This is a genomic window from Streptomyces sp. NPDC079020 (assembly GCF_044542225.1).
In the GTDB taxonomy this organism is placed as follows: Bacteria; Actinomycetota; Actinomycetes; order Streptomycetales; family Streptomycetaceae; genus Streptomyces.
In genome coordinates this window covers 164953-218246 of record NZ_JBITUB010000014.1, presented here as the reverse complement: position 1 = coordinate 218246, position 53294 = coordinate 164953, and the positions used below count along the sequence as shown (strand labels likewise).

Annotated in this window: 42 protein-coding genes and 4 pseudogenes (1 of these 46 running past the window's edge); 20 read left to right on the top strand and 26 right to left on the bottom strand. The window is 69.2% G+C overall.

The window, feature by feature from the left end:
- Positions 1–9 precede the first annotated feature (9 nt).
- Positions 10–153, top strand: a complete 144-nt coding sequence (locus ACIGJO_RS27370; RefSeq protein WP_399962474.1) for a hypothetical protein — start codon at positions 10–12, stop codon at positions 151–153.
- On the opposite strand, the gene ACIGJO_RS27365 is transcribed toward ACIGJO_RS27370, so the two are convergent.
- The 4 genes from ACIGJO_RS27365 to ACIGJO_RS27350 form a co-directional block, all read right to left on the bottom strand.
- Positions 154–789, bottom strand: a complete 636-nt coding sequence (locus ACIGJO_RS27365) for a phosphatidylinositol-specific phospholipase C domain-containing protein (RefSeq protein ID WP_399962458.1) — start codon at positions 787–789, stop codon at positions 154–156.
- Between the two features lie 1229 nt (positions 790–2018).
- Entirely contained in the window at positions 2019–3038 is a 1020-nt protein-coding gene (locus ACIGJO_RS27360) for a carbon-nitrogen hydrolase family protein (RefSeq protein ID WP_399962456.1), read from the bottom strand.
- A gap of 655 nt (positions 3039–3693) precedes the next feature.
- Positions 3694–4323, bottom strand: coding sequence for a hypothetical protein (locus ACIGJO_RS27355; protein WP_399962454.1), 630 nt, complete (start codon positions 4321–4323; stop codon positions 3694–3696).
- A gap of 456 nt (positions 4324–4779) precedes the next feature.
- Positions 4780–6588, bottom strand: a complete 1809-nt coding sequence (locus tag ACIGJO_RS27350; protein ID WP_399962452.1) for a CocE/NonD family hydrolase C-terminal non-catalytic domain-containing protein — start codon at positions 6586–6588, stop codon at positions 4780–4782.
- A gap of 857 nt (positions 6589–7445) precedes the next feature.
- On the opposite strand from ACIGJO_RS27350, the gene ACIGJO_RS27345 reads away from it, so the two are divergent.
- A complete protein-coding gene (locus ACIGJO_RS27345) occupies positions 7446–8534 on the top strand; it encodes a HEAT repeat domain-containing protein (protein ID WP_399962450.1) in 1089 nt (362 codons plus the stop codon).
- A gap of 1068 nt (positions 8535–9602) precedes the next feature.
- Here ACIGJO_RS27345 and ACIGJO_RS27340 read toward each other — a convergent pair.
- Positions 9603–9962, bottom strand: coding sequence for a hypothetical protein (locus ACIGJO_RS27340; protein ID WP_399962448.1), 360 nt, complete (start codon positions 9960–9962; stop codon positions 9603–9605).
- Positions 9963–10976: 1014 nt separating this feature from the next.
- On the opposite strand from ACIGJO_RS27340, the gene ACIGJO_RS27335 reads away from it, so the two are divergent.
- Positions 10977–11480, top strand: a complete 504-nt coding sequence (locus tag ACIGJO_RS27335; RefSeq protein WP_399962446.1) for a hypothetical protein — start codon at positions 10977–10979, stop codon at positions 11478–11480.
- Positions 11481–11818: 338 nt separating this feature from the next.
- Here ACIGJO_RS27335 and ACIGJO_RS27330 read toward each other — a convergent pair whose 3' ends face one another.
- On the bottom strand, positions 11819–11977 hold the full coding sequence (locus tag ACIGJO_RS27330; RefSeq protein WP_399962444.1) for a hypothetical protein: 159 nt from the start codon (positions 11975–11977) through the stop codon (positions 11819–11821).
- Between ACIGJO_RS27330 and ACIGJO_RS27325 the strand changes: the two genes are divergently transcribed.
- From ACIGJO_RS27325 to ACIGJO_RS27305, 5 genes are all read left to right on the top strand, one after another.
- Positions 11976–12290, top strand: coding sequence for a hypothetical protein (locus ACIGJO_RS27325; RefSeq protein WP_399962442.1), 315 nt, complete (start codon positions 11976–11978; stop codon positions 12288–12290). The genes ACIGJO_RS27330 and ACIGJO_RS27325 overlap by 2 nt on opposite strands.
- Positions 12291–12381: 91 nt before the next feature.
- A complete protein-coding gene (locus ACIGJO_RS27320) occupies positions 12382–13212 on the top strand; it encodes a DUF2785 domain-containing protein (protein WP_399962440.1) in 831 nt (276 codons plus the stop codon).
- A gap of 468 nt (positions 13213–13680) precedes the next feature.
- Positions 13681–13971, top strand: a complete 291-nt coding sequence (locus ACIGJO_RS27315; protein WP_399962438.1) for a hypothetical protein — start codon at positions 13681–13683, stop codon at positions 13969–13971.
- A 17-nt stretch (positions 13972–13988) separates the two neighbouring features.
- Positions 13989–14528, top strand: a complete 540-nt coding sequence (locus ACIGJO_RS27310; protein ID WP_399962436.1) for a phosphotransferase family protein — start codon at positions 13989–13991, stop codon at positions 14526–14528.
- 152 nt (positions 14529–14680) lie between these two features.
- Positions 14681–15445 (top strand): GNAT family N-acetyltransferase, encoded by a 765-nt coding sequence (locus ACIGJO_RS27305; protein ID WP_399962472.1) that lies wholly within the window; start codon positions 14681–14683, stop codon positions 15443–15445.
- 694 nt (positions 15446–16139) lie between these two features.
- Here the strand turns inward: ACIGJO_RS27305 and ACIGJO_RS27300 are convergent.
- The 3 genes from ACIGJO_RS27300 to ACIGJO_RS27290 form a co-directional block, all read right to left on the bottom strand.
- Positions 16140–16916: a class I SAM-dependent methyltransferase gene (locus ACIGJO_RS27300; protein WP_399962433.1), complete on the bottom strand. Its 777-nt coding sequence runs from the start codon at positions 16914–16916 to the stop codon at positions 16140–16142.
- A gap of 509 nt (positions 16917–17425) precedes the next feature.
- Positions 17426–18505 (bottom strand): aminotransferase class I/II-fold pyridoxal phosphate-dependent enzyme, encoded by a 1080-nt coding sequence (locus ACIGJO_RS27295; RefSeq protein ID WP_399962470.1) that lies wholly within the window; start codon positions 18503–18505, stop codon positions 17426–17428.
- Positions 18430–18969 (bottom strand): hypothetical protein, encoded by a 540-nt coding sequence (locus ACIGJO_RS27290; protein ID WP_399962431.1) that lies wholly within the window; start codon positions 18967–18969, stop codon positions 18430–18432. The genes ACIGJO_RS27295 and ACIGJO_RS27290 overlap by 76 nt, the downstream gene beginning before the upstream one ends.
- 591 nt (positions 18970–19560) lie before the next feature.
- Here ACIGJO_RS27290 and ACIGJO_RS27285 point away from each other — a divergent pair.
- The 3 genes and pseudogenes from ACIGJO_RS27285 to ACIGJO_RS27275 form a co-directional block, all read left to right on the top strand.
- A pseudogene (locus tag ACIGJO_RS27285) lies at positions 19561–20239 on the top strand (LodA/GoxA family CTQ-dependent oxidase); the annotation flags it as partial.
- Between the two features lie 348 nt (positions 20240–20587).
- Positions 20588–21586: a LodA/GoxA family CTQ-dependent oxidase gene (locus tag ACIGJO_RS27280; protein ID WP_399962468.1), complete on the top strand. Its 999-nt coding sequence runs from the start codon at positions 20588–20590 to the stop codon at positions 21584–21586.
- Complete coding sequence (locus ACIGJO_RS27275; protein ID WP_399962429.1) at positions 21583–22743, top strand: FAD-dependent monooxygenase; 1161 nt, start codon at positions 21583–21585, stop codon at positions 22741–22743. The genes ACIGJO_RS27280 and ACIGJO_RS27275 overlap by 4 nt, the downstream gene beginning before the upstream one ends.
- A gap of 109 nt (positions 22744–22852) precedes the next feature.
- On the opposite strand, the gene ACIGJO_RS27270 is transcribed toward ACIGJO_RS27275, so the two are convergent.
- The gene (locus ACIGJO_RS27270) at positions 22853–23320 is read right to left on the bottom strand and encodes a GNAT family N-acetyltransferase (RefSeq protein WP_399962427.1); all 468 of its coding nucleotides are present in this window, start codon (positions 23318–23320) and stop codon (positions 22853–22855) included.
- 118 nt (positions 23321–23438) lie between these two features.
- Positions 23439–24617, bottom strand: coding sequence for a methyltransferase (locus ACIGJO_RS27265; protein ID WP_399962425.1), 1179 nt, complete (start codon positions 24615–24617; stop codon positions 23439–23441).
- 425 nt (positions 24618–25042) lie between these two features.
- Between ACIGJO_RS27265 and ACIGJO_RS27260 the strand changes: the two genes are divergently transcribed.
- Positions 25043–25678 carry a hypothetical protein gene (locus ACIGJO_RS27260; RefSeq protein ID WP_399962423.1) on the top strand — a complete coding sequence of 212 codons (636 nt, stop codon included), beginning with the start codon at positions 25043–25045 and terminating at the stop codon, positions 25676–25678.
- Between the two features lie 254 nt (positions 25679–25932).
- Here ACIGJO_RS27260 and ACIGJO_RS27255 read toward each other — a convergent pair whose 3' ends face one another.
- Complete coding sequence (locus ACIGJO_RS27255) at positions 25933–26847, bottom strand: MBL fold metallo-hydrolase (RefSeq protein ID WP_399962420.1); 915 nt, start codon at positions 26845–26847, stop codon at positions 25933–25935.
- A gap of 277 nt (positions 26848–27124) precedes the next feature.
- Positions 27125–28027, bottom strand: a complete 903-nt coding sequence (locus tag ACIGJO_RS27250; RefSeq protein WP_399962418.1) for a helix-turn-helix domain-containing protein — start codon at positions 28025–28027, stop codon at positions 27125–27127.
- Between the two features lie 487 nt (positions 28028–28514).
- On the opposite strand from ACIGJO_RS27250, the gene ACIGJO_RS27245 reads away from it, so the two are divergent.
- Together ACIGJO_RS27245 and ACIGJO_RS27240 are read left to right on the top strand one after the other, a co-directional pair.
- A complete protein-coding gene (locus ACIGJO_RS27245) occupies positions 28515–29294 on the top strand; it encodes a DUF6801 domain-containing protein (RefSeq protein WP_399962416.1) in 780 nt (259 codons plus the stop codon).
- A gap of 312 nt (positions 29295–29606) precedes the next feature.
- A complete protein-coding gene (locus ACIGJO_RS27240; protein ID WP_399962414.1) occupies positions 29607–31802 on the top strand; it encodes an NACHT domain-containing protein in 2196 nt (731 codons plus the stop codon).
- Positions 31803–31996: 194 nt separating this feature from the next.
- On the opposite strand, the gene ACIGJO_RS27235 is transcribed toward ACIGJO_RS27240, so the two are convergent.
- From ACIGJO_RS27235 to ACIGJO_RS27210, 6 genes are all read right to left on the bottom strand, one after another.
- Positions 31997–32569: a L,D-transpeptidase family protein gene (locus ACIGJO_RS27235; protein WP_399962412.1), complete on the bottom strand. Its 573-nt coding sequence runs from the start codon at positions 32567–32569 to the stop codon at positions 31997–31999.
- A 90-nt stretch (positions 32570–32659) separates the two neighbouring features.
- On the bottom strand, positions 32660–33010 hold the full coding sequence (locus ACIGJO_RS27230; RefSeq protein ID WP_399962409.1) for a hypothetical protein: 351 nt from the start codon (positions 33008–33010) through the stop codon (positions 32660–32662).
- Between the two features lie 292 nt (positions 33011–33302).
- Positions 33303–34349: a peptidoglycan-binding protein gene (locus ACIGJO_RS27225; protein ID WP_399962407.1), complete on the bottom strand. Its 1047-nt coding sequence runs from the start codon at positions 34347–34349 to the stop codon at positions 33303–33305.
- Between the two features lie 605 nt (positions 34350–34954).
- Entirely contained in the window at positions 34955–37021 is a 2067-nt protein-coding gene (locus tag ACIGJO_RS27220) for a discoidin domain-containing protein (protein WP_399962405.1), read from the bottom strand.
- Positions 37022–37312: 291 nt separating this feature from the next.
- Positions 37313–38935, bottom strand: coding sequence for an FAD-dependent oxidoreductase (locus ACIGJO_RS27215; protein WP_399962403.1), 1623 nt, complete (start codon positions 38933–38935; stop codon positions 37313–37315).
- Between the two features lie 636 nt (positions 38936–39571).
- A complete protein-coding gene (locus ACIGJO_RS27210; RefSeq protein WP_399962401.1) occupies positions 39572–39922 on the bottom strand; it encodes a hypothetical protein in 351 nt (116 codons plus the stop codon).
- A 1840-nt stretch (positions 39923–41762) separates the two neighbouring features.
- On the opposite strand from ACIGJO_RS27210, the gene ACIGJO_RS27205 reads away from it, so the two are divergent.
- Together ACIGJO_RS27205 and ACIGJO_RS27200 are read left to right on the top strand one after the other, a co-directional pair.
- Positions 41763–43016 (top strand): cytochrome P450, encoded by a 1254-nt coding sequence (locus ACIGJO_RS27205; RefSeq protein WP_399962399.1) that lies wholly within the window; start codon positions 41763–41765, stop codon positions 43014–43016.
- 4 nt (positions 43017–43020) lie between these two features.
- A complete protein-coding gene (locus ACIGJO_RS27200; protein WP_399962397.1) occupies positions 43021–43245 on the top strand; it encodes a ferredoxin in 225 nt (74 codons plus the stop codon).
- A gap of 436 nt (positions 43246–43681) precedes the next feature.
- On the opposite strand, the gene ACIGJO_RS27195 is transcribed toward ACIGJO_RS27200, so the two are convergent.
- On the bottom strand, positions 43682–44188 hold the full coding sequence (locus ACIGJO_RS27195) for a DUF4232 domain-containing protein (protein ID WP_399962395.1): 507 nt from the start codon (positions 44186–44188) through the stop codon (positions 43682–43684).
- A 561-nt stretch (positions 44189–44749) separates the two neighbouring features.
- Here ACIGJO_RS27195 and ACIGJO_RS27190 point away from each other — a divergent pair.
- Positions 44750–45550, top strand: coding sequence for an SAM-dependent methyltransferase (locus ACIGJO_RS27190; RefSeq protein ID WP_399962393.1), 801 nt, complete (start codon positions 44750–44752; stop codon positions 45548–45550).
- 161 nt (positions 45551–45711) lie between these two features.
- On the opposite strand, the pseudogene ACIGJO_RS27185 reads toward ACIGJO_RS27190, so the two are convergent.
- The 6 genes and pseudogenes from ACIGJO_RS27185 to ACIGJO_RS27160 form a co-directional block, all read right to left on the bottom strand.
- Positions 45712–45942: pseudogene (locus tag ACIGJO_RS27185) on the bottom strand (flavin reductase family protein); the annotation flags it as partial.
- A gap of 257 nt (positions 45943–46199) precedes the next feature.
- Positions 46200–46736, bottom strand: a complete 537-nt coding sequence (locus ACIGJO_RS27180; RefSeq protein WP_399962391.1) for a hypothetical protein — start codon at positions 46734–46736, stop codon at positions 46200–46202.
- A gap of 3 nt (positions 46737–46739) precedes the next feature.
- Positions 46740–47336, bottom strand: coding sequence for a matrixin family metalloprotease (locus tag ACIGJO_RS27175; protein ID WP_399962389.1), 597 nt, complete (start codon positions 47334–47336; stop codon positions 46740–46742).
- A gap of 137 nt (positions 47337–47473) precedes the next feature.
- Positions 47474–48031, bottom strand: a pseudogene (locus ACIGJO_RS27170) (B3/4 domain-containing protein); the annotation flags it as partial.
- Between the two features lie 138 nt (positions 48032–48169).
- A pseudogene (locus ACIGJO_RS27165) lies at positions 48170–48601 on the bottom strand (FMN-binding negative transcriptional regulator); the annotation flags it as partial.
- Positions 48602–48642: 41 nt separating this feature from the next.
- The gene (locus tag ACIGJO_RS27160) at positions 48643–49479 is read right to left on the bottom strand and encodes an EamA family transporter (RefSeq protein WP_399962387.1); all 837 of its coding nucleotides are present in this window, start codon (positions 49477–49479) and stop codon (positions 48643–48645) included.
- A gap of 118 nt (positions 49480–49597) precedes the next feature.
- Between ACIGJO_RS27160 and ACIGJO_RS27155 the strand changes: the two genes are divergently transcribed.
- The 3 genes from ACIGJO_RS27155 to ACIGJO_RS27145 form a co-directional block, all read left to right on the top strand.
- Complete coding sequence (locus tag ACIGJO_RS27155; protein ID WP_399962385.1) at positions 49598–50182, top strand: helix-turn-helix domain-containing protein; 585 nt, start codon at positions 49598–49600, stop codon at positions 50180–50182.
- Positions 50183–50537: 355 nt separating this feature from the next.
- Positions 50538–50729 carry a hypothetical protein gene (locus tag ACIGJO_RS27150; RefSeq protein WP_399962383.1) on the top strand — a complete coding sequence of 64 codons (192 nt, stop codon included), beginning with the start codon at positions 50538–50540 and terminating at the stop codon, positions 50727–50729.
- Between the two features lie 2277 nt (positions 50730–53006).
- Positions 53007–53294, top strand: the 5' portion of a protein-coding gene (locus tag ACIGJO_RS27145; RefSeq protein ID WP_399962381.1) for an MSMEG_1061 family FMN-dependent PPOX-type flavoprotein. Its footprint extends 372 nt past the window's final position; only the first 288 of its 660 coding nucleotides appear in the window; the start codon lies at positions 53007–53009; the stop codon falls past the right edge of the window.

Sequence of the window (53294 nt, the reverse complement as noted above, 5' to 3'; positions counted from 1 at the left end):
TTCGAGTACATCGACGGCTTCTACAACTCCCGCCGCATCCAGGAACGGCTCGGCTTCCTCAGCCCGATCGAGTTCGAGGAAAGGCACTACGCCGAACAGGCGACAGCCAAACAAGCGAACCTGAACGCCCGCCAACCCGTCCTGATCAGCTGATCAGCGACTCCCGAGTGACGGGGGAACCTCATACTGGGCGTTCGGGTCATCGGTGAGGTACTTGCGGAAGGTGTCGACGCGGCCCTGGTCGGTTGTACTGTCCGGTTCGTCATTGCAGTCCGTGATGGCGTTGCTGCTGTTGTCGCATTCGGCCCGCAGATGCATCATGACCGTCTCGCTGGGATGCGCTGACAGGAAGTCACCCAGCACCCTGAGGACATCGGCGAAGTTCGCGTCCTGGTACACAACACCGTGGTGGATCGTGAAACTGCCACCGATGACCCGAACACGGATGTCGATGGACCTGATACCTGCCTGGAGTTGAGCAGCAAGGGTCCCGCCGCTCGCGCCGCCGTTCTGTTGCGTATACGTGCTGTCGCCGCCGCGGATCGACAGCGACTCGTGAGTTCCGGGCACGGACATCCAGCCGAGCGGGGTGTTGTCACCGACGCCCCGCATCCAGTCAGGATTGTTCGCCCTGCCCAGCGACCGATATGCCGGGTTGTCCGTGTCGTCCTCCAGCGCCCACGCCGTTCCGGGACTCAGGGCGGCGAGGATTCCGACCATGACTATGAACGTGGCAAACAGGGCGGCAATCCTGCGCCACCCGGCTCTCGCCACAGAATGATGTCTCACTCGGGATCTCCTAAAGGGTATTCGCGCATTTCGAGCCTTTCGCTACGACAGTGAGGCGAAGGGGCACAGAATTGCGCCAAGAATGTTCCGCGCGGGATCTACGAATTCGGAGGAGATGAACCGGACTGCTGCTGATTCAGTGAAATCCCTCAGCGAGGAGATACGCATCCGCGGACCGCCACCGGCCGGAATTTCACGGCTCCATCACTGGGCCATGACGGGCCGGGCCAGGGCATGGAGTGGCATCCGCCCCTCGGACGGAGGGCACTGTGCGACGCTCCGCGACAGCCTCCACCAGCAGTCGTTCACCCACCCCCTGGATGAAAGCCGACGAGACGTCACGCTCTTCTGTGCCCCGGTAACAGAATGACCCTGTTGCATCATCCGCAATGAGGGTTGCGATGATCACTCGTCAGCGAGGCCCGTTGTATCGCATCCACACCACGGAGCCAAGCGCGGCAGGACGCGGTCTCGGATCATGAGACCTTCGGCGTGGCAGCACGGCGGGGCGGGGGCCCGTACAACGTTCGGTGTGACTCCCGATCACGGAAGATGCGCCGACGACCAGTGACAACGTGACCGGGACCGGGACCGTGGAGCTGTTCGAGACGGGCGCCGACGAACTCTGCGGACGAACGACTGATCGACGGGTTCACGAACGCCTTCGTACGGATGGCCTTCATCGCTTCGGCCGGCGTCGGAGGGAGCTTCGTCGCTTCGGCCAGGGTCGGAGTGAGAGATGCGGGGACATCGATGGCCTCGCGCGTGCAGCGGTAGGCGGCCGTAAGTACGGCCGAAGTACCGTACTGCGGCTGACGGGATGCCGAAGACGTCCGCAGGACGGGCTCCCAGGCGCGGCCGGCCAAAGCGAGCCCCACCTCGGCCAAGGCCGCACGCGGCCGCTCGTCCGTCATGCATGACGGCGATTCGCTCGACGTACCTGTTCGGACGACGTACCTGTTCGGACGACGTACCTGTTCGGACGACGTACCTGTTCGGACAACGTGCCTGTTCGGACGAAGCCCTTCCGCCCCGAATGAGGTGTCCGCGCAAAGGGCAACCGGCGGACCCGCAGGCACGGCACCGCACACGCCGTCCAGCGCTGGGCAGGACGGCGGGGAAACGCGGGGTGGGGACCTGGGGCGCTCAACTTCCCCTGCGGACACGGACCCAACGCTACGAGCGGAACTGATCCGGTGTCCGACGCAACGGGAACCGAAGCCGTCCGCTCAGCCCGTTTCGGCCGCCGGGACAGCGGTGCCGTCGCTCGGAGGGGCAGGCCATTCGCGGTGTCCTTCGTCATGCCAGAGCGGGCGTCGGTCGACCCGCAGGCCGAGGATCTCCGGTCGCGCGTAGTGGCCGCGGGAGTCGACCCAGACCTTGACGGCGTTGATGTCCGCGAGGTCGATGACAGCGGTGACGAGCTTCTCCTCAAGGCCGGTGTGCGGTCCGGCGAGGTACTGGTTGAAGGGGTGAATCACAGCCGACCAGCCGCCGCCCGCAGTGATGTGCTCCTGTGGTCCGACAGTGGACTCCATCCACTGCAGGCACGTCTCGTCCACCGGGTTGCCGGCGGAGATGACGAACACCTGTGCCGTGAGTGCGTGAGTCTTCATCATGGCGTCGATCTGGATGTCGGCGACGTTCTCGAAGCCGGTCATGGTGGACAGACCGGGCCACGCTGCTGCGTGGATCTGCTCGCCCTGGGTGATCAGGGACTGGCGGGCCAGGTTCATGGTGTGTTCCCAGCAGGCCAGACCACCGATCCGGCCCAGAGCGCTGTCGAAGACGCTGAGGGTGGCGCCGCCGCCCTGAGCCCACACGATCCGTTCGGCGTAGGTGGGCTGGAGCTTGCGGTGAACCCCGAGAAGGGTGCCGTCGGGTTCGATGAAGACCTGGCTGTTGAAACACGTACGGGTCCCCGCGAGCCGTTCGCTGACGCCGAGAACGGCGCCGACCCCGGCACGGTGACAAGCGGCCTGAACCCGGACGATCTGCGGACCGGGCACCTCGATGGACGCCTCGGCGTAGGCGGCGTTGGCGCCCTGCTGGTCCAGCGGGGCGTAGGCCTCGATCCAGTACGGGTATCCGGGCACGAAGGTCTCGGGAAACACCAGCAGGTCGATGCCTTCCCGGCCGGCCTGTTCGATGAAGCGGATGACCTTGCCGACGGTTGCCTCGGTGTCCATGAACACCGGAGCGGCGTGCACCGCAGCGACAGTTCGTTGCGTGGAAGCGGAAGATGGCATGTCGGAGTCCTCCTCAGAAAATGGAGCGCACCGGCAGGCACAGGCAGTCGAGCGGTGTCCGGGGCGCACGGTCCGGATGCGGATGAATGAATGAGCCGGCCACGAAGGAGCCTGCCATCGTTCAGAGCAACACGTGCCTATGCTGACCAGTTCGGACAGGAGATGCCAACATTCGCCACTTCCTGGCATGAGAGCCGGCGGCTGAGACCGGCGTGACGCACGCCCTACCGCTGTGACCGCGTTCCGCCGGGCCTGAACGTCTCACCCTTCACGGGGCGAGTGATCCCCTATGTGGACCCCGCTGGGTGCACTGACGCTGCCTGCCGCACGAGGATAGTGGGCCGCAAGCGGAACAGCATGCACCGGCATCCTCGGCCTGCTACTCACGTTCCTGGGCACCGCGGCCGGGCGCTGAGGACGCCGCCGCAGGCCACCCCTCCTCGACCAGGTAGTCCCGCCCACTCCATCATCCGCGAGGTCCAGGTGGACGCCCGCCACCGCACACACTTCGTCGAGCACACCGCCACCCCTGCATCGGCCTCAGCGTCGTCCGGGGCACCCTCCCGGCACGCTCCGCACCTCACTGGACTCAATACGCGCGCCAGGATGAACCAATGGGAGGACGCGACCGCTCAACGCTTCACGGACTCACCCGTCAGACGATGACGGGGATGGTCTCGGAGGGGTTGGTGGACCAGTTGGTGACGATGGGCTTGTCCACGGTGGCCATGTCGGGGAGTTCGAGCTCGGCGGGGTTGGGGTCGTCCTCGGTGGTGGCGATGATGACGTTCCCGAACTGTGTGCCGCCGTCGCCCTCCGTGGTCTTGGGGTTGATGCCGACGTACGCGACGGCGGAGCCGGTGAGCTTGATGGGGTCCTCGCCGCCCTGTCCGACGGGGGAGGCGACGCCGTCCGCGTTGGAGCCGAAGGAGACACTGGGGGTGTTGACGTCCAGGTAACAGGTGATGCCGGACTTGGCCTTGGCGGTGACGAGGTAGTAGCTGACGGGCTGGGCCTCCCAGGTGACCGTGAAGTCCAGGTCGTTGGTGCCGCAGGACTGCCCGTAGCCGCTCTTCCCGCCGTCGTCGGAGGCGGTCTTGACCGAGGAGTCGCCGGCGTCGGAGTCGGAGCCGCCGGAAGCGGAACCGCCGGCGGAGGTGAGGGCCGCAGAGCCTGCGGCGCCATCGCTTTCGGTGCCACAGGCAGTGGCGGTGGCGGCGAGGGCCGTCACGGCGGTGGCGGCCAGGACGAGACGGGCGGAACGGGCGGCGAGACGCGAACGCATGATGATCTCCAACGGCTGTCGGTCGCGGTGTTTCCTGCTGACGCCGATGACTCTAGGGCCGAGTCGATCCTCAAATGATCTCGTGAATGTCCGGGTTCCGTCTCAGCAACTTCGGTTCCATGAAATGGCGTTGGAGTGCACCAACCCCAGCGCAGCGGCATGTCCGGGCCCCGGTTCCACGGTTGTCGGTGGTGGCCGGTCAGCCGGCGGGAGGGGCTGCGGCGCGGGGCTGTGGTGCAGTGTGCGGGGGGGGTGTGGTGAGCAGTGCGGGGGGCTGTGGTGCAGCGCCACCGGTGCCCCCAGCACCGCCGCCCGTGGCATTGCTGCCGCCCACCAGGGGGACCACGGACGGGGTGCGGGTGGGACGGGCTCTCCCGCTCCTCCCCCTCAACGCCAACGGCCCACCGCAGCACCTCGGCGGGCCGTCCGATCCTGAGGGCTGTCCAAGCCCGTCGCTCAGCCGAGCGGCAGGTACAGGCGGGCTTCGCCGTCGCTCGGCGAGGAGATGGTGGTGGTGCTGCCATCCGTACCGGTGAACCCGTACAGCTGATCACGGCTGTTCACGACCAGCGCGAGGCGGTGGTCGGCCAGTAGGTCGTAGGCGGCGGGCTGCAGCTGCCATTCGACGGCGCGTTCCACATCCGGAGTCAGGTCCGACGCGGTGAACGGCTCATGCGTGATGATCTGCGCGGTACCGTCCGGGGCGATGTCGAACAGGTAGGCCACCAGGGTGGCCGCCTCGGCCGTGCTGCGGACGGCCAACCGCACCGTCGTGGTACCGCGGATGCGCCGGGCCACACCGTCCTGCCCGTTCAGCGGCTCCGTTGACCAGACCAGCAGCTGCGACCGCTCGAACTTGGCCGGCTCGTAGCCCTTGGGGTTGCCGAACCACTCCTTCTGCCCGGTCTTCATGATGTCGTCCATCGCGGTGGCGGTGGTCAGGCCACCGGCGGTGAAGTCCCGCGTCCAGCCGGGCGTCGGCTTCTCGGTGAGGGCGCCGTCGCCGGTGCCGCCGGTGCCGGTGAGGTACCAGGCCTCGCTGTGGCTGGTGACTTCGCCCCACGACAGGCACGGTTCACGCCGTGCCGGGACGGTGATCCGGTTGCTGCCGCCGAGGACCGGTGCCGTCCCATAGGTGAACATGACCTGGTTGTTCACCTCCGGCGCTGTCTCAACGCCGTTCGCGACGCCGAGCAGGTGGTGGTCCAGCCAGGCGTACGCCTCCTGCATCGGCGTCCGCAGCCCGGGGAAAGGCACACCGACCGGCAGCCCGACCAGGCCCGCGCCCTCGGGCGCGCCGTGGTCACCGATCCACATGTTCAGCCGCTTCGGCACCGTGAGACGGGCGAACGTCTCGACCATCGAGCGGGCCGGGAACAGGCTCTCGTGCCAGGTGTTGGAGATGAAGGTGGGGATGCCATGCTCGTTGGTGAGGTCCACGTACGTCTCCGGGGACCGCTCGGTACCCCAGGCCACCACGTCCTCGGGGTCCGCACCGTTCAGGAAGCCGTCGAAGAGCTGATAGGTCTCCGGGTCGAACTTCTCCTGCGGCTCACCGCCGGTGTACTCCATCAGCAGCCTGGCCGCCTTGAGGTGCCGGGTGCCGTTGTCGTACAGGCTGGTGGCCAGGTTCCCCCAGGTGCTCAGTGCGACCACGGCGTCCACGCGGTGCTCCGGGTCGTGCGCGGCGACCAGCTGACTGATCCCGGAGCCGTAGGACTCCCCGAGGAAGCCCACCCGGGTGGGGGCGAACAGATCCTGCGCGTAGTCGATCACCTTCGACCCGTCGGCCCAGTCGTTGGGCCCGGCGACGTCGACGAAGCCGTCGGACGTGGACAGCCACCCCGGGGTGCCGAGGCCCCGGGGTGTGTAGGCCAGCACGTGGTAGCCGCGCAGCGCCAGCGAGATGTAGGAGTACATGAACGGCAGCCAGCCGTACGGACTCCAGCCCGCCGGCACGATCACGACCGGGTGCGGCGCCCCGTCGTTCAGCTTGATCGATAAGGCCGACAGGCTGATCTCACCCGACTGGATACGGGGAAGGCCGACGGTGGCCCGTCGTCGGACGTCGGCCATCTCCCCGGCCAGCTCCTCCGGGAGCTCGCCGACCGTCTCGCCCTGGAGCGCCGCGAGCAGGGTCCGCGCGACGGCGAGGACCGCCGGGCTGGGGTTGAGGCCCGCACCGTCCCAGATGCCATTGGTCACGACATCGGCGAGTGTCGCGTCGGTGATCGACGGGATCGCCTCTCCACCACCAGTAGTCATAAGAACCACCCTCTCCATACGGCCGACGGCGCCGCCCAGGCGCATCATGTTCCGAGGAGGCGGACTTAGATGACACGGCATCAGCTGTCACTCGATCGAGTGAATACATATCAAAATCGCCTTCTTCCCGGCGATTTCTCTGCCCGACTCCGGATCTGCGGCGAGGCACCGAGGGGCTGGGTCTCCGCTGAATGGGTTTCGCAGTCCGCGCTGGGGCGACCTGGGGCCGTGCGGTGGGGACAACGCCACGTTATCGACGCGACGTTCTCCTCCGCCCCAGTTCCCGGTCGCCTCGGTTTCCGCAGCAAATCTCGCACGCTCGATGTCCGGCTCCGACAGGTTCATGCCAACGGGCATCCGGACCACGACGGGGTCACCGCCGCTGTCCCCGTGAAGGTGGAGGCGTCGGCCGAGCCCTTCGGCATGGACGCGAGCACCACAGTGGAAGCCCTGTGAGCGCTTCCCCCGAACCGGGGGACGACCGCCGCTACGGTGTGACCACTTTCGTGCGGAAGCGGCTGGACGTGACGTACGAGCTGCCCGCCGACCACGCCCGACGCACTGTGCTCCGACATCGGCGAACTGTCCCCACCTGACGTCTCTCGGACCGCCTGTACACGTCGCCCACCACGACAGTCTTCACTCACCGCAGCACGTGGCAATGCAGAGCCTCCCCCGCAGTGCGGCGCCCAAGCGTCGGCATAAACGCACCGTGCACGCGAAGCGCGACGAGAGGTCTTCCCGTCGCCCCTGGTGGTCGGGGACGTCCGGCGTTGCCGACGGCGCAGGTGGACCGGAAGCTCGGGCCGGCCGACAATTCCCGCGCGCACTCGCGGTTCGCACACCAGAATGCCCGCATGGAAACGGACACCGTGGCGGAACTGGTCACGCAGGCACTGGCGGCATTGCGCGCCGCCACCGACCCGGACGACTCGGAGGACCCGGACGACCGGGACGCCTGGCACGAGTACGCACCGCTGTTGTGGCGGGCGGGCGCCGACGGGACGGCGGCGCTGCCATTCGGCCTGGAGCTGATCGGTTCGGCCGATCCGATCGAGCGAGAGGCGGGCTGCGACCTGCTGCGCGACACCAGCAGTCAGCACGAGGCAGTCCGCGCCGGGGCGGCCTCCGCGCTGGTCGCCCTCGCACAGCGGGAGACGCAGGACCGCGTGCTGCAGTCGCTGGCGCGCGCGATCGGAATGACGTACGACCCACGCGCCGTCCCCGTCCTCGTCACCCTCGCCGGGCATTCCGGCGCCGAGGTCCGCGAGGAAGTGGCCCGCTCGTTCGCGCAGGTCCTCACCGGCCTGCCGGACGGACCGGACATCCACACCCTCATCAGGCTGACCCAGGACCCGCATCCGCGCGTCCGCGACTGGGCGACGTTCACCCTCGGCGTCCAGGCCGAGGTGGACAGCCACGCGATCCGGGCCGCGCTCTGGGAGCGGACGACCGACGAGCACGCCGAGACCCGTACGGAAGCAATCCGCGCACTGGCCTGTCGGCACGACCCGCGCGCCGTCCCTCTCCTGGCCGAACTGCTCGGCAACCCCGAGGGCTCACACGTCCTCACGTTCAGCGCGGCACAGAACACAGGCGTCCCCGAGCCACTGCCGGCACTCCTGGAGTACGAGCCCGGCGGCGACTGGGTCACCGACGCCGTGAACGCCTGCAACCCGGCGCGGCGGGCCCGCCTGGACGCCTGGGCCTGGGAGCTGGTCTCCACACTCCACCGGCTCCGCCCCGACCTGAACGCCGCCGTCTCGATGGAACGGTTCGGCTGGGGCCGCTCCCTCGGCGTCGACGTCGCCTTCGGGCCATCGGGTTACGACATAGAAGCACTGCTCAAACGCGCGGACGGCAGCCCCACTCGCGCTGCCGAACTGGTCGCGACCGACCTGCCGAGAACCCTGCCCGACTCCCCTCCCGGCCCTCGGCCTCAGTGATCAAACGCGATCGTGACGGGGGCCGGTGCGCCGGTTCCGTTGTTGTGCCGGATCCCGGCGGCCAACGCAAGGACGCGTTGGGTAACGAGATCGGTCGTCACCCAGCATCGCGGCGAGAACTTTGGCCTCGCCGATCCTCTGCTTGGCCGGTGCCCACAGGATCGGCAATCAGGTCGGGGCACGCTGGGTACAGACGCAGGCTCCAGAAGAACCGGGAATGCGAGGCGCCGTAGCTGTAGCCAGCCCAGCCCTGCTCTGCCCAGCCCAGCCCAGCCCAGCCCAGCCAGGTTGGCCTCCTGGACGGTTGGGCGTGACATGCCGCACGGTACCGGTGTGGAGTCGGTGATCCACCGGTTGCAGAACCAGAAGTCGCTGTCCGTCGCCGGCTCCCGGAACATGTGCTTCACCAGGGACAATGCCGCCCGCAGACACTCGCTGCAGCCCCGTGCCCTGCGGCACGTAGGGAGACGGCTCTGACAGGTGTTTGTTCGCGTGGGGCAGCCGCCGGGGCTCAGTGTGCTGGCCCGCAGGCCTGGGCAACGGCCGGACGGACAAGCGCGGAGGCCCTGAGCAGCGGCGGTCTGGCCATCCTCGCACGACCGAGGCCGGCGGTTCGGCGGTGCAGTTTCGGAGGTTGATCCACGACCACGGGGTCGCGCCCGCCGGGACCGGCACGGTGACGGCCCGGCCGGGGCGCTCGGTGCAGCCGTGGGCGGTGTTCGGCCCGGGGCGATGTCGGTGAAGTGGGTCAGGTCGTGCGGGGAGTTGTACGGGATACGTGACCCGTTCGGGGAACGGTCACTGTGACCGTTCCCCGAACGGAACCGCTGAGCCGGCGCGGCTTGAGCGAGAGAGGCAGTCGACGTCGTGACGGCGGTCACCGCTACGACGTCGCCCAGAGCCACCTATGAGCCCGGCCCCGCCGGGAGGTTGAGAACCTCCGTGTCACGGTCGCCAGTGCCCGCCTCAAATGGCGCACCAGCATGACCTGACATGTGCTTCTGCAGCGGACGTCACCAGAGTCGGCCGGGACTCCTCTCCTGCCGGCCGACCGCAAGCGTGTCCGGCTTAGAGGTAGCCGCTGTAGATGAACCTGCCGTTGGTGGGACCTTCGTCGAGCTTGCCGGTGATTTCGTACCAGATGTTCCCTGCGGCGCTGATGCACTCAAGGTACTTGTGGACCGTCCGCCCAGCAGGGAGGTACTGGGTGACGGGAGCATTGCCGGAGGGGCCTGTGTGGACCGGGGTACGGGCATTCGTCACCCCGGCCCTCCCGTCCGGTTTGCAGCTGTAAGCCTGCGTGGTCACCTCACCGAACGGGGTGAGGGTGTGGGCGGGTGCTGCGGTGGCAGACGGGGCAGCGGTGAGGGCGGCCGAGGCGACCAGGACAGGAAGTGCGATCGCTGTCCACGACTTGATTCTCTTCACGAGGGTTTCCTTACAGTCTGCGGGTCCGCTTTCTCCTGGACGCGGCACTGAGAGCCAACGACACAGTGCGATGATCATATGAGTGTGTACTGACGAGTAGACGGCGCATTACAGATCCTTTAACTTCCCATCTCCACACCGATGGGGGCCGGTTGGCGCGCGAGCGGACGCACCTGCCGGCCCGCCAAACACGTGGCCCCGTAGGGGCAAACTGTCCAACTGACCTGCAACCAGGCCGAGATGAAGACACTTGCCTCCCCCGCAGCTCGGCCGCTTCGTACGCACCCGGCTTCAGGATCGCGCTCAGGTCCTGGCAGTTGGGCCTGGTTGGACAGTGGCGTGCTCGTCAAACCACAGGGATCCCCACACTGAGCGCTCCGGACCGGTTCAACGGCCCTGAGCCCCTAAGGCCGTCCCGCCCCAAACGGCTGGGCCGTGGGACGAACTCGTATCCTCGCCGAGGAGTCGAAGGCGAGCTCCGATCCGGACGAATCACACGGCTGGCCGAACGCAGACACGGGGTCAGCCTGCAGCCGCCCATGCGTTGTCCCGTACTTCAAACCCCTCGTGTCACCAGTGCAAACACGCACACGCACCCTCCGCCGGCAGAATCCAGGTGGCCAGGGCGGCGAGATCGCGACATGGAAGCGGGGCTCCCCGCGGGCGCGGACTCGCGCTCTTGGCTGATCTCCTCTCATGTCAGTGCCGGCCCGCATGGCGCATGACTTCGTTGGTGATGGTCGGTCAGAAGTGTCCAAAGGCGCCGTGGCCTCGGCGGAGTTCATCCACGTCATGGTCTGAGGGCCGGTCTCCGAGACTCTCGTGCCGCCCTCATTCGAAACCCGACGCGGGTAATCGGCGAGTGCCGTCATGGCCCCGCATCTCCACCCTGACCGAACGGCCCCGAGTAACAACTTCGCGCCGCTGCTCTCCCGCTCGCGTCGCGGCCTTGTCCTCCCTGCCGGCAGTCCCACAGACTGACGGCACTGTGGCTGAGACTCTGGTGGGGGACCGATGGTAGGGGAAGCTGAGCGCGCTCTGGGCGCTTTCATCAGTAGCCATCCGACGGACAACGCGCGTCGCGGGCGCGTCGCGATCAGCGTGCTGTTGGTCGGCCTGGTGTTCGTGGCCATCGCGGTCCCGGTGACCTTCGCTGTCTTCTCCGAGAACGGTGATGGCACGCAATTCGCCGGGGTGCTGTGGGGCGGCGCAGTCATCGGGGTCTACGGCGGAGTCTCCAATGGTCTACGGACCTTGCGGCGGCACGGCGAGGTCTTCGTGCTGTGCGAGGACGGACTGGTCTACCGGCGGACCGGGGAAACCCGGGTGCTGCCCTGGACAGCGATCGGCAGTGTGGTCGAGCGTGGGCAGGGCCATGCCCTGGGCCGGCTCATGGGCTGGGACGTCCACTCGGTGATCCGGATCCAGGGCGGCGGACGACTGCTGCTGACCGGATACACCCAAGACGCGGCCCGGCTCGCCGGAGTGATCCGGACCTCGGTGGTCAATGCCCCGTAGGGCGGTGTTCAGCCTCCCGCGAGAATGCCGAGCCTTGGGTGTGACAGATCCGCACGCGGTGGTACGTGGACCGCCTCACAGGTCGAGCACCTGAGCTGCTGAGTGATAGATACCTTCCCCTTCCCTGGGCTCGTTCTTCAAGGTGCCTATCGCTCGAAGCGATCGGGGGTGGCGGTGTCTGCGGCGAACGCGGTGAGCCGAAGTCCGTCTCCTCGGCGAACCGTAACTGCCGTCCGGGGCCCGGGCGTTCCCACCGGTGGTCCGCTGCATTCCCCTCAGTCCGCCCTTGAGGCAGGCGTAATCATCCCGCTCTGCCACCCGAGTGCCGGAGCCGGGTCTCACCCGCCCGGTTCGACGGCGGGCGTCCAGCCGGAGGCGGGAACCTTCAGGAAAGCCTGATGGGTGCCGTCGATGATGGTCATGCCGGCTGGGGACGCGATACCGCCCAGCAGCGGTGACCAGTGGATGGGGTTGCGCGAGGAGAGCCAGGCATCCATGAGGATGCTGCGCCGCGCCATCTGGAACGTGCGAGTGGCCGGGCCGGAGGACATGGCCGATCTCGGGAAGAAGCTCTACGACATCAACATGAAGCGCTTCAGAATCGCCTGCGACACCACTGTTTCCTTCGATGAGAGGGACGGGCGGATGAACGCCGAGAACGTGGACTTCCGGCGGACACGCGCGGCATTCGTGTCAGGTGCGCAGCAGATCCTCGGCAACGACGCAGGGCGCCAACTCCCGCAGCCGACGGCCAGATGCGGTCAACGTGGTTACATGCGTCGTCATGGGCGAGGTGGCGAGGCGTACTGACAAGCGGTGCCCACTGGGCCCGGGCCGCCTCCTCACCCCGCACGTCCGATAATCGGTTGCCTTGTCGGGGACCCTCCCCGAAGGTGAGGCAGTGACCAAGACCGACGACAGGCCGCCGATCGACGCGGCCCGCTGGCTGTACCTCTACGAGAACGACTGCCCCGCCCCAGCAGCGGCCGAGCTGCCGGCCCTCGCCGCCGAACTGGCAGAGGCCCTCCGCCACTCCGACCCGGACATCCGCGACGGCGCTCCCTACGTGGTGATGCGGACGTGGATCCAGCGGGACGTCATCGACAGGCCGCTGCGCGCCCAGCTGGGCACCCTGATGGCCGACCGGTTCGACGACCCCGAGATCCAGGCACGCACCTTCGCCCCGCTCGTGCTCGACATGATCGTCGGTCGCGGCGACTTCGACCCGGCATGGCTCGCTGCCTTCCGACGCTGGTTCCCTGCCGAGACGGACCTGCGCGGGTACGACCCGAGGCTCGGCTGGCTCCACGCCGTCGCGCACGGCGCTGACCTGCTGGGCGCCTTCGGGCTCCATCCGGAGGTCGACCCGAAGGAGATGCTCGCGTTGGCGGCGGAGCGGCTCGTGGTTCCGACCGACGAGCTCTTCGCCCAGCAGGAGGACGATCGGCTCGCCCAGGGCGTCGCCCGCACGCTCACCCGGCCGGAACTCTCCGAGGCCGAGGCCGTCGGCTGGCTGGACGCGATCGAGACGGACTTCGCCGCCGGCCGGCGCGGCGCCCCCACCGTGGCCGCGCACACCTCCAACGCCATGCGAACGCTGCGGATGCTGTACCTCCTCGCCGACACCGGGGTCCGGGTCGACGGTGTCCACGCCCCCGGGCGCCCGCCGCACGCGGAGGCGCTGAAGCGGCGTCTGACGGAGGTGCTGGCCCTGACCTTCCAGGGGGCGTGACGGGCGGGTGCCACCGCGTGTGACGGCACGTCTCCCCAGAGGGGGCGCGTTTCATCGGTCGGCGCCCGACGGCCGATCTCTGCCCAGTACGACACGATCACGCACCTGCGCGACCAGCGGCCGTCCCCGAGCCGTCATAGTCCCCCGAGCCGCCGCCGCCCGCCGAAGCGGCCGCCGTCCCCCGATCCAGGACCATCGTCATCGGCACCTGCAGCTGACGGCCGAGGAGCGTCCTCTGGCTGTCCGCCCGACCGGCGGGTCGGAAATGGCGTTGCGACTCACGATTCGGGCGCAATATCGTGCCGCACGTGGCTTGATCTCCCATCCCGTCGGCTTGACCGGCGGTCGAAGGTGCACCCCGCCGCCGTCGGCATCCGCCCGCGGCTCATGGACATGCCCAGGAGATCTCCCACTGTGCCCCCGAGCCACATGCCTGGCCGAGCCGACACGGACACCGCTTTCACTGTCGTGAACGAGGCCAACCGAGCCCATGCCACCGACTTCCAGCTGGATCACCGATTCGCTGACGGATTCCCGTCGGGAGCCTGGCTCCTGACCGACGGATCCGGACAGCAGGCGGTACTGAAATGGAGCCCTGACCGTGGCTGGGCCTCACAGATCGAGCGCGCTGCCAGAAGCGTCGCGAAGGTCCACTCGGCCGGATACCCAACCCCGGCATGGCTCGCCGCCGGTATGACATCCAACGGTTTCGGCTACCAGATTCAGGAGCTCGCGCCGGGGCGCAGCGGAACCGAGTAACCGCGTGCGAGGCCCAGTTGCTGATCGGCGTCCTGGAGACGCATGCGGGCCTCGACCCCGACCCGCAGCGATGCTGGTCCCAGTTCGTGACGGGGCAGATGACCGATCATCGTGACGAACTGTTTCAAGGCGCAGCCGAGACCGGCCCAATGGGGCGGAAGCTGGTCACCGCCTGCGAGCGGCTACTCGCTGCCCACGGGCCCGTCGCTCTGCCCACGGGTGGCCTGGTCCACGGAGACTTCCGCCCCGGCAACATCCTCTTCCACGGAAACCACGTCAGCGGCGTCATCGACATCGAAGCACTGGGCAGCGGCACCCGAGCCTTCGACTACGCAACGCTGCTGAACGCCCACGACATCACGCCCGATGCGCTGGAAATGCTGTGCAGCGCCGGCGAGCAGGTCGCCGGCCCCGGCGCCCTTGCCTACTGCTTCGCCCAGGTTGTACTCGACCTCACTGTCTTCGTCCACCGACAAGAGCTACAGCCGGGCATCCACAACGTGACCAAGCTTCTCGATCGCGTGGTGATCCTTTTGAACCGCGCCAATGGGACCTGAGGGCTGCCCCGAGGGCGTGTATCGGATGTGCTGGTCGCCGGCGTGACACCGTCGGCGGACGACCCGAAATCGCATGCGATCTTCACCCAGTCATGCTGGAATCAATCGCCATGAACGATCATTTCCTCAACGCAGCCGACTTGATGGACAGGATGGAACGGAACCTGGCGGAACATGCCTGTCACCTGCACCGGAGCATGCCCGGTGCGGCCGTCACCGAGGCCGATGACCTCCTGGTCGCCGACAGCGGCCTGGACGACGACACCTTCAACATCGTTGCCGCAGCCCGCTTCACCGCTGCCACCGCCCCGGCACGGATCACCGGGACCGCTCGGACGCTGGCCCGCACCGGCCACCGTTTCTCCTGGTGGGTGGGGCCTGCCTCGACACCGCCGGACCTCACCGCCCGCCTGGCTGCGGCCGGTCTGTCGGCGTCGGAACGCGAAACCGCCATGTGGGCCGAGCTGGATGACACCCTGCCGCTGCCCGCCGTGCGAGGACTGGACATCCAGCAGGTGGCCACGCCCGAACAGCTGGCCGACTACGCCACGGTTCTCGCAGCGAACTGGGACCCGCCTGCTGACACCGTCCGCCGCTTCTTCGCCCAGGCCGCCCCGCAGGCGCTGGCCGCGCACTGCCCGGCGCGGTACCTGGTCGGCTACATGGAGCGCCGTCCGGTCTGCTCCGCCGAAGTGTTTCATCACGCGGGGGTCGCCGGTATCTACAACATCTCCACCCTGGCCGCCCACCGCCGACGTGGCTACGGCGGTGCCATCACGCTCGCGGCACTCCGCACCGCCCGCGACCGGGATCACCGCATCGCGGTCCTGCAGGCGTCGGCCGACGGCGAGCCCGTCTACCGCCGCCTGGGGTTCCGCTCCTGCGGCCAGTTCACCGAACACACCATCAACCCCTGAGCCACCCGAACTCCCCTGGCCCTCCGCCTGTTCCCCGCCCCTGCGGCGTGCTGGTGGGCCCGGCACACGATGGATTCGATGTCGAGGTCCCAGGTGATGAGCTTGTTGGCGTCGGCCCGGGCCCGCAACTCGGCGAAGAGTCGCTGCCAGGTGCCATCCCGCTGCCCGCGGCGGAACAGGCCGTACACCCGGGCCCAAGGCCCGTACCGCTCCGGCACATCGTGCCCGGGACGCCGGTGCGGGTACGAAGCCGTATGCCGTCGATCAGCCGTCGCCCGGTCCGCATCCACGGACGACCCGGCTCCGGTCCCTGGCAACAACGGCTACAGGCAGGCCCACTGCGTATCCGTCGTATCTCCACGCGCCACAGAACCAGATCATCTCGCCTCAAGATCGACTTCCGCTACACGACCCAAGGGTCCCGGAATGCCTGGTGGATCAGCGCGTGGCGTCGGATGCGGTGCGTCGCGAGGCGGAGGGACGTCCGCATAGTCGATGTACGCGGACGCCCCGACAACGCCACGAGGTGCCGGAGCTGTCGTCGCGCGCCCGCCAAGGAATACGGGACAGCCTCTGGGCCCAAAAAGGTGCTCGCGACGCTGAGACACAGTGCGGTTCCGACAGCTCATCGGCGCGTGGGGTGCCGCCGCGTCAGTGGCGCTCCCCCGGCGGCTTGTCGGTGAGGGAAGGCACGCTACGCACGAGTGGCCTCGAAGGTCCACACGTCATCCGCGGCTGTTGGTGCGCTACCCGCTCGGTAGCCGCCGTGGACGCTGACATGCGCGAAGCCCGCCTGGCGCAGCATGGCTGTGAACTCGGCCAGCCCGAACCACAGCAGGGAGAACATCTGGAGCTCGGTACGTGTCAGGGCGCCGTCCTTCCAGGCTTCGTAGCGAAGCCAGCGGGTGGTGCGCTGGGCCACCGCATCCACGTGCGTGCGCCAGGTGGTGAGGGTAACGAGATCGCTGCCGCTCCACTGATGGGGTACCGGCCCGCTGTCGGGAGCTGTGCCTGCGGACGGCGGTTCGATGTCGACGATCAGCCGTCCCGCCGGAGCCAGGTTCTCGTGCATCGAGGAGAGTGCGGTCTGCGCGCTTTCACGGTCGGGAAGCAGGGCGAACGACCCGGTGGGAACCACGATCGCTTCGAAGGCACCGGGGTCGTGGTGCGTGGTCATGTCACCCTCGAAGACGTCGGCCTCCACACCTCGCTGGGCACAGTTGACGCGGCACTGTTCCAGCATGGAGACCGAGGTGTCGTAGCCGCGTACGGTCAGTCCCCGTTCGAGCAGGGGGATCAGCATGCGGCCGGTACCCACGGCGGGTTCCAGGACGGGGCCGGACACGTTCCGCAGGCGGTCGAGGTAGAACTCGACGTCTCCGAACGACGTGCCAACGGGCTTGTCGAGTTCGTAGAACAGGGTTGCCAGCGGTCCGTAGTGCCAGGCGGTGTTGTCGAAGCCGGTGTGCATGCGTTCCTTCGGTGCCGCTTCAGGCGGACAAGAGTGCTCTGTTCGGTATGTTGTGGGCATACTGCTACAACGCCGTCCGGGAGGCCACCGAGTATGCGGCCAGTGCCGTACCGGTGCGCTTGCGCGAGCTGATGACGCTGAGGGAGAGCAGCTGCTGCGGACCATCCGCAGGGGCACCGCGTCGGTGGTGATCTCGCGCCGGGCCCGGATGGTGCCGCAGGCCGCTCGGGCATGCCGGCGGCGCGGATCGCCGAGGTCTCGTTCACCGGCGGCGACCGGTCCGGGACGTGATCCACAACTTCACCCTCGACGGCACCGGCCACACCGACCACACGAACAAGCAGCATGATCCGGCGCTCCATCATCCGGCGAAACCCCCACACCGATGACCGACACCTACGCGCCGTCATCAACCGGGCAACCGTTGCTTGATGCGGCGCCGGCCTGGGGCGATGGCCCCGGTACGTACGTGGTACGGCGCTGGCCGGACCGCCGAGTCCTGGTCGTCATCACCGAAGCCCTGTCCACGTCGTACAACCATGCAGACACACCGACTCCGTCCGGCCGGTGTTCAGGCTCGCAGGCTTCCTGAGAGTCTGCGGTGGCGGTGGTGCCGCCCGCGGTGGTGGTGGGGACCACCACCACCACCACCGCGTCCGTCGCCTCGCGAGCGGCTCAGAGCTTCGCGAGTGATGTCGCGATGTCGGTGATCGCCGTGTTGACGTTGTCGGGTGTGTCGGCGGTGTAGCACAGCCGGAAGAATCCCGGCGCGGGCAGTGCATCTCCCCGCCTGGCAGGAGCAGGACCTTGGCGTCGGTGCGCAGATACGCCTCCAGGCGGGCCTCGCGCGGGTCGATCTCGTGGTGGAGCGGTTCCAGGCCCTCGGGGAACTTCTTGCTGTCCAGGTACGCGCTCAGGTCGAGGAGGAAGAACTGGGCGGCGTTGCGGGACTGCTCGTCCTGGCCGACGTACTTGATCTTGTTGCTCCTGAACGTGGCCGCTGCCCGGTCGAACGCGTCCTTGAGGCTCTTGCGGTAGTCCTCCATCAGCGTGGCAGGAAAGTCGCTCGGTTGTGCTGTGGTGCCGAAGAGCCGGCGTACATAGGCACTCTTGAGGGAGTCGAGCGGTCCGAACCACGCCAACGACTTCCATGTCTCGTCGCCCTGCATGACCTTGCGGACAGCATTCGACTTGGAGACGAGGAAGCCGATGCGGAACCCGGACAGCCCGAAGTCCTTGGTCAGCCCGTACACCAGGTGGAAACGCGCGGGATCGGTGGCGTAGGCGTCCAGGGACAGCACACTCCTGAAGCCGTCCGTTCCGGTGCTCTGGGAGTGGGCGTAGATCTCGTCGGAGACGATGTGCATCTGCTTGTCGAGCGCCCAGCGGCAGACGTCCTCCAGCAGCTTCTTGTCGTAGTTGACGCCGAGTGGGTTGTGGGGGTTGGTCAGCACGAGCAGTTTGGGCTTGGGGTCGGGTGAGTTGTCGTAAGCGCGCTTGAGCGCGTCCACGGTCAGGGTGAGCTGATCCGCCCCGTCCAGGCGCGCGGGCACGCATCGCAGGCCGGGGCGCTGCTCGAAGCACCACAGGAATCCGGGCCAGAACGGTGCCGGCAGCAGTACCGGTCCCCCGGTGCCAGTGCGCCACTGTGGATCAGGGCGAATGCCAGTGACTCAAGTGCCCCCGACCCGCCGGCGGTCGCATAGACATCGCAGCTGGGGTCGATGCCGTCCGAGAACGTTTGCCGCAGGAAGGCGGTGATCGGGTCGAGCAGTTCCTGTGCGCCGTAGGGCGGCGAGACGTACTTGGCGTCCTCCTCCGTCAGTGACACCTTCGAGAAGACGTTGTCGTGCAGCAGCTGGAACAGCAGTACGTTGTTCGCGATGCCGAGGTTGATCACCTTCTCCTTGAGGGCGGCAGCGTAGGCGACCACGCGCTCCTCGGGATCGGCGATCCGCCGCAACCGCTCCATGACCACCGCACGTCCGGCGATCGAGCCAATGGTGTCGTCCGTGTCCTGCTGTTCGCCGGTTCCCGTGATCGTCTGCGTCATCTTCCCGCCTCGCGTGCTGCCGGACGGACTCTCCGTCCCCTTGCCTTCCTTCGGCACGCGAGGTCCCCGGACCTGATACCCCGTACAAGTGACGAACGGCAGTGCACGAGGGCACGGGCAAGAGGATTCCCGGGCCCCGGACGGCCGCCTGCCGCGTCGAGATGCCGGCCGCCTCCTCGCGGCAGGTGGAGAAGGACGGGCAGTCGGTTGCGTGCGAGCACTGCCAGGGGCGGCGCCGGGTCCTGCGGCGTCGCCGCCGGGCAGGAGTGGGCTCCCAACGGGACACGTCGGGTGATGGGCGTGCACGCTCAGTAAGGCGCCTCGGTGCGTCCCCGCCATCGACCGGTCCTCCATGTGCGGTCGGAGCGGAACATGCCTATCGTGATGAGGGGTTGTGCGTATCACTTCGGCGTGTTCGGGGACCGCCCGAGGGTGCTTGCGCCCCTTCTCGCAGCCCGTTGGCACACGAGCAGCCCGTTGGCACACGAGGCTTCACACGCTGTGCTCGGGATGAGCCCTGAGTTGTCAGCCGCCGGAGAAAGCAGCGCGGCCTCCTCGTGCCGCACACCATGACGCGGCCCTCGTGGTGGCATGCGGGCCGGGACCTCGTGCCGACGCTCTTCGGCGGTCTCCGTGAGCACTCTGGAGAACGCCATGACGGACATCGCGTACGTGAAGATTCACCCCGCGATCGGGATCGCGCGGGTCGGGAACAGCGGCAAGTTCTTCTACGGGCCCGAGAGCCCGGACGAACCGCCCACCCAAGGCACCGGGCTTCTCGAAGGACGGTTCCGCCGCGGTCAAGAGGCAGGCGGCGCGGTTCCGCGTCTACAGCTACGACGAGAACGGCAACGTTCTCGGAGAGGTCAAACACGGACAGGACGGTGCCACGGTCACCTGGACCGCCCGCCTGGCGAACACGAAGGCAGCCTGGTACAAGTTCTCCCTCGCGCTGGACATCCCGGATGTCAAGGACTTCTCCGACGAACAGTTCGCGCGGCGCAATGCGGATGTCGCGGACAGGAGCAGACTCAAGAACATCCCGTCCGCGCAGTCGGTCTCCGGAGAGAGCCGGAGCGGCAAGGTCTTCGACAACGGGAAGATCAACGGAATCGCGGTGTACCTGGGCGAACTGCGGACCGACGAGGCCGGCCGGCTCGTGGTTCTGGGAGGCAAGGGGCACTCCGACTCCTTCACCGATCCCAAGACGGCGCTCACGACGTTCGGCAACAACGAGGGGTGGTACGACGACATCTCCGACGGCCCGGTGACCGCCGAAGTAAGGATCGGCGACAGGTCCTTCGAGGCGAAGCCGGCCTGGGTGGTGGTCGGGCCGCCGAACTACGCACCGGACGTCAAGGGCATCGTGACGCTCCACGACCTCCTGTACGACCTCTTCGTACAGAAGGGTGACCTGTCCTTCCCCGCCGAAGTGACGTTCGACAAACACATCAAGCCGCTGCTGCTGCGGTTCACCGGACACCAGTGGGTCAACGAGGGCTTCGCGTCCGAGTTCGGATGGCGTGCCCCGAACGACTTCTCCTCACCGCACGTCCTCGACACGCTCGGCAGCAGCAAATCCCAGTACCGGGACCTGCGGCAGCGTGTCTATTACTCCATGCGCAACTACAAGCGCGACGGCATCTCGCCGATTCCCTGGCCCTGGCTCTACGGGGATGCCATGTCCAGTCACCCGAAGTCCCCCTTGCAGCACGGCGTACTCACACAGACGCAGGAGAAACTGCTCGAACTGTGGGTGGAGGGAAAGTTCGACGACACCACGCTCTACACACCCCGGCCGGAACTCGATCTGGCACCCCTGGCCCTGCAACCCGGACTGCTCGACCGGGCGGCGCTGGACTACTGCCTCGCCGACGCCTTCCATCCGGGCTGCGAGGTCACCTGGCCCATCCGCCACCTCACCCTCTACCAGGAGCCCTTCCGCATCCTGCACCGTACCGACGGCCAGGACCCGGACTACGGGCCCTACCTCACGCCCGACAAGGCGCTGGCCGACAACGGTCCGCTGCACGCCCAGGGTCCGGGCGACCTCACCCGCTGGATGGGACTCCCCTGGCAGACCGACACCGCGAGCTGCCGTTCCGGCTACGAACTCGCGGCCAACATCGGCCCCCGCTACAGCCCCTACCTCCCGTCCTTCTGGCCCGCCCGGGTACCCAACCAGGTACTGAAGGAAGAGGACTTCAACGTCGTCAACGACAAGAACGGCAACGACGACCAGCGCGAGCAGGCATTCGCCCGGCGCGCGGTCTGGCACCGTTTCCTGGACCGGGACAAACTGAAGGGCCTGCAGAACATGGTCGACTGGTGGGTCAAGTTCGGCATCGTCGAGACCCACCCGTACACGGCCGGGGACAAGAAGTTCCCCGAACACATCCTGGCTGAGTCCACACCCGGCCTCCCCAAGGTCAACGACCGCCGGAACCTGGTCAACGTCCACGTCCCCGAAGCCGGCCCCGCCGCGCTCGACGCGGCAGTGCGCACCGACGTGAACCAGCAGGCTGTCGACGAGGTCACCCGGAACACGGCATTCGATCCCGAGGAGATCTCGGCAGGCTACATCGCCAACGTCGACCCCTTCCGGGACAGCGGATGACCACCGCGGCGGCCGCCGGGCGCTGCCCGGACCACCGGGGTCACTACGATGCCGTGGTCGCGGGCGGCGGCCCGTCCGGCGCCGCCGCGGCCATCACGCTGGCCCGGGCCGGACGCAGCGTCCTGCTCGCCGACGCGCACACCGGGCCGCCGAAGACCAGCGAATCCCTCGCACCGGCAGCCCGAATGCTGTTGCACGACCTCGGCATCGACCCCCGCGCACTCGACCACGACCACCGCCCGTGCCACGGCACCCTCTCCGCCTGGGGATCGCCCCGGGCGCAACAGACCGACTTCATCAATGACCCCCACGGCCACGGCTGGCACCTCGACCGGCCCGCCTTCGACAGCATGCTGCGCTCCCACGCCCTCGCCCACGGCGCGCGGGTCGCCGAGCACACCACCGCGGGACGACCGGCTCGCCTGCCCGACGGCGGCTGGCAGGTCGCGCTGTCCACCCACGGCGCGTCCTGCACCGTTCACTGCCGCTGGCTGATCGACGCCACCGGCCGGCGCGCCCGCATCGCCATGCACTGCGGAGCCGTACGCCACCGCTACGACCGGCTCGTCGCCGTCCACCTCCGGCTCGCCCACGACCCACACGACAGCGAGAGCCGTTCCGTGGTCGAATCCGCGCCCGACGGATGGTGGTACACCGCCCCCTGCCTCCCCACCGGCCGCCTCGTCGCCTACTTCACCGACACCGACCTCACCCCACCCGCCCTCACCACCCCAAGAGTCTTTCTCGACCTGCTCGCCACCGCCCCGCACATCGCCGCCCGTGCCCAGGGCCGCCCGCCCCGCCCCGGAGACGTGCCGCGCCGCTGCGCCGCCCACACCGCCCGGCTGGAACCGGCGGCGGGAGAGGGGTGGATCGCCGTGGGCGACGCCGCGACCGCCTACGACCCGGTCTCCTCCCAGGGCCTCCTCACCGCCCTCTACACCGGCAAGTGCGCCGGCGAGGCCGTGGACGCCCGCCTCGGGGGCCGGTACGACGCGACCGGCACCTACACGGCACGGCTGCACGAGACCTTCGACGGCTATCTCCTCGGCCACCGGACGGTCCACTCCTGGGAGAAACGCTGGGCCACCCACCCCTTCTGGGACCGCCGACAACACCCGCCCCGGCCGGCCACGGCAACGGCCCGGCGCCTCTGACCGGAGCACCCGGCCCCCGCTCGGCCCACCGGCCGGCGAACAGGGCCTCGCCCGCCGGCCGCCGGGCGGCCATCGCCGGAAGGCGGCCCCGCACCGAGGCCCGGAACCGCTACAGGGCCAGGCGCAGCACCCGCTCGTGGTCGAACATCTCCCCGGTCTCGGTGAAGCCGTACCGCAGATAGAAGCCCCACGGCGATCCTTCCCCCGGCACGACGCTGGTCACCAGCTCCCGCGCGCCCGGTCGAGACCTCAGGTGCGCGACCACCGCGTCCAACGCCGCCCGCCCGTTCCCGCGGCCCTGGAACCGACCGTCGATCAGCATCCGCCACAGGTAGAACGGCCAGGGAACGTCCGGGTTGCCCTCGGCCACGCCGTCAGCGAGCATCACGAACCCCACCGGTCGCTCGCCGGCGTAGACCGCTCGCGGCCAGGGCACGAGTTCCGGGTGCTCGGCGGCGTCGCGCAGCGAGCGGGCCACACCGTCGACGAAGCCCTCCTGACCGGCAGCCACCCGCAGGGCCAGCACCGCAGGGCGGTTGAGGTCGGTGGTCGCGCGGAGAGTGACGGGCTCGGACATCCGGCCATCCTTGCCCAAGCGCTGCCTCCCGGCCAACAGCCTTTCCCGCCACGGCGTGTGGCGGGGCGGGCCTGGTGACACAGTTCTCACGTCGCGGGAAGCCGACCGCCACCGGCGCTCACCGAGGCGTACGCCCAAAAGGTGTCAGCGGGTGGTCCGGGGAGTCGAGCCACAGGGTGTGTCGGCCGTCGCCGTGCACAGTCAGCCCGTGACGGCCGACGCCGGGGCGGCCGTTGCTCTCCCAGGCCGCGTAGGCCGCAGTGATCTCGGTCCACAGGTGGCGGGGTCCTGCTTGGGTGAGGGTGAACTCCGTGGTGTGGGTGCCGTCGAAGTCGACGGTCGCCCACGAGGTGCTGGTCCTGTCCCCGACACGGAGGCGTACGGGAACGTGTTCGCCGGTGGTGTCCCAGGAGAAGAACGCGCCGGGCACGGTGAGTCCGATGTGGAACTCGGCGTCCAGATCCCCGCCCGCCACCGCCCATGGCGAGACCTCCGTCACCGACCTCACCTCCGGCACCGGGTCCGGGACCGGGGCCGGCCGGCCCCGGTCCCCGTTCGGAGGCGGCTCTTCGACGCTGGGGCGCATGGGCATGAAGGAGGCAAAGTCATGGAACCGGCCCTCCGCGGTACCGCTCGCGCCGATGGTGAGAGCGAGGGTGCCGTAGCAGCACCAGGACGACGTCCACGGCGTCACGATCCGGCCGCCCGGCATGGTTTGGGTGAGCCAGGCGGGTGGCACCCGGTCGACGGAGAACGTGGCCAGTACCCGCGCGTACGGCGCCGAGTCCGGCCAGCCCTTCCCTGCGTCCCCCCGCACGACGGCGGGGGCGTACCCGGTGGCCTTCAGGTTCCGCTCGCCCTGTTCGGCCAGTACCGGGTCCAGCTCCACCGTGGTGACGGCTCCCGACCCGAGCAACGCACACAGCAGCGCCGCGTTGAAGCCGGCGCCTGTGCCCAACTCGATGACTTTGAAGGGCTGTTGCTCGTTCCTCGCGGGGGTGATGACCTTGGCGAGCCGGAGCATGCGCAGCACCATCGAGGGCATCGACGCCGAAGAGGAGGGCAGGCCGTCGGTGAACTGGGTGACCAGGGTCTGGTCCTCGTACGCCGCGGCCATCCACTGCTCCGGATCTGTCACCCGGTCGATGGGCCGGTACCCTCCCCGGCCGTCGCGCACCCACACCGTCTCGGGCAGGAACCGGTGACGGGGCACCTCCCGCAGTGCCACGGCCAGTTCTTCGGACACGGGGTGTCCGAACTGCTCAGCGATCTCCGCGAGCAGCCTCTGCGTGTTCACCGCTCGGGACGGTGCGTTCACCGCGGGCTACTTCGTGGCCGAGGCAGGAGGTGGCGAAGGCGGGGGTGGAGGTGGAGGTACGGGGCGGTTCGGCTGGTGTCCGTCATCCCCGATCGGGGACCGGTGCTTGGCGGCCACGACGTCCACGGGACGTCTCCTTCCTCTTGCCGGGCTTCAGGGTAGAGCACCGGGGCCGGTCAGCGGCAGAGCGCCTGCGGGCCCCTCGCCCGTACCCGGCACGCGGTCTCGGCCGGCGGCAGAAAGCCCGGCGCCCGGCAAGAACGTTCCGCCCGCCAGGAGATCCGATACTGCGCGGACGCGCCGTGAGCCGTACCGAAATCGCCGCCGTGATTCGACGTGCCATCGTTGGGTGGTGGGTACGGCTACTCATGCGTCGCGCTTCGCTGACGTTTAGCGTTGCATGCATGTTCAAGATCCCTGTGCGCAGAGCCCTGGTCTCCGGGCGGCCTGCCCTGTATGCCGTCGGCGGGCTCGTCGTGACCGGGCTGCTCGTCGCTGCCGCGGTGGCGGGGAGGGCCGTATGGAACGGCACTCCGTATCCTTCGGCCGACCCCGACGCGGTCGCGCAACGGCTCCAGAGCAGGTCCGACCGGGTGTACGAGGGCTTCGCGCTGCCCGACACGTACACCGCGGAGTCGAGCAGGGTCGATACCGGCGCCTGCTACTACCGCGGGCTGAGGAGCATCGCCCACATCGACGAGGCACGAAGCGACGTCCGCAGCTTCGGACTCGATTGGAGCGTGGCCGATGTTCCCGAAGCCACCGCGCTGGAGGCGCAGCGGCGCGTGCGCCAACAGCTGCTGCGGCAGGGGTGGAAACTCACCCACGAAGGCGACCGCGCGGGCTCCACTTTCCGCGAACTGGGCTTCCGATTCGAGGACCCGGAGGGTGGCGACCAGGTCGACGTGCAGTGGAACGACTCGACCACGACTCTGTTCATCAGTGTCTACGCCCCCTGTGGGCGGGTGCCAGACACCTTCGAGGAGTACGACTGGCCCGAAGGGGTCTGGCACCCGAAAAAGCCGGCCTCGGAGCTTTGAAGTCCCCCTCGCCCCCCGGCGAGGACACCCTGAACACGGTGATGGCCGGCTTCAGGAACGGGTGGGCTCCGTCCGGCATCACCCCTGGGTGGCAGGCTGCAGCGCCCGGCCTGGTGGACACATCCAGTCCCGGAGCGGTGCCCACAGCGAGGGCAAGTGGGCACCGCTCCACCCTGTTCACTCGACCACCAGGGCGACGTATCAGGACCGGCCTCTCACGCACTGCTCACGCGTCGGGCCCGGCCGGAGTGCGGTCAGTAGTCCCAGACGGTCGGTACGAAACGGAAGGCGTTGCCGGCGGCCGCCACACGACAGACGGACGGGAACGGCAGGTGAGTGGCCACCAATTGCTCGCCGCTCGCCGCCAGCTCCGTCAGGAGACGGGTCCTGATGCGGGCTGATTCCTCGGGGTCGTGATCGAAGCCGTTGTGCCACTCGGGTTTGTCGAACCCGCACTGGAACACGGCATCGCCCGCGAACATCAGCCGGTCGCCACCGGACTCCAGGCGGACGATGCTGTGGCCGGGGGTGTGGCCGCCGGTGCGACAGATCCTTACTCCCGGCGCCACCTCGTACTCCTTCTCGAACGGCCGCAACTGGCTGCGGTACACGTCCAGGAACCTTGAGGCGGTCGTGCGAAGCACGTCCGGCACCGGGGCCGGCATGTCGGTGCGGGAGAAGTCGGGCGCTGCCCAGAACTCGGCCTCGGCGGACGCCAGGTGGACCCGCAGGTCCGGGCGCAGCCGGCCCCGCAGCCCGTCGACGAGGAGCCCGCCGATGTGGTCCATGTGCAAGTGGGTGAGCACCACGTCGGTCACGGATGCGGGATCGATCCCGGCGGCGTCCAGTCGCATGGCCAACTGCCCGGCCCGTGGGAAGCCCGGAAACTCTGTCCCCAGCCCGGAATCGATCAGGACGGTCCGGCCACCGCTGCGCACCACGGCCACATTCAGTGGCCAGTCGAGCACCTCCCGCGGCAGGAACATGTCACTGAGCCAGGCTTCCAGGTCGGCCGGGGCGGCGTTGGTGGCCAGCGTCGCCGGGGAAATCGGAAGCACCCCGTCGCTGATCACCATCACGTCGATGTCGCCGACCTTCAGCGCGTAGCGCGACGGAACCAATTCGTCATACCCCGGCGCATCGGGGCGTGCGATGTTGACCCGGCTCATATTGTTCTCCTCTTGAAGGGTGTTGACCGAAGACATCGACGGCGCCATGGGAATCACCGTTCAGTCATCCCTTAGGACCGGACGGCAGCTCGATGTGTGACAGCCGCCCCGCTCCCTCGCCCTGCCTCGGCCGGCCGATCAGTCGTGGATCGTTCGGTGCTCGGGGCAGGAGTTCTGCCCCGAGCACCGGGAATCCTCGGAGCGGTCGGAACCCACGAGTTCTCCCACGCCTGGCCGTTCAACGCCCCGACCGGTTCGGCCGGAAGGCTGACGGCCGTCAATCAACTGCGGCGCATATCGCCGACGGACTGGAGCTCGCGCGCCGCATCTCGCGGGGGCATACCCCGAAGCGCTGTCGGAATGCCGTGCTGAGCGCGCTTGAAGAGGAGAATCCCGACGCGTACGCCAGCTCGGTGATCGTCATGTGCCGGTACGCGGGTCCCCGCAGTCGGTCCCGTACCAGCCGCAGCCGTTCCTCGCGGATCAGCTCGCGGGGAGTCGTCCCGCCATGCTGCAGGGCCAGCTGCACCTGGCGCAGCGACCAGCCCAGCGCCTGTGCCGCGCTGACGCCGGTCAGATCGGGGTCGGCCGCGTGCTCGCGGATGTACCGGCGGACGACCGTCTCCACATCGGCCAGATGGCCCGGGGCCGTGGGGCGGTCCTCGCCGGCGGCGAGCAGGCACAGCAGCTCGACCAGCCGGTCCGACACCGCGTCGAACTGGCCGCTGGTGAGGGTGTCTCGCTCCTCGTGCAGACCGGTCAGCATGTCGCCCAGCACCCGGCCCAGGCCGGAGGTCAGATCGAGGCCCGCGGTGAGCGGCGACGACCGGTTCAATCGTCCGTTCACCTCCTGAGCGGCGATCGACATGATGAGTGCCCGCGTGGAGGTTTCCTGCAGGAGCTCGAACGGTTTGGCGAACGAGACAAGGCATCCGGAACCCAGGGCCAGCCGTAGCTCCTGGTCGCCCTGTCGCAGCACCATCTCCCCGGCGACCGGCAGCAGCAAGCGGTAGTCCTCGTCCGGATCGTGCCGCACCTGGCCCGCGGTCCGGGTGTACTTGATCGTGTCCGACCAGAACATGACGAGTTGGTGGGTGCCGGTGCACTGACGGATCGTCCCCGCACGAAAGTCGTCGGTGCGCGGGTAGCTGTAGCCCATCCGGCCTTGATACGACGTCACGTGCTCGCTCCAGAAGTCGGTGCGCTCACGCGATGTCACGTCCCGGGTTGTCGACGAATCCACAACGTACGTTTCCAAGGCCATCGAAGACACCCCTCACCGCAAGCCTTCTCGAAGTGTGCGTACCCAGAATCGGCTCTCGCGCCACCGCATCAAGCGTTGCGCACAGCGACAAATTTCTTACGCACAGGCACAATTCCCGGCGCGCCATCCAGTCCTACGGTCGGTCACAGGATCCGCTGTGCGCCAGGGCAGGGCGGGTCCCCGCCCGACTGCGGTGGGACAGGCTCCACAGCCGTCCCGTCCGGGGAGGAACCCGTGGGCCTTGTCCAGAGGCCCTTGCGCCTGGCTGAGGATCACGATGGCAAGTGACAAGCCGATCCGGAACCCGCGTGCGCGGCACAGGGCGTCCCGTGCCGCCCCGATTCGTCCCGTGGCCCGCAGGGCCTTGGGACTGGCGATGGCGACGGGGGCTGCCGGAGCAAGCGTGGGAGTCTTCGGAGCCGGACCCGCGGCCGCGGAGCCGGTATCGCTCGAACTGCGGTACGTATGCTCGGTTCCGGTGCTCCCCGACCGGTCAGGCACGGTGGAGATCGACTCGGATGTCCCGAAGTCGGCTGCGGTCGGCAAGCCCACCTCGAAATTCGTCATCCGTGCGGCGGTGCCGGTGAACGCGGCCGACACGAAGGGGCTGCGCAGGGCCGGTATCAAGATCATCGAGGGCACGGTGGAAACCAAGGTCCGTGTGACAGCGCCGGAGGGCGACACCAACCTCAAAGTGCCGTTCCACGTGGCCAGGACCAAGGTCCCGGAGAGCGGACCGTTCTCTGTCAGGGCGACCGGTGTCGCGCCGAGTCTCACCTTCGGCCAACCGGGCAGGGCGAAGATCTCCGTCGGTGACCTCGTCATGCGCGTCACCGCGAGTGGCGGCATGACCATCGAACTCGACGTGCCGTGCAGGCTGGACACCGGACAGAACAACACCGTGGCATCGCTCGACATCACCGGGCCGGGAACGACGACCGGCCCGACCCCGTCCAAGGTGCCGGATACGGCCGCCTCCGGCACCACTGTGCCGGTGCCGCAGCAGCCGGGCGAAAGTGCGAGGGCCGGTGCGACCACGGAAAGCCCGGCCGGATCCTCCGGCCATCTGGCCACCACTGGCAGTCAGGGCATCACGGGTCTGATTCCGTTGGTCGCGGGAACTGTTGTCCTGGGCACCCTTGTCGTGGCCGCCGCCTTCCGCTTCCGCTCACACCGAAAGTGACCAGGCGGAACCCTGCCATCCCCGAACGAGGATGAGAGAAACCCGGGATCCGACACAGACGATGAGGAGTGCCGCGGTGGCCTGCCGGGAAAGCTCACCCCGTGCAGTCCGCCGAGCCGGGCAGTCCGACGCGCAGCCCGTGAGAGGGGCCCACCAGCTGCCGGGACGCGCGAGCCGAAGCCGACGCGGGAAGAGGTGGACCTCCCGGGGGCCAGGTGCCCCGAGGGGGTCGGGGTGCCGGGGCAACGGACCCGTGAACACGCTGCGGCGTTCCGTTTCCTGAACGACGCAGCCAATGGTGAGGGCAGGCACATGGGAACGGCATGTCGCACACCCTGGGGATGGCTGGCGCTCGCCGTGGTGGCCGTGGGGGTGGCGGTCACCATTGCCATTCGGGCGGGAACCGGTGATGTGGACCCGGGTGGGTTGGCGTTGGGGCTGGTCAGCCTGCTATTGGCGATAGCGGGCCTGTACCAGTCGACGCTCTCCCCCGCCTCGCAGGACTCCGACACCGCCGGACTCGCCGACCGCCTCGCCGACCACATCAGGGAACGCGAAGAGGAAGCCCGCCGGAGACTCCTCGGCGGCAGTGACCGCACCATCAACGTCGGGTTCGCCTTCCGCTCCTCCCCCGCCCAGCACACCACAGGCTCGGCACCCCGGGGCACGTTGGAGGACGTTGTCACCTACTACCGTGATCTCCGGCTCGGCCGCCTCGTCATCACCGGCGCGCCCGGAGCCGGAAAAACCGTACTCGCCCTCCACCTCATGCTGCTCCTCCTCGCCGACCGAGCGCCGGGCGACCGCGTTCCCGTACGCCTGTCGTTGTCCACCTTCGACCCCCACCGGCACAAGCTCGACGTCTGGCTCGCCGACCAGCTCACCCGTAGCTATCAGCTGCGCCCCGCCGCGGCGGCCGCCCTTGTCACCGCACGGCTGATCCTCCCGGTACTCGACGGGCTCGACGAAATGGACGGCAGTGAGGCTCCGGCGGGAGACTCCCGTGCCGCGGCCGCTCTGGAGGCCATGAACAGCTACCTCCATGGCACCACCAAGGGCCAGCTCGTTCTCACCTGCCGCAGCACCGCCTACGACGCTCTCGAAGGTGCGAATCTGTGGGCGGAGGACGCCTCCCGGATCGACATCGCCCCGGTCACCGCGGCCGCGACCGAGGCGTTCGTCACCGCCCGCGCCCGCAGACCGGCCCGCTGGGAACCCGTCCTCGACGCACTCCACGCCGCCCGGTCCGGTCCGCTGGCTCAGGGCCTGTCCACACCCTGGCGACTGACCATAGCCCTCGCCGTCTACGACGAACGTCACCCCGACGGCAGCTGGGTCCGTGACCCCTCGGATCTCCTCGAACTCACCCCGCAGACTCCCGGGCAGATCCGGGACCACCTGCTGAATCTGTTCGTTCTCGCCGCTTCCTCCACGGGCGGCACGACAGCGCCCTACACCCGGCTGCAGGTACACACCTGGCTGACAGTCCTCGCCGGCTATCTGCACACCAACACCATCAGCCCCCGCGAAGTGGCCGGACGGCACTTATCGGGCACCGACCTCGTACTCCATGAACTGTGGGCGCTCACCGGCCATCGCCGCGCACGCACCGTCCACATCCTCATGACCATCGCGGTGTGGGCCACCATCGACGTGCCCGCCGTCCTGCTCGACACCTGGCAGGTGTACGCAACGAACGTGACCCTCATGGTGATCGCCGGTCTTCTCCTGGGAATCCCGCCCTGGCCCGTACCGTCCCGGCTGGAACGGGTATCCGCCGGAACCCGTGCCGCGAGACACCAGCTCGTGAACGGGCTTGTGGGCGGGCTCTTCTGGGGTGGGCTCATCGTCGTGGCAGACATGGGGAATGTCGTCGGGCCAGTGCTCGGGCTCGTATACGGAGCGGTGGTAGGGCTCGCCGGTGGAGCGATGGTCGGAGCCGGGCTGGCCGGTGTGCTCTCGGACGCACCCGAAGTCCGCAAGTCGCGCGGAAACGCATCGCCGCGCGGCTTGGTTCGGGACGACCTCGTGACCGGGTTCGCGACCGGCCTCGTGGTCGGGCTCGGGTTCGCCCCTTACTACTGGTTCACCGGCGGGCCCGTAGTCGCGCTCGGGGCAGTACTCATCTACATGCTTCTGTTCGGTCTCGGCGGCGCGCGTGCGCTCGCCCTCCTCTACAACCGCCTGTTCAGATGCGGTTACCGGGGCGCGGTCGACTTGTTGTTCATGCCCTGGCGGGTGTTCGGGCCGCTGTTCAGGACCGGCGCCGGCCCAGGCCTCGGCGCTGCCGGTGTCCGCTACATGGCTTTCCTGCTCTGCACCCGCCGCTGGTGGTCCGACCAGCCACTGCCCTGGCGCCTGGGCCGATTCCTCGACTGGTGCTGCGACGCGGGTCTGATACGCACCGCCGGGATCGCCTATCAGTTCCGCCACCGCGAACTCCAGGACTTCCTCATCCGCGGCCTGCCCAGCACGACCCGCGACACCGACCCGCTTCCGTACACATGACAACGACTCCGAAATCAGGAACGTGCGGTGGCCGGCCGCGCAGCGGCATTCCCGAAGACGGATCAGCTCTCGGCATCTCCCGGAAGGGGCGGTAGCCGTGCGACCGACAAGCGGCCCGGCGGGCACCGTTGCCGGGCGCGCCCGGCGTCGTGCTGGGGCGGCGGAGCGGTCCTTCCGCTCCGCCGCCGCGGGTGTCAGGCCACTACACGCAGGTGGGTGGGCCATCCGATGCGGTCGAGGAGCCGGAACATCTTCTTGATGTCGGTGGGGTTCAGCTTCACGCAGCCGTTGGACTTGTAGTCGCTGGAGCCGTCCCAGCGGCGGGCTTCGCTGCCTCCCTGGCTGCCGTCGCGGTTCATCTCGGAATGGATGAACATTTCCGTGCGGGTGCGGGTGCCCTTGGAGCACTTCATGTCCTGGAGGTGGACGGCGTAGCCCTTGATCAGACTGCCGTCATAGGCGGGGGTCTTGGTCTTGATCCTCCAGTTGCCGTTCGGCAGCCAGCCCCGGGCACGTGCGCAGTCGTCGGTGGTGCCGGTGCCGGATCCGGCCCGGTAGGTGGCCCAGAGCTTCGTCCCCCGGTGAACGGAGAGGCGTGAGTCGGTGGGGTCGTCCCCGTTCTTGTCGAAGACCAGGGTGACCGCGGCTGTGGGCGCCGCCATCCCGGGGGTGGGTGTCTGTGCGGCGGCGCCCGGTGCCAGGGTCAGCGTGGCCGCCATGGCTCCTGCGATCACTGTGCCGCGCAGGTGGCGTGAGGCGCGGTTCATGTGTTTCTCCTCGTTCTTCTCGTGCGGCCGCGTACGTGGTGTGGTGCGGCCGGGGGCGGACGGCGCGCGCCCGCCCCCGGGGATACAGGGTCAGGCGATGGCCAGGCGTACCTCGGCCGAGGCCGTCCGCTTGAAGGTGTACGTGAAGGAGTTACGGACGCCGGAGTTGCACGCCGTCGTTGCCTTGTACTCACCGTTGCCGGCGCTGATGCGGACCTTCGCGCACTTGCCGTCCGTGCGGGTGTCCTGGAGCCAGCCGGCCACCGTCACGTCACCGCCGGAGCAGCGCAGGCTCCAGTGGGCCGACGCGCCGTCGATGACGGGGGACGCGGAGGACGGGCAGGTGGCCGCGTTCGCCGGGCCGGCTGTGCCGAGGGCGAGCCCTGCGGCGAGGAGGGAGGTGGTCACAGCGGAGGTGAGGGTCTTGCGGACAGCGGACATGGAGGTGGCCCCTCTCGGGCGGTGTGCTGGCAGGGAACGGACCGGGACGGGACCTGGATCTCTCCGTCCGCCGGTGGGGCGGACGGTCCGGGAGTGCCGGTCGCGGAGCCAGCATCACCGCGGTGGCGGGGACGGGGGAAGGGGCTTCCGGCTCCTTGCTCAGGTGCATCGATGCGCCCTGCATGACAGGGCGCTGACCACGGGATATGCCGTGATGCGGAAGGGCCGCAGGGCCGGGGCCGATACCCCGGACGGGTGCGGCGTACTCGGGCGGGCGACGTGACGGCCGGTCTCACGCGGAGTCGGAGGGCAGCGGACCGGTGCCCCTTTGGTAGTCCGGCCTTCTGAGTGGGGGGTCCTGTTCCACCAGCAGGGCCAGCCAGGTGTCCACGTCCACCCGGCCGGTCGCGGGCAGGTGATGCCTGGACTGGAAGAACGCCACGTCCGCGGCGGTCGCCGCGGTGTACTTCCCCGACACCGTCGTGCCGCCCATACCCGCGTTGCTCAGGAGTTCCTGCACGGCGCGGACTTCGAAGGTCCTGGACCCGGGCCCTACGTCCGGGACCAGCTCCGGCCAGGTCAGCTTGCCCACCTTGCCGTCGACCGGCAGGTTCTTCTTCAGCTGGAAGTCCATGACCGCGTCCCGGGTCTCCTCCCCGATGAAGCCGTCGGCGCGGATCTTGTAGCCCAGCCCGTTCAGCAGGTACTGCAGGGCGCGGGCACGAGTGAACTGGTCCTCCACACCCATACGCATGATCGGCCACTTCCGCGGCTCCTCGGGCGTGACAGCGGCACCTTTGGCCGTGGCCGTGAGGTCCTGGGCGAAGAACTGTTCCTGGACGACCGCTCCCGCCGTGAACGTCACGGCCAGGGCCGCCGTACCCAGGAAGGGCCGTAACCACGGAACCCTGTGCCGGCCCCGGGCACCGCTGCCGTCCGCGCCGTGCTCGGCGGCCGGGGCAGGGACGGCGGTTGCCTCACTCTGCCGGGGACCAACGGGCGCGGGAATCGGCCCATTTCCGCCCGCCGCCCGTTGACGGCCGCTCTCGCGCGCCGCTTCCCGCCGCAGCGCCCGCGCCTGTTCGAGTTCCATCGCCGGGGCACGCAGCTGGGCATGCAGCGTCTCCACCACGTTCAAGGGGGCGACCGAGACGTGTCTCGGGTTCAGGTAGCGGGAGAGCGTCGTCTGGTCGACCCCCAGCCTCAGGGCCAGGGCCTGCTGCGTCGGCCGGGTACTACGGGGCGGCTTCCCGCTCTCCTCCCACCAGCGGCGCAACAGCATCGCCAGCTGTTCCCCCGCGCCATGCTCCCGCCCCTGGCCGCCCGGCTCCTGCGCCATCTCGTGCCCCTCCCGGTTGTCGTGCGAAACCGCCAGGCCTCCGCAGCACCCGCAGGTGTGCATAACAGCAGGTCAGGTCTGCGCATAACGGGATTCGTCGTTGCATCGGCCGCAGCGGCGCCGATCGTAGCGACGCTGCCGCGGGGTCCAGCACCGCCGCAGGCGAAGACATGCGGACGTTCCTCACCCTCTACGCGCCCGGAACCGTCCTCGCGATACAGCAAAGCACCCGAAAGATCGCAAAATGCCGCACCGGCCGGTGCGGCGAGGTCAACTCGCGTTCACCCGGACGAGTACACGGGCAACGCCCTCCCGGACGGACGGCCCGGCGTCACGGCATACGGCTTACGCCAAGTCCGACGGTGGGATTCGGCGGACGGCGGCCGTGCGGGCCCCTGTGGGGATGTTCCGGGATGCCCACGCCCGGGGTGCTGCTGCGGCTGGGCCGCACACGGCAGCGCGGCGCGATGCCTGCCGGGGCCGGGTGGTTCCCCTCGCTCCGCATGGCGCGCCGGGGAAGGGCCGGAAAGCCGGCCGGGGCCGGCCGGATCAGGAGAGAACTGATCCGGCCGGCCCCGGCCCTGGGCACCGCTCCACCGGTGCCGTCAGTCGCTGTAGACGCCGACCTCGTGGAGCGAGTAGCCCCACTGGGTTCCGCGCTCCAGCCCCTGGATCCGTAGGTAGCGCGCCGGGGTTCCGTCGAACCGGGCCGTGTCCAGTCCGCCGTCACCAGCCGTCGTGGACGAGGCCGTCTGCCAGTTCGTGCCGTCCGCCGACAGTTCGATCCGGTACGACTTCGCGTACGCCGCCTCCCAGTCGAGGGTGACGCGCTTGACCAGCTTCGCGGATCCTAGGTCGATGCGCAGCCATTGGTTGTCGTTCCACTCGCTGGCCCAGCGAGTGCCCTTGTCGCCGTCCACGGCCCGGTCGGGCGCGAAGCTGACGAGCGGATTCCACCATTGCGACGTGGACGCCGAGGCGGCCGCGCCCGAGGCGAGGTTCACCCCGGACTTGTGCCGCTCGGAACTCCCCCAGGTGCGGAGATACGACTCGGCGCCCGCGAAAAGGTCGTTCACGACGTCCTGACCGCCGACGATCCGGATGTCCTCGATCCAGTCGGGGACCATGCCGTAGTGCGCGGCACCACTGGTGTTGAAGTCCCAGGTGCGCTCGCCTGTGGTCTGCTTGTCGATCACCGAGCCGCCGTCCGTGCTGCGGAAGGGGTACTTCACCGGATTCGGTGTGTCGGCGCCCCGCGGGCCCGGCCAGCCGCCGACACCGTTCATGTCGGTGCCGTAGCCGTAGCCGACCCCGTACTTCTCGCGCAGCGCGTCCGTGCGCTTGGCCTCCGCGCTGAACGCCTCGGAGCCGCTCATGTACTGACCGACGAACCCGCCGAGCTTGTAGAGCCGCTCGGTCCAGCCCAGGTCCATCCAGCTGTGCGAGGAGATGATGCCCGGGTAGGACTCGGATTCGAGGATGTCGAAGGCCTGGCCCGCGGCCTTGACGCTCATGTGATCGATCTCCAGCATCATCTTGCGGTCCATCATGCCGCGCACCGCGTACTCACCCAGGTCGGTCAGCCCGCGGGTGTTGCACTGCGCGCCCGAGGCGTAAGAAGGTACGGCCACCCCCTCCGGCAGCTTCTTCTCCGCCTCCGCGGCCTTCGCGTTGCCGATGGGGTTGTCGTGCTGCGCGCCGCGGCAGGTCTCCGTCTTCCAGAAGGTGCCGGTCGACAGGAACTGGCCCACGTTGATGGCCGTTCCGAGGGCGCCGGAGTCGAAGCGCACCCCGCACAGGGCGTTGTCGAACTTGTGGCAGAGAAACATGCTGCGCACGCCCAGTTCGTGCAACTCGTCCAGGCCGCGGTCGATGTCCGCCCTGGAGCACTGCGCGACGTCCAGGATCTGCTTGCAGCCGAACGGCTCGGAGGTCTCGACGCCCAGGACGACGGCCAGCTTGCCCTGCTTGATGACCTCGCGGGCCTGCGCGCTGTCGGTGACGATGCGGAACCAGCCCTTGCCCGGACCGCCGTACATCTTGTCGATGTAGGCCTGCATGTCGTACGTCTTCCGCGCCTCAAGACGGATGGCGGTCATCTCGTCGCAGCCGCGGTCCTTGAAGAAGTAGACCGAGCAGATCACGCCGTTCGTGACCAGGTCGTTGACCAGCACCCGCTGGCCGCCGCGCCAGGCCCGCTCGATCCAGGCGTAGTAGTTCTGCTGGTGGGTGAGCGAGTCGTGGGCGGGCCAGTCCTTGAACGCCGGCCACCCGTTGGGGTCGTGCTTCCCGTCGCCGCCCTTGGTGATGAAGTCGAAAATGGCGAGCGTGCCGTCGGGGTAGTGCTCGGGGCAGTCCTTGAGCGCGTCGACGACACCTTGCTCCGAGAACGGCTTGCCGCAGATCAGCCGGCCGCCGAAGCCCTCGTTGGCCATGATGTGGTCGTGGGCGTCGACGAAGCCCCTCACACGGCCCTGGTCGTCGGTACCTTTGAACGGCTCGCCCGTTACGTTGATCTGCGAGTCGGGCGCGGGCCGCGCGGCCGGGGTCCACCAGCCGGGCTCCGCCGCGGAGCTGGGCATCGGACCGAGCAACAGGGCCATCACGGAGACGAGCAGTGACACCACTGTCAGGGATCTCAGTCTGCGGCGCGGATGTTGAACCATGTTCATCACTCACCTTGATTGGCATGTCCATTCAAGTTACTGGCGAGTTGAGAATCGCGACCACCGTCAGCAGAGTCAATACTCCGGAACGCTTCTCTTGATGAACCATCAGTTCGGACGCACTCACGCCCGACGCCGGACGGCTCCCCGGGGACGCCGCCGGTGGAGGGGATGCCGGGCCCACCCCCGCCCGCGACGAGCGCGCGGCCTGCGTGCCGGGCACACAGGCCGCCCGAGGCGAGGGTGGTGTTCATGCCCCTCCCGCGGTGGCGTACGACGCGAGGAAAGCGAGGAGGTTCAGGCGGCCCGGCCCGCGGACCAGGTTGCGTAACCGCCGTCGAGATTGGCGCTGTCCCTGCCCAGACCCGCGAGAAGACGCTGCGCGTTGTGGCCGCGCAGACCCACCTGGCAGTGGACGACGAGGTCACCCGCGGGCAGTTCGGCGACGCGCTCGCGCAGCTCGTCCAGCGGAATGTTGAGCGCGCCGGGGATCGCGCCCCGGGCGTGCTCGGCGGCCGTACGCACATCGACGACGGTGGCGCCGGCTTCGCGGGCGGCGTCCAGTTCGTGCCACTGGATGGTGCGGACCGTTCCGGTGGCCAGGTTCTCGGCGATCATCCCGGCCATGTTGACCGGGTCCTTCGCCGAGCCGTACGGGGGCGCGTAGGCGAGCTCCAGATCGGCTAGGTCAGGTGCGGTCAGTCCGCCTGCGATGGCCGTGGCGATCACGTCGATGCGCTTGTCCGCACCGTCCGCGCCGACCGCCTGCGCTCCGAGGATCCGCAGGTCGGAAGGGGCGAAGAGAACCTTGAGGGCGATCGGGGACGCACCCGGGTAGTAGCCCGCGTGCGAACCGGGGTGCAGATGGACCGCCCGGTAGGCACGGCCGGCGGCGCGCAGCCGCTTCTCGTTCCAGCCGGTGACCGCCGCGGTCAGGCCGAAGACCTGGACGACCGCGGTACCGGTGGCAGGCCGGGCCACCACCGGGCGTCCCGCGATGGCATCTGCGACGATACGGCCGTGCCGGTTGGCGAGGTTGGCCAGCGGCACCAGGGCACTCTCGCCGGTGAGCCCGTCACGCTTCTCGGAGGCGTCGCCCACCGCGTAGATGGCCGGGTCGCTGGTGAGACCCGTCTCGTCGACGACGATCCCGCCACGCGGCCCGACGGCCAGCCCGGCCCCGCGCGCCAGGCCCGTCTCGGGGCGGACACCGATCGCCATCAGGACCACATCGGCCGGTACGGTGCGCCCGTCGTCCAGGCGTACGCGGTCATCGCCGGCCTCCTTCAGCTGAGTGCCGAGCGCGAGTTCCACCCCGCCGGCACGCAGCTCCGCGGCGAGCGGCGCGGCCATCTCCGGATCGAGCGGCGGCATCACCTGGTCGGAGAGCTCGACGAGCGTCACCCGCAGGCCACGGCGCCGCAGGTTCTCCGCCGCCTCCACGCCGATGAACCCGGCACCGACCACGACGGCGGTACGCGCACCCGCGTCCAGCTCAGCGGCTATCCGATCGGCGTCCGATACATCACGTAGCGTGAAAGCCCTTTCGATTCCGGGCAGCTGGGGCACGAAGGGCCGGGCACCGGGAGAGAGCACCAGTCGGTCGTACGACTCCGCGTACTCCTCCCCGCTCGCCAGGTCCCGCACCCGCACCGTGCGCGACACCGGGTCCACGCCGATCGCCTCGCTGCGGACCCGTACGTCGAGCCGGAACCGGGCGCGCAGCGCCTCGGGCGTCTGCACCAGGAGCTTGTCCCGTTCCTCGATGACCCCGCCGAGGAAGTACGGCAGGCCGCAGTTGGCGTAGCTGACGTGAGCGCCGCGCTCCAGGACGACGATCTCCGCCCGCTCGTCCAGGCGACGTAGCCGGGTGGCCGTGGACATGCCGCCCGCCACGCCTCCGATGATGACGACCTTCACGGAAACCTCCTGGGGTGCACGCCGACGCTATACCCCCCAGGGTATCTTCGAGTCCTGAGGGTTTCGAGGGCCGAAGGTCCTGAGCCGCCGGGAACGTGTCGACGAGGCGTGCCGATGTCTGCCGACCTGCCAACGCCTGTTACGAGGGCTTGTCCGCCGGGTCGTCGCCCGTGACCGTGCCGAACTCGTACCCTTCGGCGTCCCTCACCACGGGCGCGGCATACGCATCCGCCACCTGGGCGCAAATGAATCCCGCCGGGATTCATCCTCCTTCCGAGACGTGCACGACGATCCTGATCAGCGCGCACGATGTGACTGCGGCCGACTTCCTTGCCCCCGCCCCGCCCACGATCCGAGTCGCACAGCCGCTTCCTGATGTCGGCGATGGCGCAGGCGTGGCCGGGAGAGCCGACGTGACTGGATCCCCGCAGGTCGATCTGTCGGCGGTCGTGCCCGGCGCGAGCGGCGGGGCCGAGGCGGGCCAGGACCGAGGGCGAGGGCGCCGGGCGGGGCGGGCATGGTCCGGTCCGCATTCGACCGGGTCTCGAGCGGGCGCCGGCGGGCCGGTCGACGCATGCTGCCGCGTCGATCAGCCCGCGATCGCGGCCGTGGCCGCACTACTGGCGCGGTGAACGCTCAGGACCCATTGAAATAGAAGACGGAGGCCACGACGACCAGTTCCTCCGGCCAGTCGATGTCGATCCGGAGGTGCACGGTGTTGTCGTCCTTGGGGACCACGTTGTAAACCTTGAGGGCCGCGGCCCCCATGAACGGCTTGCGGTCGCCGTTCGGGTCGATCTCCGCCAGGGAGACATAGACCCGGGAGGCGGAGGTGACGAAACGCATGGGCAGGATCTGGTCGAAGACTCCCTGACCCGCCAGGGAGAATCTGTCGGCTCCTTGATCAGTGCCCGCGGATGCGGCGCCCAGCCGCACGACCCCGTTGGGCCATGCCTCATTTCCGGGCGTGCCGTTCTGGTCGCTCATCTGCGTGGCCTTTCGCGTCGATGGTTCCAGGGGTGCCGTGGTCTGCGAATTCGATTTGCGCCATTCACACCGTGTTGCGGTCGTGATCGTACGGAGCCTTCGAGCGTGCCCGACTTACCCCACTCCGCCGCTTGCTTCGCGTGGCCTAGTAGGAGTTGGTCAGCTTCACTCGTCCTGGCGTGCCTGTGAGGCGGCGGGATGCCCGCACAGCACGCGGAGGTCATCCGGCTCCGCGAAGTCGCCGCAACGACCGGGTCAGCCACCCGGCTCACCTCTAACCACCGCCACCAGAGCCTGCGATTGGCACCGCGTACCGGGCAGGATGCCCGCTCCCGCGTACAGACCGCAGACGGCGGACGGCAGACCGCGCCATCTGCACAACGGTCCTTCCGCCAAGGGGATACCGAGGCATCGAGCGTCCATACCGGTCATGAGCGCGCCTGCCCGACCCGAGGTCCGCAGCGACTGACACGCCTCACATCAACGGTCGCGGAATACACCACCTCCGGCTGCCCGCGTCGCAAAAGGCGGTCACCACACCATGTCTGCCCAATCGCCACGCGGGGCGACCCGCCCACGGTCACCGCCCCGGCGCAAGCCGCTCCTTCACCGAAGACCGCGCGCGGGTGCCGGGACACACGTCGACGCCCTGCGGGACCCCGTTCACCACAAGGGCATCACGACCACCTTGGGCCACTACCGGACCGCACGGGAACGCGAGCGACTCACCGACCGCGCGTCGCGCGGTGATGCCGTCCGCACGACTCCCCCGAATCGGAGCAGAGCCGGATGGCCGCACCAACAGGCCGGTCCGACGGGAGAGCTTCCTCGATCGATCAGAGGGTCGCAACGTCCGCGCCTCCCCACCCCGCCACCTCCGGACAGCAGTGGACACTGGGCGGCACCAGGTCCGCTACCCCAATGGCGTCACCATGGTTTCACTCTCGCACAGCCGCAAGCTCGCCCTCCGTCAAAGCGGCACGACATCACCCAACACTCAGCAAGAATCAGCAGGTCCAAGGCCCATCAACAACAAAGAGCCAACCTGGCTCGCCATGGCGTCGCCAATGTGCCATGATGACATCATGAACCTCTTACTTGACGGCAGCACCCTCCGACGGGAGTGGGCCGTCGCGGCAAACGTGGGCGTCGACGAAGCCCGTACGCCGCGTCAGCGACTCACCGACCCTCCGGGCCCCACAAGCCGGCCCGCCCCGCTCAACGCACTGTTCGCCGCCATGGGCAAGCCCACACGGAAGCCGACGCCGATCTCCGTCGGCGTACGACTGCCTGGCTCGCCCCCGCGCCCACGGAAACGCCGCCGCCCGCGCCCGTAGCGTTCCGGAAGATGCCGGTGCCGGTCACGGCCCCGCCGTACCCGTACCGCCCCCACCGCCTGCGGATACCGATGGGATTACCCCGTCGCGGATCGCCTTCCGCCTCCCCACCCGCTTCACGGCCCACGCCGACAGCGCCGCGGCGGAGCGCCTGCCGGTCAGCACCCGGCCGACGTGGGCGGTGCGCCCACGTCGGTGACGGGCTCGGAGCGTCGTCGGCGGCGTCATCGTGCCGATGGAGTCCGCGCCCGCAGAACCCTCGCCCGTCGGCCGAGCAACAGCTCCTCACTCCGCTCGTCGAGACCCTGCGCGGCCGTGGCCCGGCACCGAACCGGCTCCAGCGCGGTCATCGGGCTCGTCCGGTACGAGGTGTTCCCCCGGCCGGCTGTATCCGGACGCACCGCACCTTCCGAACCGGCTCCAAGCGGTAACCGACGTTTCCCACGCACCACTTCACCGATTCGCACCAGCGTTACCCCGCCCCACGATCACGGGAGGACCCCATGTCGCACGACCCGACGGCCGTCGGCGCCACCACCGGTGCCACCACCGAGGACATCACCGCCGATGATCTCCCCACCCTGCCCACCGACCGGCACACCGGCTGCCCCTTCGACCCGCCCGCAGGACTCACCGCCCTGAGCGACGAACCGATGCGCCGCATGCGCTACGCCGACGGACATGTGGGCCGACTGGTCACCGGCCACGCCACGGCCCGCACGATCCTGGCCGACCCCCGCTTCAGCTCGCGTTACGAACTCCTGCATCTGCCGGTACCGATGGCGGGCCTGTCAGGGGAGATACCACCGGCGCCGGTCGGCGACATCATCGGCCTCGACGCCCCCGAACACACCCGCTACCGGCGCCTGCTCACCGGCAAGTTCACCGTTCGCAGGATGCGTCAACTCACCGAACGTGTGGAGCAGTTCACCGAGGAATGCCTGGATGCCATGGAACAGGCCGGGCCCACGGCCGACCTGGTGGAGGCATTCGCACAACCCGTGCCCGCGCTCATGATCTGCGAGCTGCTCGGCGTGCCGTACAGCGACCGGGAGCGGTTCCAGGGCCACGTGGCGACCATCTTCGATCAGACAGCGGATGCGCAGGCGACAGGCGAGGCCTATACGGCGCTGCTGCAGTACCTGGCCGAACTCGTCCTCGCCAAGCGCGTCGAGCCCACCGACGACCTGCTCAGCGATCTGACCACCTCCGACCTCACCGACGAGGAGCTGGCCGGGATCGGCGGGCTGCTGCTCGCCGCCGGACTCGACACCACCGCGAACATGCTCGGCCTCGGCACCTTCGCCCTGCTCAGCAATCCCGACCAGCTGGACGCTCTGCGCGCCGACCCGGGCCTGGCCGAGCAGACCGTGGAGGAGTTGCTGCGCTACCTCAGCGTGGCCGACCCTCTGCTCCGGTCGGCGCTCACGGACGTCGAGGTGGAGGGCACGCTCATCAAGGCAGGCGAGACGGTGACCATTTCCGTGCAGGCCGTCAACCGGGACCCCCGCAGATTCCCCGACCCCGACCGGCTCGACATCCACCGCAAGGCCACCGGGCACATGGCCTTCGGCCACGGCGCCCACCAGTGCCTTGGGCAGCAGCTCGCCCGCGTCGAGATGGCCGTCGCGTTCCCAGCGCTGCTCGCCCGTTTCCCCACCCTGCGCCTCGCGGTGCCGCCCCAGGAGGTACCGCTGCGCAACCGCTCCAACATCTACGGCGTGGTCAGCCTGCCCGTCACCTGGGACAAGGAGTAGCACCATGAGCGACCCTCAAGCGCCGCTGCGTCTGGACGCCGACCGTGAGCGCTGCGCCGGCGCCGGAATGTGCGCCCTGACGGCTCCCGCGGTCTTCGACCAGGACGAGGAGGAAGGCCTGGTGGTGCTCCTGCACCCCGAGCCGGCACCCGAGCACCGCGCCGCCGCCCGGATGGCTGTCGGCCTCTGTCCCGCCGGGGCCATCGCCGTCAACTCCTCGGACTCGTAGCGACCGTGGCGCTTCCCGGACCGCGAGCCCCCACCGGGCACCGCGCATGCCGTGGGCCCGTGGCTCTCGCGTAACGGACCCCGGCACAGCACGCCGACGGGCCGCTCCGGCTCGCGCGCCGGCAGGCGCCCCGACCGTTTCCTCCCCGCAGTGGTCCCGGGCCGCGATGGAGGCGCGGCCATCCAAGCGATCCAGGTCGGCGAGGACACCGATTTCAGGAGCACGCCGAGCAGGGGGCTGCCCGCTGGCCCTCCCCGGCCTACTCCCTGCACGACTGTGGGCCGGCCGGGACCGGCGTCCGCACATCACCGGGACAGGACACGCAACCACCAGCGGCCGGAGGCTCGTACCGATCGGCGGTCCGGACGCACCGAACGGCCGGTGGCGTTCCGCGACAGGAGCACTGTCCGGAACTCCACCGGGGTGCGGGCGGAGGTCAGGCGCCGTTCCGAACCGGGCCGATGAGGGTGCCTGCGGCCACCTTGAGCGTGCCCTCGGCGACAGATGTGCCGGGGATCTGCCCGTCCGGAGCCTGGAGCGTGAACGATGTCCCGTCCACGGGAATGCCCCGGACGCTGTTGGGGACCTGGATGTCGAAGTGCACCGGGTGACCCGGGCCGAAGGTCACCACGGTCTCCTGGCCGCCGTAGCGGCCTGCGGTGACCCCGCTGTCCGAACCGCGGTCCGAGAAACGGACGTCAGTCGGCGAACCGGCCAGCTCACACGGCTCGTACCCGCGCGGCGCGGTCAGAGTGACACGGTAGTGACGGTGCCCCGCGGTGTGGTCCGCCTCGGTGATCTTCGCTGTGTGGTTGGCGGGACGGCAGGCCGAGGGGGCACCACTGCCGCCCGTCGTCCGTGAAGCCTGCGCGACTCCCGCACCGGCAACGCCCACCAGCACGGTGGCGGCGAGAGTGAGGGCAATCCTCCGGTCAGTACGCATCCTGAACGCTCCTTGCCTAGCTCAATGGCCTGCGGGTGTTGCCCGCCGGAACTGGTCGACGCCATTCCTGCCCGACTTCCCGCACGGAAAATGTCCCAGGATCGCCACAGACGAGCCCCAGTGGGTGAGGGCCCCGCACCGCGCACCCACGCCACCTGCCGCGATCAACCAGCCCCTCGGCGCCCTCACCGGCGGCACCCACCCGACCCTCACGCCACCAGTACCCGCAACCCCATGCGCCCGGCATGCGGGCAGACCGCCCCCGCCGGCCCGTTGGATCGCCGGGACGTGATCCGGAACTGCCTGCGTACGGCCGGACGGCGACCGTTCCCGTCCCGCCGATCAACCAACTCGGCCGATTGCGCGTCGACTCAGTCTTCCGTGCGATGACCAACAGTCGATCACCCAGGAAGGTGCGCCCTGCGGTCCAACCCGGAACCGAACCAATGGACTTGAGACACACTCCGGCACGATGTCCGAGCGGTGGTGATGGCCAAGTCCCTGCCGTTCACCCGGCGTGCGACGATACGCATGGACAACTGACGTACGAATATGACAATTATGGAGAGCGCTTTGAGCGGCAACGACGCTGACTTCCGCAGGCGGATCCGATCGGACGTGCCCCATTCCGCCCGGGTGTGGAACGCATGGCTGGGCGGGAAGGACAACTACCCGGTCGACCGGGAGCTGGCCGACGCGGTTTGCGCGGCCTACCCGCAGACGGTCGACATCGCCCGCGCCTCGCGTGCGTTCCAGGCCCGTGCTGTCCAGTACCTTGCCGGGCTGGGCGTGCGTCAGTTCCTGGATGTGGGAACGGGCCTGCCGGTGGAGAACAGCACTCATGAGGTGGCGCAGGGCATCGTGCCCCAGGCCCGGATCGTCTACGTGGACAACGACCCCATTGTGCTGGTCCACGCGGCGGCACTGCTGACCAGCGCTCCCGAGGGCCGGACGGACTACGTGGAGGCGGACCTGTCCGACACGGACGCGGTGGTGGACGCGGCCGCCAAGACGCTGGACCTGTCCGAGCCGGTCGCCGTGATGCTGCTGTCGACCCTGGGACACCTGGCCCCGGCCGAGGGCATCGACGTGGTCCAGAGATACATGTCCCGTATGCCGTCCGGGAGCTTCCTCATCCTGTGCGACACGGTGAAGACACCCGCCACGCTCGCGGCCGAGAAGGCGTATGCGTCGGGCGACAACCCGCCCTACCTGGTGCGGGAACCGGAAGAGATCACCGGATGCGCCGAGGGTCTGGAACTGGTCGAGCCGGGCTTCGTGTCGATCTCGCAGTGGCGGCCGGCTGCCGGCGAGGAGCCGGTACTCGTCGACCAGTGGGGACTCGTCGCCCGCAAACCATGAACCTCACGGCGGCGTGCGCTGATTGTCCGTAGTGGGACAGGCATCAGGCTCGCCGGTCCGGTGTCCGCGACGGTGACACGTGCGGCAGGGCTGCCGACGCTCGCCCCGCTCCGGCCGCTCCGCTGCCGTCGCGGACACCGGACCGGCCTGTCGCTGCCCTCTACAGGCGGCAGACGACAGGCGTCGGCGGCGGTGGAGCCGGCGGTGAGGACGTTCACGGTGAAGCGGCCGACCCGCTCGATGACGCCTTCGGTGCGACTGCCTCGCTTGAGCGGGATGAGCAGGGTGGGTGGATCGATCGACATCGACAGCAGGGAGTTGACGGTCACGCCATGCGGCCCCTGGTCGCTCCGAGTGGTGACGACCGCGACGCCCGTCGCCCAGCGGCGCATGGCCTCACGGAACGCGCCGGGCTCCGCCCCGTCGCCAGGAGCACCGGCTCGCGAGGACGGCAGCGAAGTCACCACGCCGCAGCCAGGGGTGCGGGGGACGCCAGTGCGGGGAAGTGCGGTGCGACTTCTTCGGTGAGGTGCCCACCGTGAAGCGCTGCGCGCTTGTCCAGCACTGCGAGCGGGGCGCGTTGACGTCCCACGACGCAGCCTGCCTGCGCCACTCCCCTCACCGGCAGGTCGGCCGCGCGCACGCGGTGTCAGCATTCCGCGGGCTGGGGCAGGGCGGCCTTCGTGGCGATGTGGCCGGTCCACCGCTCGACGGCTTGGTCCGGGTCAGGGGTGTCCTCGGAGTACAGCACGTAGCCGTCCCCGTAACTGCCGCCGTTGTAGAAGCTGACGATGTACTGATGGCCGGGACGCAGCACGTCGTACCGGTTGTCAGCACCTGCGGTGCTGAAACCGCCGTCGCGCTTGACGTCGACCGACTGCCCCAGCGCGAGTGTTCCTGCCGCCGCGCCCTTCAGTGCCGTGTCGATGCGGACCTTCACCGTCTGGACTCCGCCGGGCAGTTCGGGCTCCTCTTCGAGGTAGCCGATCGTGCCGGTGACGGTGACGAGTGCGAGGTTGGCGCTTTCCGCGGCGACGTACTCGGGGCGGGAGAGGTCCGGTGCGCACAGGCTGTCGGACCGGGTGGTGGTCCCGGCGTCCGGCCACCAGGTGTATCCGCCCCAGCCGCCGGCTGCGAGGACGAGGAGGGCGGCTGATCCGGTCACGAGGGTGCGGATGGATGTCATGGCTCAGCCCCAGAGGCGTTCGTAGTTGGCCTTGTCCACGTCGGTGGGGGCCTGGAGCGGGGTCCGGCGCGGCTGGTTGGTCCACATGACGGACAGCACGTTCTCTTTCTTGTGGCAGAGCCCGAGTGCGTGCCCGAGTTCGTGCACCGCTACCGCACGGCGGGCGTCCCGGGTATTGAACGGCGCTTTGTCCAGCCTCGTCTTGTTGAAATAGATGTGGTCGATGCCGTTCTTCTGTTGCCAGGTGCCCAGCGTCGAATTGTTCTTGGACCAGTCGCGCCATTCGACATCGTTGACCGCGGTCACGTGGTCCGGGGCGATCCTGATCAGGCTGAGTGCACCGGAGCGCTGGTACCACGTACCCGTCGCCCATCCGAGGGCGTCGTTGTACTTGGAGTCGTCCTCCCAGAGCAATTCCTCGCCGCTGTCCACGCTGGACGCCGATGCCCTCTCCATGACACCGGAATCGGAGCACGAAGCCGGTTTCGCGGCGTGGGAGAACGCCTGGTGGGCGTGGGCCCCCGCCGCACCGGCGAGCACACCGGCACAGCCGGCAACGGCCAGAACGTACGCGTGCCCGGCGGTGACAGTGCTTCTCACACCCGTGTCAACGACCGGAGCGTGGACGGGTTGTGCCCACCGGTCGGCCGTTCGGGGCAAGGCCCGGGACGATGGCTCAGCCCGGTATCTCCTCGATCCGCTAGCGGTTGACCAGGAATGGGGGCGGGGGCCGGTCCTCAGACGGTGATCCGGGGCTGGTCCGGGCTGAGGTGGTACACGGCGGTCTGCTCGGTGTGCGGGGCGAGCAGCCCCTGCAGTTCCTTTGCCGCGGCCTTGAGAAGGTGGCCGTCGCGGGTGGCGTGGAGCGTTTCCAGGATAAAGGCGACGCTGGTGGAGTCTTCGGTGACGCGGGTGCGGTGGGCGTCACGGTGGTTCCAGTGGCGGGTCAGGACGCCGGTGGAGTCCGTGTAGATGATCTCGCCGGACTTGGGCGTCTCGACGGTGCCGGGCTCGCCGAGCGGGGTGAACTCCTCGGTGCCGTCGGCGTACCGGATGTCCACGTCACCGGTGACCTGGTCCAGGTCGAAGGCACCGGCGGGCAGGCCGTGCTGGACGGAGACGGCGTTGTAGGAGTCGACGGCCGGGTTGATGCGCGGCAGAGTCCCCTTCTTCGTAAGGCGGCGGCCGAGCGCGTCGACGCTGGGCCGGATGCGGCGGGGGTTGGTACCGAAGGACCGATAGGCGGTGTGCCACGCCTCGATCCTCGGGTCGTTCTCGTCGGCGGGCCGCCGCGTTCGGTGGAGGCGGTCGGCGACTCCGGCACGCTGTTCGACGGGCTTGTGGTCGTCGTACTTGAACCTCGCCCGTACGTCGGTGGCCTGAAGGCGCAGACCGCGGATGCCGGACAGCATCCGGTCGTACGGGGGCTGATCGACGGCGACCGGGGCATGGTCGCCGTCGGGCTGGAAGTGGGCGAGCCGGCGGCGCAGAAGTTCGGCCTTGGCTTCGGGGGCGTCGACCAGGTGTGCACGGCAGGTGAACTGAACGGCGGCGTAGTAGCTGGTGGGGACGCCGTCGAAGGGCGGGGTACCGGGCTTGGCGCGCCAGGGGCCGGGGATGCAGGCGTAGTCGCCGATGACGGTGAAAGTAACGTTCGGGTCGTGCTCCATCGCCGCCCAGACCGGGTTGGGCCGGGCGAGGTGGATCAGCAGGTCGCCGTCGTAGGAGGTGAAGTGGGTGGGGGCGACGGCGGGCGGCTCGCCGGGCGGGCCGTTGACGCTCAGCTGTCCGAAGTCGTGGCCTGCGGCGATCCAGGTCTGCCATTCGGCCGCGTCCAGGGCCGCGTCCCAGGGCTGGATGAACATGCTTCTCTCCTTGCGCGCGATCGATGAAGGCGGGCGGCGGCTCAGGTCAGGGCGAGGAGGCCGACGGCGATGGCCGCGGTGCCGAGCCCGACCAGCTGGCTTCGGTGGATCCGTTCGGCCAGCACGCTGCGGGCCAGCAGAACAGTGCCCGCCGGGTAGAGGGCGGTGATCACCGCGACAACGGCGAGGTCCCCACCGCGGGCAGCCATGAGGAACAGCAGATTCGCCACCGAGTCCAGCAGGCCCGCCGCCGCCGACACCGCGTAGACGGGCTTCTCGGAGCCCAGCCTGCGGAACATCAGCCCGGCCGCGGCCAGGGTGATGACCGAGGAGACCGCCCGTCCCATGATCAGCGGGGCCACCCCGCTGTCGGAGGGTGCCTGGTGCAGGAAGATCAGCTGGAGGGCGATGGCCGCACCGGCGCCGAGGGCCAGCAGCAGCGCCGCACGGGAGGGGCGCGCCGTCCCGGCGCCGTGACCGGCACTGACCATCACCACCGCGGCCAGCGCGAGCGGCAGGCCCACAAGTCCGGCGGCGCCGAGGTGCTCGCCCTGCAGCAGCCCCACGCCGACGGGGAGCATGGCGGACACCAACGCGGTCACGGGCGAGAGCACGTTCATCGGACCGATCGCCAAAGTCCTGTAGAGCAGGGTGAACGCGGCGGCCGAGGCGACCCCGGACGCGGCACCCCAGCCGAGGGTGCCGGCACTGAACGATGCGCCGAGCACCGGCCACAGCATGATCTCCAGCGCGAGAGAAGCCGGGGCCGCGATCATCACGGTGCGCAGCACATGGGCCTTGCGCGCGCCGAGGCCGCCGAGGAAGTCGGCGCACCCGTAGGCGAGGGAGCTGCCCAGGGCCAGCAGCAGAGCGATCACGGCACATCCCTTACTATGCAATGGAACGACCGAACCGTACAACGAACCGACCGCCCCGTGTCAACCAACCGACCGCACGGTGCATTCCAGCGGTCCCCTTTGTCAGGATGGTGATCGGATGGCCGAGACGGACGCAGCTCTGCGGACGCTCGCACACAATGTCAGGGCGGCACGCACCCGGGCCGGGCTTTCCCTGGATGAACTCGGCCGGCGCGCCAGAGTCAGCAAGGGCGCCCTGGTCGCACTGGAGAAGGCGCAGGGGAACCCGAACTTCGCGACCCTGGTCCGGCTGGCCGACACGCTCGGCGTTTCCGTGTCCGCCCTCATGGAAGGACGGGCCGAGGGCCGTGTACGCGTCGTCTCCGCCGACACGGTGATGCCGCTGTGGACCGGCGAGCGGGGCAGCGAAGCCCGGCTCATGCTGACGACCGCGGGGCCGGCCCCCACCGAGGTCTGGCGCTGGCAACTCCAGCCGGGCGAGGAATACCCCAGCCACCCCCACCAGGCCGGGGTCGTGGAAACCGTCAGCGTCACCGCCGGCCGGATGATCCTGGTCGTCGACGGCACTGAGCACCCCGTCGAAGCCGGGCAGACCGCCGGCTTCGACGGCGATGCCCCCCACGCCTACCGCGGCGCCGGCGCCGAGACCTGCCACCTGATCATGACCGTCCACCTGCCGCCCGGTCCCGCCTCCACGGCGTGACCCTCGCAGCGCGGGGCGGGCGGCACGTCGCATCGACGACGCCGCCTCGCGGATCCCCTGAACCGGCGCCTGTGACGACTGCGTCACCGCGAATCCACCCGAGTGGGCCGAGAACAACGCCCGTGTGCGGTTCTCGTTCGGGTCCTCGCCACAAGGCCATGGGCCCTGCCGCCGCGGGAGAGGTGCGTGGGAAGCGCGGAGGTGAGCGGACCGGCGCCGGTGGTGGCACCGCGGCACATCGTTCCGGCCTGCGGGTACTCACCGCCCCTCCCGCACTGCCCCGGCGCAAGGCCGGCACGGCGAACCGGAAGTGGCCGACCGGTCGGTGCGGGGTCCGGGCCGAGGGATGGTGGTGGTGCACGGGAGGGGGCCGGACAGGAACACCCTCCCCACCGCGCCCGGCTGGATGATCATCGTCGAGACGGGACACGAGGCGATCCCGACCGGGCGGCGGGAGGACGAGCACACCCGCATGGGCCACCGCCCGCCCGGCACCCGGCACCCGGCACCCGGCACCCGGCACCCGGCACCCGGCACCAATAGCTAGCCCTGGCCGGACGCGAACAGCGCGGCGATGAGGCGCTCAGACACGCGGCCTGCCGGGAACTACCCGTCGGATCGGCCCCACTGGATCACACGACCAACGTGTTCGCGTGGCGGGATGGGGCCACCCCCCCCGGGGCCGAACGGTGTCCTCACCCGGCCCCGGCGCCGGGCTCCAGCACCACGGACACCGCCCGCGTCGCACTGACTCCCGTACGCCGGCCACCGGTCCGCCCCCATCTCCACCAGCCCACTCACGCACCACCAGCGAGCCCGAACCCAGGGCGTTCCGGACCCATGATGTCTGGCCCTGCGTCAGTTGCGCCGCAGTGCACGCCCCTTCCGCACGCGGAGGACCGTTCCCCCGACAATGAACGCCGCGCTCAGTGCGGCGGCACCCATGAGGAAGGGCTCACTGCCGGTGCCGGGAAGTTGAGGCCGACCGGGATGGGACGGCGTCGGTGTCGGCTGCCCTGGGGTGGGCGGCTTCGTGGGAGATGTCGGCGTCGGCGTCGGCTCCCCAGGAGTGGGCGGCTTCGTAGGTGACGTCGGCGTCGGCGTCGGCTCCCCAGGAGTGGGCGGCTTCGTAGGTGACGTCGGCGTCGGCGTCGGCTCCTCCGGCTCCCCGTAACCCGGCGGCGTCGGACGCGGCTCCTCCGGCTCCCCGTATCCGGGCGGCGTCGGACGCGGCTCTTCCGGCTCCCCGTAGCCCGGCTCCTCCGGCTCCCCGTAACCCGGCGGCGTCGGACGCGGCTCCTCCGGCTCGCCATACCCGGGCAGCGGCGGCGTAGGACCGGGCTCCTCCGGCTTCCCGTACCCCGGCTCCCCGTACCCCGGCTCTTCCGGCTCGCCATACCCCGGCGGCTTCGGACCCGGCTCCTTCGGCTCCTCCGGCTCGTCCGGAAATGCGGGCGGCGCAGAAGGGGGCGTCGGTGTGAGATGGCCGGGGCGCCCGTAGCCGTCACCGCCCGATCCCGATGCGTCGAGGGCTTGGCGTGGAGGGGCGCACAGGCCGGTGACCGCCTGGGCGGCGATCCCACCGAGGTTGAGCTTCCCGCAGAGACCTTCGGGGAGCCTGCCGATCTCCTGGTGGTGGCCGCCCTGGGCCGACTCCGGAGTGCCACCGCCGTTGCCCTCAAGGTTCGCCGCAACCGCGAAACCTCCGGTCAGCGACAGGATCCCCGACACCGCGGTGGCGGTCAGAACTCTCTTACCGATGATGGAACGCATACCGCTCTTCCTTGTGGGAGAAGGAGAAGCCGCCAGGGCACCTGTCCCTGGGACTGCTGCTCGTCGGACACCAGCAACCGCTACGGGAACGCGGGCCCATGCCGCAGCAGGTGGGAGGTGTCGGACAGCGCGTCACAGTCGTCGCCCCCAACCGCCACGGGTCCTTGCCCTCCCATGCGGGGTCGGTGGGAGCGTAGGAACGTCACCGGGCGGAAAGCCGGTCACCACACAGGCGATGATCGGTAAATCATTCGATTAGCCGAACTGGGGGACGTTCCGTAGTGTCCGCAGGCTGTCTGCCCGCTCCCCGGGCCGTGTCATCCGGTTGCGATGCCCGGGGTCTGGCGGCAGCGGGCGGTCAGTACCGCGCACCGCAGTCGGCAACGGATACCGCACAGGCGAAAGCAGGACAGCCGCGTACCCGTGCTACGCCCCCGGCCTCGACGAGCGGCCCGGACCCGCGCTGCGTCCCGTGTACGGCCCCGGGCCCACCGATGGAAGCCCGTTCCGTCCTCGGCGTGCTGGTCGACCAGCACCGCGAACCCCTGGGCGAGCTCACACGCACGCCCCGCGTCGTGGTGACAGCTCGTCACGGAGCCATCGGGAGTGAGTACGAGGGGGTTGCCTGCGAGGCCGAAGGACACGAACGAGTCCCCGGTCGGTGCCGGGCCATCCGTCGCGGCGGAAGCGCAGGATGAGGCCTACGACGCTCACGTGCTCCAGCAGGTCCGAGTCGTTCCGCAGCCCGTACACCGGAACGCCGTCATAGCGACCCCCGAAACGCTCGACGAACTCGGCGCCTCCCGTCGATGATCACCCGCACATCGCCCGTGACGCCCGCACGCGCGGCGCGCTATCCAGCTCGGGGCGAGTTCCGCGGCCGAATCGCCCAGATGCCGGCGCGACAGCCCGCAGAAGGCAGGATGGGGCATGGCAGCGCGGACCTGTTTGATCGTCACACACCAGACAGCTCTCGTGCCCGTCCCCCTGTCCCCGCCCCCGCCCTCACCGGCCGAGAGCAATCGCAGGCCGGCTCGTTAGGGTCGGAGGTATGACGACACCCCTTGCCGGCAGCGCCTTCGACCAGCTCCGCCACGACGCCGTGCCCGACCAGGAGACGCTGCGCCGGGCCTACGCACTCCCCAGCGCCGCGGCCGTGCGCAAGCAGATGACCGAACTCACTGATCAGACCCGCCGGTTGATCGGCTGCTCATCACTGGTCCTGGTCGCCAGCGCGGACGCCGAGGGCAACTGCGACGTCTCGCCGCGCGGCGGCCCCGCCGGGTTCGTCGCCGTCCTGGACGCACGGACGGTGGCGATACCGGACGCGACCGGCAAC

What these genes read in the sequence shown, in the direction of transcription:
- ACIGJO_RS27345 (WP_399962450.1), top strand. Translation starts at nt 7,446, where the DNA reads ATGGAAACGGACACCGTGGCGGAACTGGTCACGCAGGCACTGGCGGCA.
- ACIGJO_RS27260 (WP_399962423.1), top strand. Translation starts at nt 25,043, where the DNA reads ATGTTCAAGATCCCTGTGCGCAGAGCCCTGGTCTCCGGGCGGCCTGCC.
- ACIGJO_RS27205 (WP_399962399.1), top strand. Translation starts at nt 41,763, where the DNA reads ATGTCGCACGACCCGACGGCCGTCGGCGCCACCACCGGTGCCACCACC.
- ACIGJO_RS27230 (WP_399962409.1), bottom strand. Translation starts at nt 33,010, where the DNA reads ATGTCCGCTGTCCGCAAGACCCTCACCTCCGCTGTGACCACCTCCCTC.
- ACIGJO_RS27220 (WP_399962405.1), bottom strand. Translation starts at nt 37,021, where the DNA reads ATGAACATGGTTCAACATCCGCGCCGCAGACTGAGATCCCTGACAGTG.
- ACIGJO_RS27210 (WP_399962401.1), bottom strand. Translation starts at nt 39,922, where the DNA reads ATGAGCGACCAGAACGGCACGCCCGGAAATGAGGCATGGCCCAACGGG.
- ACIGJO_RS27190 (WP_399962393.1), top strand. Translation starts at nt 44,750, where the DNA reads ATGGAGAGCGCTTTGAGCGGCAACGACGCTGACTTCCGCAGGCGGATC.
- ACIGJO_RS27200 (WP_399962397.1), top strand. Translation starts at nt 43,021, where the DNA reads ATGAGCGACCCTCAAGCGCCGCTGCGTCTGGACGCCGACCGTGAGCGC.
- ACIGJO_RS27240 (WP_399962414.1), top strand. Translation starts at nt 29,607, where the DNA reads ATGGGAACGGCATGTCGCACACCCTGGGGATGGCTGGCGCTCGCCGTG.
- ACIGJO_RS27275 (WP_399962429.1), top strand. Translation starts at nt 21,583, where the DNA reads ATGACCACCGCGGCGGCCGCCGGGCGCTGCCCGGACCACCGGGGTCAC.
- ACIGJO_RS27195 (WP_399962395.1), bottom strand. Translation starts at nt 44,188, where the DNA reads ATGCGTACTGACCGGAGGATTGCCCTCACTCTCGCCGCCACCGTGCTG.
- ACIGJO_RS27235 (WP_399962412.1), bottom strand. Translation starts at nt 32,569, where the DNA reads ATGAACCGCGCCTCACGCCACCTGCGCGGCACAGTGATCGCAGGAGCC.
- ACIGJO_RS27330 (WP_399962444.1), bottom strand. Translation starts at nt 11,977, where the DNA reads ATGGATGCCTGGCTCTCCTCGCGCAACCCCATCCACTGGTCACCGCTG.
- ACIGJO_RS27325 (WP_399962442.1), top strand. Translation starts at nt 11,976, where the DNA reads ATGAGGATGCTGCGCCGCGCCATCTGGAACGTGCGAGTGGCCGGGCCG.
- ACIGJO_RS27305 (WP_399962472.1), top strand. Translation starts at nt 14,681, where the DNA reads ATGGAACGGAACCTGGCGGAACATGCCTGTCACCTGCACCGGAGCATG.
- ACIGJO_RS27280 (WP_399962468.1), top strand. Translation starts at nt 20,588, where the DNA reads ATGCGCAACTACAAGCGCGACGGCATCTCGCCGATTCCCTGGCCCTGG.
- ACIGJO_RS27270 (WP_399962427.1), bottom strand. Translation starts at nt 23,320, where the DNA reads ATGTCCGAGCCCGTCACTCTCCGCGCGACCACCGACCTCAACCGCCCT.
- ACIGJO_RS27225 (WP_399962407.1), bottom strand. Translation starts at nt 34,349, where the DNA reads ATGGCGCAGGAGCCGGGCGGCCAGGGGCGGGAGCATGGCGCGGGGGAA.
- ACIGJO_RS27355 (WP_399962454.1), bottom strand. Translation starts at nt 4,323, where the DNA reads ATGCGTTCGCGTCTCGCCGCCCGTTCCGCCCGTCTCGTCCTGGCCGCC.
- ACIGJO_RS27255 (WP_399962420.1), bottom strand. Translation starts at nt 26,847, where the DNA reads ATGAGCCGGGTCAACATCGCACGCCCCGATGCGCCGGGGTATGACGAA.
- ACIGJO_RS27290 (WP_399962431.1), bottom strand. Translation starts at nt 18,969, where the DNA reads ATGACGCAGACGATCACGGGAACCGGCGAACAGCAGGACACGGACGAC.
- ACIGJO_RS27300 (WP_399962433.1), bottom strand. Translation starts at nt 16,916, where the DNA reads ATGCACACCGGCTTCGACAACACCGCCTGGCACTACGGACCGCTGGCA.
- ACIGJO_RS27350 (WP_399962452.1), bottom strand. Translation starts at nt 6,588, where the DNA reads ATGACTACTGGTGGTGGAGAGGCGATCCCGTCGATCACCGACGCGACA.
- ACIGJO_RS27155 (WP_399962385.1), top strand. Translation starts at nt 49,598, where the DNA reads ATGGCCGAGACGGACGCAGCTCTGCGGACGCTCGCACACAATGTCAGG.
- ACIGJO_RS27360 (WP_399962456.1), bottom strand. Translation starts at nt 3,038, where the DNA reads ATGCCATCTTCCGCTTCCACGCAACGAACTGTCGCTGCGGTGCACGCC.
- ACIGJO_RS27180 (WP_399962391.1), bottom strand. Translation starts at nt 46,736, where the DNA reads ATGACATCCATCCGCACCCTCGTGACCGGATCAGCCGCCCTCCTCGTC.
- ACIGJO_RS27335 (WP_399962446.1), top strand. Translation starts at nt 10,977, where the DNA reads ATGGTAGGGGAAGCTGAGCGCGCTCTGGGCGCTTTCATCAGTAGCCAT.